Source organism: Micromonospora sp. NPDC047812 (assembly GCF_040704175.1).
Taxonomy (GTDB): Bacteria; Actinomycetota; Actinomycetes; order Mycobacteriales; family Micromonosporaceae; genus Micromonospora.
In genome coordinates, this window is the sequence record NZ_JBEYRY010000001.1 from 343,896 (window position 1) to 401,345 (window position 57,450).

General features: G+C 74.4%; 51 protein-coding genes (2 of these 51 running past the window's edge). 29 read left to right on the forward strand and 22 right to left on the reverse strand.

Annotated features, from left to right (window positions below; all coding sequences use genetic code 11):
- Positions 1-1,127 carry the 3' portion of a hypothetical protein gene (locus AB0883_RS01530; protein ID WP_366638562.1) on the forward strand. 568 nt of this gene lie to the left of the window's left edge, so only the last 1,127 of its 1,695 coding nucleotides appear in the window; its start codon lies beyond the left edge, outside the window; it ends in the stop codon at positions 1,125-1,127.
- A 121-nt stretch (positions 1,128-1,248) separates the two neighbouring features.
- Here the strand turns inward: AB0883_RS01530 and lexA are convergent, their stop codons facing one another.
- Positions 1,249-2,031, reverse strand: coding sequence for a transcriptional repressor LexA (lexA, locus tag AB0883_RS01535; RefSeq protein WP_366638564.1), 783 nt, complete (start codon positions 2,029-2,031; stop codon positions 1,249-1,251).
- A gap of 567 nt (positions 2,032-2,598) precedes the next feature.
- Here lexA and nrdR point away from each other — a divergent pair.
- A complete protein-coding gene (gene nrdR / locus AB0883_RS01540; RefSeq protein ID WP_121395973.1) occupies positions 2,599-3,099 on the forward strand; it encodes a transcriptional regulator NrdR in 501 nt (166 codons plus the stop codon).
- 69 nt (positions 3,100-3,168) lie between these two features.
- Complete coding sequence (locus AB0883_RS01545; protein ID WP_366638566.1) at positions 3,169-6,048, forward strand: vitamin B12-dependent ribonucleotide reductase; 2,880 nt, start codon at positions 3,169-3,171, stop codon at positions 6,046-6,048.
- A gap of 295 nt (positions 6,049-6,343) precedes the next feature.
- Here AB0883_RS01545 and AB0883_RS01550 read toward each other — a convergent pair whose 3' ends face one another.
- Positions 6,344-6,661: a TraR/DksA family transcriptional regulator gene (locus AB0883_RS01550; RefSeq protein ID WP_366638568.1), complete on the reverse strand. Its 318-nt coding sequence runs from the start codon at positions 6,659-6,661 to the stop codon at positions 6,344-6,346.
- Between the two features lie 414 nt (positions 6,662-7,075).
- Positions 7,076-8,347, reverse strand: a complete 1,272-nt coding sequence (locus AB0883_RS01555; RefSeq protein ID WP_366638569.1) for an MFS transporter — start codon at positions 8,345-8,347, stop codon at positions 7,076-7,078.
- Positions 8,348-8,642: 295 nt separating this feature from the next.
- On the opposite strand from AB0883_RS01555, the gene AB0883_RS01560 reads away from it, so the two are divergent.
- Both AB0883_RS01560 and AB0883_RS01565 read left to right on the forward strand, forming a co-directional pair.
- A complete protein-coding gene (locus AB0883_RS01560; protein WP_366638570.1) occupies positions 8,643-8,885 on the forward strand; it encodes a DUF5522 domain-containing protein in 243 nt (80 codons plus the stop codon).
- Positions 8,886-8,974: 89 nt separating this feature from the next.
- Positions 8,975-9,523 carry a hypothetical protein gene (locus AB0883_RS01565; protein WP_366638572.1) on the forward strand — a complete coding sequence of 183 codons (549 nt, stop codon included), beginning with the start codon at positions 8,975-8,977 and terminating at the stop codon, positions 9,521-9,523.
- Positions 9,524-9,554: 31 nt separating this feature from the next.
- Here the strand turns inward: AB0883_RS01565 and AB0883_RS01570 are convergent, their stop codons facing one another.
- Entirely contained in the window at positions 9,555-10,241 is a 687-nt protein-coding gene (locus AB0883_RS01570; protein ID WP_366638573.1) for a metal-dependent transcriptional regulator, read from the reverse strand.
- 97 nt (positions 10,242-10,338) lie between these two features.
- On the opposite strand from AB0883_RS01570, the gene AB0883_RS01575 reads away from it, so the two are divergent.
- From AB0883_RS01575 to AB0883_RS01585, 3 genes are all read left to right on the forward strand, one after another.
- On the forward strand, positions 10,339-11,196 hold the full coding sequence (locus AB0883_RS01575) for a sulfurtransferase (RefSeq protein WP_366638575.1): 858 nt from the start codon (positions 10,339-10,341) through the stop codon (positions 11,194-11,196).
- Between the two features lie 108 nt (positions 11,197-11,304).
- Complete coding sequence (locus tag AB0883_RS01580) at positions 11,305-12,486, forward strand: acetoin utilization protein AcuC (RefSeq protein ID WP_366638576.1); 1,182 nt, start codon at positions 11,305-11,307, stop codon at positions 12,484-12,486.
- Positions 12,487-12,509: 23 nt separating this feature from the next.
- Positions 12,510-15,065: a GNAT family N-acetyltransferase gene (locus AB0883_RS01585; RefSeq protein WP_366638578.1), complete on the forward strand. Its 2,556-nt coding sequence runs from the start codon at positions 12,510-12,512 to the stop codon at positions 15,063-15,065.
- 52 nt (positions 15,066-15,117) lie between these two features.
- Here AB0883_RS01585 and AB0883_RS01590 read toward each other — a convergent pair whose 3' ends face one another.
- Complete coding sequence (locus tag AB0883_RS01590) at positions 15,118-15,525, reverse strand: VOC family protein (protein WP_366638580.1); 408 nt, start codon at positions 15,523-15,525, stop codon at positions 15,118-15,120.
- Positions 15,526-15,625: 100 nt separating this feature from the next.
- Positions 15,626-16,630, reverse strand: a complete 1,005-nt coding sequence (sigB, locus tag AB0883_RS01595) for an RNA polymerase sigma factor SigB (protein ID WP_366640218.1) — start codon at positions 16,628-16,630, stop codon at positions 15,626-15,628.
- A gap of 270 nt (positions 16,631-16,900) precedes the next feature.
- Here sigB and AB0883_RS01600 point away from each other — a divergent pair, with 270 nt between their 5' ends.
- Positions 16,901-17,689, forward strand: coding sequence for a sporulation protein (locus AB0883_RS01600; protein ID WP_366640219.1), 789 nt, complete (start codon positions 16,901-16,903; stop codon positions 17,687-17,689).
- A gap of 19 nt (positions 17,690-17,708) precedes the next feature.
- Here the strand turns inward: AB0883_RS01600 and AB0883_RS01605 are convergent, their stop codons facing one another.
- The 4 genes from AB0883_RS01605 to AB0883_RS01620 all read right to left on the reverse strand — a co-directional run bounded on the left by AB0883_RS01605 (position 17,709) and on the right by AB0883_RS01620 (position 24,526).
- Positions 17,709-18,695, reverse strand: coding sequence for a transcriptional regulator TrmB (locus AB0883_RS01605; protein WP_366638582.1), 987 nt, complete (start codon positions 18,693-18,695; stop codon positions 17,709-17,711).
- Between the two features lie 137 nt (positions 18,696-18,832).
- Positions 18,833-22,531: a S8 family serine peptidase gene (locus AB0883_RS01610; protein ID WP_366638584.1), complete on the reverse strand. Its 3,699-nt coding sequence runs from the start codon at positions 22,529-22,531 to the stop codon at positions 18,833-18,835.
- An 88-nt stretch (positions 22,532-22,619) separates the two neighbouring features.
- Positions 22,620-23,042 (reverse strand): D-aminoacyl-tRNA deacylase, encoded by a 423-nt coding sequence (dtd, locus tag AB0883_RS01615; RefSeq protein WP_366638586.1) that lies wholly within the window; start codon positions 23,040-23,042, stop codon positions 22,620-22,622.
- Positions 23,042-24,526 carry a methyltransferase gene (locus AB0883_RS01620; protein ID WP_366638588.1) on the reverse strand — a complete coding sequence of 495 codons (1,485 nt, stop codon included), beginning with the start codon at positions 24,524-24,526 and terminating at the stop codon, positions 23,042-23,044. The genes dtd and AB0883_RS01620 overlap by 1 nt, the downstream gene beginning before the upstream one ends.
- A 132-nt stretch (positions 24,527-24,658) precedes the next feature.
- On the opposite strand from AB0883_RS01620, the gene AB0883_RS01625 reads away from it, so the two are divergent.
- Positions 24,659-25,240 carry an HhH-GPD-type base excision DNA repair protein gene (locus AB0883_RS01625; protein ID WP_366638590.1) on the forward strand — a complete coding sequence of 194 codons (582 nt, stop codon included), beginning with the start codon at positions 24,659-24,661 and terminating at the stop codon, positions 25,238-25,240.
- A 55-nt stretch (positions 25,241-25,295) separates the two neighbouring features.
- Positions 25,296-26,534, forward strand: a complete 1,239-nt coding sequence (locus AB0883_RS01630) for a low temperature requirement protein A (RefSeq protein WP_366638591.1) — start codon at positions 25,296-25,298, stop codon at positions 26,532-26,534.
- Positions 26,535-26,543: 9 nt separating this feature from the next.
- Here AB0883_RS01630 and AB0883_RS01635 read toward each other — a convergent pair whose 3' ends face one another.
- Complete coding sequence (locus AB0883_RS01635) at positions 26,544-26,855, reverse strand: hypothetical protein (RefSeq protein ID WP_366638593.1); 312 nt, start codon at positions 26,853-26,855, stop codon at positions 26,544-26,546.
- Positions 26,856-26,868: 13 nt separating this feature from the next.
- On the reverse strand, positions 26,869-27,156 hold the full coding sequence (locus AB0883_RS01640) for a hypothetical protein (protein ID WP_225851882.1): 288 nt from the start codon (positions 27,154-27,156) through the stop codon (positions 26,869-26,871).
- 106 nt (positions 27,157-27,262) lie between these two features.
- On the opposite strand from AB0883_RS01640, the gene AB0883_RS01645 reads away from it, so the two are divergent.
- A complete protein-coding gene (locus AB0883_RS01645) occupies positions 27,263-27,619 on the forward strand; it encodes a DUF3099 domain-containing protein (protein ID WP_366640221.1) in 357 nt (118 codons plus the stop codon).
- Between the two features lie 19 nt (positions 27,620-27,638).
- On the opposite strand, the gene AB0883_RS01650 is transcribed toward AB0883_RS01645, so the two are convergent.
- Entirely contained in the window at positions 27,639-28,535 is an 897-nt protein-coding gene (locus AB0883_RS01650) for a PfkB family carbohydrate kinase (protein ID WP_366638595.1), read from the reverse strand.
- Positions 28,532-29,461, reverse strand: a complete 930-nt coding sequence (locus tag AB0883_RS01655) for a pseudouridine-5'-phosphate glycosidase (protein WP_366638597.1) — start codon at positions 29,459-29,461, stop codon at positions 28,532-28,534. Before AB0883_RS01655 ends, AB0883_RS01650 begins: the two co-directional genes overlap by 4 nt.
- An 87-nt stretch (positions 29,462-29,548) precedes the next feature.
- Here AB0883_RS01655 and AB0883_RS01660 point away from each other — a divergent pair, with 87 nt between their 5' ends.
- The 3 genes from AB0883_RS01660 (at position 29,549) to AB0883_RS01670 (ending at position 32,357) form a co-directional block, all read left to right on the forward strand.
- Positions 29,549-29,767: a DUF3039 domain-containing protein gene (locus tag AB0883_RS01660; RefSeq protein WP_089001394.1), complete on the forward strand. Its 219-nt coding sequence runs from the start codon at positions 29,549-29,551 to the stop codon at positions 29,765-29,767.
- Positions 29,768-29,807: 40 nt separating this feature from the next.
- On the forward strand, positions 29,808-30,458 hold the full coding sequence (locus AB0883_RS01665) for a TRIC cation channel family protein (RefSeq protein WP_366638598.1): 651 nt from the start codon (positions 29,808-29,810) through the stop codon (positions 30,456-30,458).
- Positions 30,459-30,626: 168 nt separating this feature from the next.
- A complete protein-coding gene (locus AB0883_RS01670; RefSeq protein WP_366638600.1) occupies positions 30,627-32,357 on the forward strand; it encodes a DEAD/DEAH box helicase in 1,731 nt (576 codons plus the stop codon).
- A 116-nt stretch (positions 32,358-32,473) separates the two neighbouring features.
- Here AB0883_RS01670 and AB0883_RS01675 read toward each other — a convergent pair whose 3' ends face one another.
- Both AB0883_RS01675 and AB0883_RS01680 read right to left on the reverse strand, forming a co-directional pair.
- Positions 32,474-32,707 (reverse strand): hypothetical protein, encoded by a 234-nt coding sequence (locus AB0883_RS01675; RefSeq protein ID WP_074474066.1) that lies wholly within the window; start codon positions 32,705-32,707, stop codon positions 32,474-32,476.
- A 244-nt stretch (positions 32,708-32,951) separates the two neighbouring features.
- A complete protein-coding gene (locus AB0883_RS01680; protein WP_366638602.1) occupies positions 32,952-34,562 on the reverse strand; it encodes an RNA polymerase sigma factor in 1,611 nt (536 codons plus the stop codon).
- 287 nt (positions 34,563-34,849) lie between these two features.
- Between AB0883_RS01680 and AB0883_RS01685 the strand changes: the two genes are divergently transcribed.
- Positions 34,850-35,665 (forward strand): inositol monophosphatase family protein, encoded by an 816-nt coding sequence (locus AB0883_RS01685; protein ID WP_366638603.1) that lies wholly within the window; start codon positions 34,850-34,852, stop codon positions 35,663-35,665.
- 43 nt (positions 35,666-35,708) lie between these two features.
- Here AB0883_RS01685 and AB0883_RS01690 read toward each other — a convergent pair whose 3' ends face one another.
- A complete protein-coding gene (locus tag AB0883_RS01690; RefSeq protein ID WP_366638605.1) occupies positions 35,709-36,224 on the reverse strand; it encodes a LytR C-terminal domain-containing protein in 516 nt (171 codons plus the stop codon).
- Positions 36,225-36,659: 435 nt separating this feature from the next.
- Between AB0883_RS01690 and AB0883_RS01695 the strand changes: the two genes are divergently transcribed.
- A complete protein-coding gene (locus AB0883_RS01695) occupies positions 36,660-36,956 on the forward strand; it encodes a DUF4193 domain-containing protein (protein WP_013284790.1) in 297 nt (98 codons plus the stop codon).
- Between the two features lie 139 nt (positions 36,957-37,095).
- Entirely contained in the window at positions 37,096-37,965 is an 870-nt protein-coding gene (locus tag AB0883_RS01700; RefSeq protein ID WP_366638607.1) for a hypothetical protein, read from the forward strand.
- Positions 37,966-38,010: 45 nt separating this feature from the next.
- On the opposite strand, the gene AB0883_RS01705 is transcribed toward AB0883_RS01700, so the two are convergent.
- Complete coding sequence (locus AB0883_RS01705; protein WP_366640223.1) at positions 38,011-38,511, reverse strand: DUF3093 domain-containing protein; 501 nt, start codon at positions 38,509-38,511, stop codon at positions 38,011-38,013.
- Between the two features lie 91 nt (positions 38,512-38,602).
- Here AB0883_RS01705 and dut point away from each other — a divergent pair, with 91 nt between their 5' ends.
- From dut to AB0883_RS01725, 4 genes are all read left to right on the forward strand, one after another.
- Positions 38,603-39,190, forward strand: coding sequence for a dUTP diphosphatase (gene dut / locus AB0883_RS01710; RefSeq protein ID WP_366638608.1), 588 nt, complete (start codon positions 38,603-38,605; stop codon positions 39,188-39,190).
- A gap of 25 nt (positions 39,191-39,215) precedes the next feature.
- Positions 39,216-39,884 carry a DUF3710 domain-containing protein gene (locus AB0883_RS01715; RefSeq protein ID WP_366638610.1) on the forward strand — a complete coding sequence of 223 codons (669 nt, stop codon included), beginning with the start codon at positions 39,216-39,218 and terminating at the stop codon, positions 39,882-39,884.
- A gap of 127 nt (positions 39,885-40,011) precedes the next feature.
- Positions 40,012-40,392: an OB-fold nucleic acid binding domain-containing protein gene (locus AB0883_RS01720; protein WP_121395948.1), complete on the forward strand. Its 381-nt coding sequence runs from the start codon at positions 40,012-40,014 to the stop codon at positions 40,390-40,392.
- Between the two features lie 31 nt (positions 40,393-40,423).
- Complete coding sequence (locus AB0883_RS01725) at positions 40,424-41,107, forward strand: DUF3159 domain-containing protein (RefSeq protein WP_089001386.1); 684 nt, start codon at positions 40,424-40,426, stop codon at positions 41,105-41,107.
- A 66-nt stretch (positions 41,108-41,173) separates the two neighbouring features.
- On the opposite strand, the gene AB0883_RS01730 is transcribed toward AB0883_RS01725, so the two are convergent.
- Both AB0883_RS01730 and AB0883_RS01735 read right to left on the reverse strand, forming a co-directional pair.
- The gene (locus AB0883_RS01730; RefSeq protein WP_366640225.1) at positions 41,174-41,863 is read right to left on the reverse strand and encodes a TrkA family potassium uptake protein; all 690 of its coding nucleotides are present in this window, start codon (positions 41,861-41,863) and stop codon (positions 41,174-41,176) included.
- 2 nt (positions 41,864-41,865) lie between these two features.
- Entirely contained in the window at positions 41,866-42,531 is a 666-nt protein-coding gene (locus AB0883_RS01735; RefSeq protein ID WP_366638611.1) for a TrkA family potassium uptake protein, read from the reverse strand.
- 163 nt (positions 42,532-42,694) lie between these two features.
- On the opposite strand from AB0883_RS01735, the gene AB0883_RS01740 reads away from it, so the two are divergent.
- The 4 genes from AB0883_RS01740 to dxs all read left to right on the forward strand — a co-directional run bounded on the left by AB0883_RS01740 (position 42,695) and on the right by dxs (position 49,275).
- Entirely contained in the window at positions 42,695-44,770 is a 2,076-nt protein-coding gene (locus AB0883_RS01740) for an APC family permease (RefSeq protein ID WP_366638612.1), read from the forward strand.
- Positions 44,767-46,020, forward strand: coding sequence for a TRAM domain-containing protein (locus AB0883_RS01745; RefSeq protein WP_366638614.1), 1,254 nt, complete (start codon positions 44,767-44,769; stop codon positions 46,018-46,020). Before AB0883_RS01740 ends, AB0883_RS01745 begins: the two co-directional genes overlap by 4 nt.
- A 9-nt stretch (positions 46,021-46,029) precedes the next feature.
- Complete coding sequence (locus AB0883_RS01750) at positions 46,030-47,199, forward strand: anhydro-N-acetylmuramic acid kinase (RefSeq protein ID WP_366638615.1); 1,170 nt, start codon at positions 46,030-46,032, stop codon at positions 47,197-47,199.
- A 126-nt stretch (positions 47,200-47,325) separates the two neighbouring features.
- The gene (dxs, locus tag AB0883_RS01755; RefSeq protein ID WP_366638617.1) at positions 47,326-49,275 is read left to right on the forward strand and encodes a 1-deoxy-D-xylulose-5-phosphate synthase; all 1,950 of its coding nucleotides are present in this window, start codon (positions 47,326-47,328) and stop codon (positions 49,273-49,275) included.
- 69 nt (positions 49,276-49,344) lie between these two features.
- Here dxs and AB0883_RS01760 read toward each other — a convergent pair whose 3' ends face one another.
- Entirely contained in the window at positions 49,345-50,538 is a 1,194-nt protein-coding gene (locus AB0883_RS01760; RefSeq protein WP_366638619.1) for a hypothetical protein, read from the reverse strand.
- 189 nt (positions 50,539-50,727) lie between these two features.
- On the opposite strand from AB0883_RS01760, the gene AB0883_RS01765 reads away from it, so the two are divergent.
- On the forward strand, positions 50,728-52,692 hold the full coding sequence (locus tag AB0883_RS01765; RefSeq protein WP_366638621.1) for a hypothetical protein: 1,965 nt from the start codon (positions 50,728-50,730) through the stop codon (positions 52,690-52,692).
- Positions 52,692-54,524: a hypothetical protein gene (locus AB0883_RS01770; protein WP_366638622.1), complete on the forward strand. Its 1,833-nt coding sequence runs from the start codon at positions 52,692-52,694 to the stop codon at positions 54,522-54,524. Before AB0883_RS01765 ends, AB0883_RS01770 begins: the two co-directional genes overlap by 1 nt.
- Before the next feature lie 112 nt (positions 54,525-54,636).
- On the opposite strand, the gene AB0883_RS01775 is transcribed toward AB0883_RS01770, so the two are convergent.
- Complete coding sequence (locus tag AB0883_RS01775) at positions 54,637-56,478, reverse strand: hypothetical protein (RefSeq protein ID WP_366640227.1); 1,842 nt, start codon at positions 56,476-56,478, stop codon at positions 54,637-54,639.
- Between the two features lie 118 nt (positions 56,479-56,596).
- Here AB0883_RS01775 and AB0883_RS01780 point away from each other — a divergent pair, with 118 nt between their 5' ends.
- On the forward strand, positions 56,597-57,450 hold the 5' portion of the coding sequence (locus tag AB0883_RS01780; RefSeq protein ID WP_366638624.1) for a PQQ-binding-like beta-propeller repeat protein. 433 nt of this gene lie beyond the right edge of the window; 854 of the gene's 1,287 nt are visible here — the first part of the coding sequence; it begins with the start codon at positions 56,597-56,599; its stop codon lies off the right edge, out of view.

The window sequence follows — 57,450 nt, forward strand, 5'->3', positions numbered from 1 at the left end:
CCGCCGAGAAGATGAAGAGCGGGGACACCCCGGCCGTACCGATGAAGAAGGTCGGCGAGATCAGCCTGCCGGAGACCGACACGGACAACCGGCTCGGCGCTCCCGGCCGCGTGGCGATCACCGGCGCGGCCCGGTCCCCCGACGGCACCCGGGTGGTGGTGCGCACCTACGCCGACGCCTTCGAGTACGACGTGACCGACGGCAACGTCGTGGCGGCCCTGACCGGCGGCAAGCCCCGGGTGACGGCGCTCGCCGACCCGTTCGGTGAGGCGATCACCTACAGCCCCGACGGCAAGACCTTCCTGACCGTCTCCGACGGCGGCCAGCTCGATGAGGACGCCCCGATCGACATCCTCGGTTACACGCCCTCCACGGAGGGCGCGAAGCCGGTGGCCGGCGGGGGCGACGCCCCGAAGAAGGCCGGCCAGTCCTGGGTCGACGGCCTGAGCCTGAGCGACATCACGTACCTGATCGCGGCCGTGGGGGTGATCGGCGCGCTGATGGTGGCGGCGGGTGTCTTCGGCATCCTCCGGTCCCGGCGCAAGCCGGCGACGCTGCGCGGCGACGACGGACCGGAGCGCGACGACGCCCTCGCCGACGACCGGCGCGGGCCGGCGGACGACGGCTTCCGTCCGCCGGGCGACCGGGGTCGGGGCGGCGTCTACGGCGGTGCGCCGGCGGCCGGCGTCTACGGCGGCCCGGCCGGTGGGCGCGGCGGTCCCGCGCCGGCCGGCGGCGGCGCCCGCCCGGCCGGCGGTGGCGTCTACGGTGGCGCCCGTCCGGCTGCTGGCGGCGGGGTCTACGGCGGCGGTCGCCCGCCCGTGGACGGACCGCCCGGCCTGGGCGGGCCCCCGCCCGGTGGCGGCGGACGTCAGGGCGGCGGTGGCCGCCAGGGCGGTGGCGGCCGTCAGGGCGGCGGTCGCCCCGGTGCCGGTGTCTACGGTGGCGGGGGACAGCCGGGCGGCGGCGTCTACGGCGGTGGCCGGGCGGAGCCGCCACGGCGGGGCGACGATCCTGACCCCCGTGGCCAGCGGCGGGCCCGCCGGCGTGACGACGGCCCCGACGACGGTCGCGGCTACGGTCACGTGCCCGGTGGCGGCCGGGGCTACCGGGGCGACCGTTACTGAGGCGCTGGGCCCGCCGGACACGGCGAAGGACGCTGAGGCCCTGCGGACGCTCAGGCCCTGCGGCTGGGCGGCAGCGGTGCCCGGGTGACCGTCGAGGGCGGCCACCCGGCGCGGTGGCGGATCAGATGCGGCGCAGCACCGCGACGACCCGGCCCATGATGGTGGCGTCGTCGCCGGGGATCGGGTCGAAGGCCGGGTTCTGCGGCATGAGCCAGACGTGCCCGTCGCGGCGGCGGTAGGTCTTCACGGTCGCCTCGCCGTCGAGCATGGCGGCGACGATGTCGCCGGCCTCGGCGGTCGGCTGCTGTCGGACCACCACCCAGTCGCCGTCGCAGATCGCCGCGTCCAGCATCGAGTCGCCCTTGACCTGGAGCATGAAGACCTCGCCCTCACCCACCAGCTCGCGGGGGAGGGGGAAGACGTCCTCCACGGCCTGCTCGGCCAGGATCGGGCCACCGGCCGCGATCCGGCCCAGCATCGGCACGTAGGCCGGGGCGGGGCGCTGCGAGCGGGCCAGTTCCTCGTCGACGTCGGCGGGGGCGCGGACGTCCACGGCGCGCGGCCGGTTGGGGTCGCGGCGCAGGAAGCCCTTCTTCTCCAACTCCTTGAGCTGGTAGGCGACGCTGGACGGCGAGACCAGGCCGACGGCCTCGCCGATCTCGCGCACGCTCGGCGGGTAGCCGTGCCGCTCGACCCAGGTGCGGATGAACTCCAGGATCCGGCGCTGCCGGGCGGTGAGATCCACCGTCGCGGGGTCGGGGAAGGCGCTGACCACCGGGGTGACCGGGCGCACGGTGGGCTGCCCGGTCCGGCTGCGCGCGGCGCCCCGGCGTCGGGTGGCCGGCGGTCCCGCCTCGGTGATCTGCTGCGGGCTCTTCGGCCGGCTGGCCCGATCCTCGGTCACGTCCGTCCTCCCTGGTCGGCGCTGGGTGCCTTGGCGGCTCGTGGTGCGTGCGGTGGTGCGAGCTGACCGGTGGACGGAGGATTCCGCGCCCGGTTGTTCAAGACCGTATAGGTGAGATCGGTCATTTTCAAACATCTGTACGACCTTGCTCGGCGTGTCGGCGTGAAAAACCGCTCCGCTCGTACTCGTGTTCTGATAAATGGTACGCCGGGTCGAACGGGTGTTCGACTTTCGTCCGTTCGTCGGCCGTTTCGCCACGGCCGGACCGGTAACCCGCGGGGGTGTCGGACGGTTGGTCCTCCGGCGGGCGGCGGTGCCGGTCGCCTTGGGGGTCGGGTGACGCGCCGGACACGCCGGCCAACTTGACCTCCGATCCGCAGCGGCATACGGTCGACCCCTAGATGTAGTAGTCACACGGGCGTAAGTCGCCTACAGGTTGGGTTCGACTACCGACCGCACTCCGGCACCGTCGACACGGCGAAGCCCATCGGCAGATGGCTCCGTCGCGCTGACGCATGCCCGGGAAGCGGTCGGCGGGCCCGCGATCGATGAAGGAGGTCGGGTGCGATGCGGTGTCCGTACTGCCGACACGCCGACTCCCGGGTGGTCGACTCGCGGGAGGCCGACGACGGCCAGTTGATCCGCCGGCGGCGATCCTGCCCGGAGTGCGGCAAGCGGTTCACCACCGTCGAGGAGGCGGTCCTCGCGGTCGTCAAGCGCAGCGGGGTGACCGAGCCGTTCAGCCGTACGAAGATCATCGGCGGGGTGCGCAAGGCGTGCCAGGGCCGGCCCGTGGACGACGACTCGATCGCGCTGCTCGCGCAGAAGGTCGAGGAGACCGTCCGGGCCAAGGGGGCCGCCGAGATCCCCAGCCACGAGGTGGGGCTGGCCATCCTGGGTCCGCTGCGGGACCTGGACGAGGTCGCCTACATGCGGTTCGCCAGCGTCTACCGGTCGTTCGACTCGCTCGCCGACTTCGAGCGCGAGATCGAGACGCTGCGGGCCGCCGCGCGCGCCCGGGAGGGCGCCGGGGCCGATGCGGCCGAGGCCGCCGGCCGTACCAGTTGAAGTTTCTCTTACAGGTGATGACAGTCGGATCGGGCGGCGGGTGGCCGTGCGGACGAGGGGGCGGATGAGATGTCGGGGGATGGTGTGACAACCAGCAGGGCACGCAACAAGGCCGGCGCGGGGCTCAAGATCGAGCGGGTCTGGACGACCGAGGGGGTGCACCCCTACGACGAGGTCGCGTGGGAGCGCCGCGACATCGTCATGACGAACTGGCGGGACGGCTCGGTCAACTTCGAGCAGCGCGGCGTCGAGTTCCCGGAGTCGTGGAGCGTCAACGCGGCGAACATCGTGACCACCAAGTACTTCCGGGGCGCCGTGGGCACCCCGGAGCGGGAGTGGTCGCTCCGGCAGCTGATCGACCGGGTGGTCACCACCTACCGCACGGCGGGTGAGGAGTACGGCTACTTCGCCGGGCCGGCCGACGCCGAGATCTTCGCCCACGAGCTGACCTGGATGCTGCTGCACCAGGTGTTCAGCTTCAACTCGCCCGTCTGGTTCAACGTCGGCACGCCCTCGCCGCAGCAGGTCAGCGCCTGCTTCATCCTGGCCGTCGACGACTCGATGGACTCCATCCTCGACTGGTACAAGGAGGAGGGGCTGATCTTCAAGGGCGGCTCCGGCTCCGGCGTGAACCTGTCCCGGATCCGTTCCTCCCGCGAGCTGCTCTCCTCCGGCGGCAACGCCTCCGGCCCGGTCAGCTTCATGCGCGGCGCGGACGCCTCCGCCGGCACCATCAAGTCCGGCGGCGCCACCCGGCGCGCGGCGAAGATGGTCATCCTCGACGTGGACCACCCGGACATCCAGGAGTTCGTGGTCACCAAGGCGCGCGAGGAGGACAAGATCCGCGCGCTGCGCGACGCCGGGTTCGACATGGACCTCGGCGGCGCCGACATCGTCAGCGTGCAGTACCAGAACGCCAACAACTCCGTCCGGGTCTCCGACGAGTTCATGACCGCCGTGGAGAACGGCGGCGGCTTCGACCTGCGCGGCCGGCTCGACGGCGCGGTGATCGAGACCATCGACGCCAAGAGCCTGTTCCGCACCATCTCCCACGCCGCCTGGGAGTGCGCCGACCCCGGCCTGCAGTACGACGACACCATCAACGACTGGCACACCTGCCCGGAGACCGGGCGGATCACCGCGTCGAACCCGTGCTCGGAGTACCTGCACCTGGACAACTCCTCGTGCAACCTGGCCTCGCTCAACCTGATGAAGTTCCTCCGCGCCGACGGCGGCTTCGAGGTGGAGAAGTTCGTCCGGTCCGTCGAGTTCGTCATCACCGCGATGGACATCTCGATCTGCTTCGCCGACTTCCCGACCGAGAAGATCGGCGAGACCACCCGCGCCTACCGGCAGCTCGGCATCGGCTACGCCAACCTGGGCGCCCTGCTGATGGCCTCCGGCCTGCCCTACGACTCGGAGCAGGGTCGCTCGGTCGCCGCGGCGATCACGTCGCTGATGACCGGCACCGCGTACCGCCGCTCCGCCGAGCTGGCCGGCGTCGTCGGCGCGTACGACGGCTACGCCCGCAACGCCGAGCCGCACAAGCGGGTCATGCGCAAGCACGCCGCCGCCAACGACGAGATCAAGCCCTCGGGCACCGTGGCCACCGCGCTCGTCCGCGAGGCGACGAAGCAGTGGACCCAGGGCAACAAGATCGGTGACAAGTTCGGCTGGCGCAACTCGCAGGCCAGCGTGCTCGCGCCGACCGGCACCATCGGCCTGATGATGGACTGCGACACCACCGGCGTGGAGCCGGACCTGGCGCTGGTCAAGTTCAAGAAGCTGGTCGGCGGCGGCTCGATGCAGATCGTCAACCAGACCGTGCCGCGCGCCCTGCGCAGCCTCGGCTACCCCGAGGAGCAGGTCGAGGCGATCGTGGAGCACATCGCCGACCACGGCCACGTGGTCGACGCCCCGGGCCTGAAGCCGGAGCACTACCCGGTCTTCGACTGCGCGATGGGCGAGCGGTCCATCGCCCCGATGGGCCACGTGCGGATGATGGCGGCCGTCCAGCCGTTCATCTCCGGCGCCATCTCCAAGACGGTCAACATGCCGGAGCAGGCGACCGTCGAGGACGTCGAGAAGATCTACTTCGAGGGCTGGAAGCTGGGCCTCAAGGCGCTGGCGATCTACCGCGACAACTGCAAGGTCGGCCAGCCCCTGTCGGTCGCCAAGCCGAACAAGGCCGTCGCGACCACGGAGGCCCCGGCCGAGGTGGAGAAGGTCGTCGAGAAGGTCGTCGAGTACCGCCCGGTGCGCAAGCGGCTGCCGAAGAAGCGCCCGTCCCAGACGGTCAGCTTCTCCGTCGGCGGCGCCGAGGGCTACCTCACCGCCTCGTCCTACCCGGACGACGGCCTCGGCGAGGTCTTCCTCAAGATGTCGAAGCAGGGCTCGACCCTGGCCGGCGTGATGGACGCCTTCTCGGTGGCCATCTCCATCGGTCTCCAGTACGGCGTCCCGCTGGAGACGTACGTCAGCAAGTTCACCAACATGCGCTTCGAGCCGGCCGGGATGACCGACGACCCGGACGTGCGGATGGCCGCCTCGGTGATGGACTACATCTTCCGTCGCCTGGCGCTGGACTTCCTGCCGTACGAGCGCCGCGCGGAGCTGGGCATCTTCACCGCCAGCGAGCGGGCCGCCCAGCTGCGGGCCGAGGCGGAGGCGGAGGCGAGCGGTGCGGACCTCACCGCGATGGCCGCCTCCGCCCCGGTCGAGGCGCCGGCCGAGCCGAAGACCGGACCGGTCGCCCAGCCGGCGCAGGAGACCGCCGACGTGGCCGCCGCCAAGCCGGCGCCGTCCGTGGGTTCCAGCACCGAACTGCTGGAGGCCGTGATCGGCAAGGCCGCCGACGCACCGCTCTGCTTCACCTGCGGTACGAAGATGCGCCCGGCCGGTAGCTGCTACGTCTGCGAGGGCTGCGGCTCCACCAGCGGTTGCAGCTGACGTACGACTGCGACGAGCCCCGGGTGTTCCGACGCCCGGGGCTCGTGGCCTCTCTGGCACAGCGATGCGGGTCGTCGTCGGCTCGGCCCGGAGGACGCGGGTCGAGCCGCGATCATGGTGAGACGACGAGCGCCGGGACGTACGCCGCGTTCGGCGTCCGGGCGGCGTTCGCCGACGTGGTACGCCGCCTGCCCGGCCACCGGATCTCCAACCGCTCGCACGGGCAGGCGATGACCTGGTTCGGCTGACCCGGCGGGCTGCCGTGCCGGAGAACGGCACGGCAGCCGTGCGTACGTCAGTGCTGCTTCTGCTGGCAGGGCACGCAGAAGCGGGCGTGCGGCAGCACCTCCAGGCGCTCCCGGGGGATCGCGGCGGAGCAGCGCTCGCAGGTGCCGTAGCGGCCCTCGGCGAGGCGGCGCAGCGCCCCGCTGATCTGCTCGATGCTCTGCCGGGTGGCGGCGATCAGCGCGCTCTGGGTGTGGGCTTCGCCCGGGTCACCGGTGTCGGCGGTGAGCTGCGTCAGCCGGACGGTCTGCGCCTCGAAGTCGTTGGTCAGTGTCGTACGCAGGTCGTCGAGCCACTTCTGCTCGCTGGACTGGGTGGGCGTGGTCATGGCGTAGCTCCTTCGGGAAAAAGAAAAAGGGCCGAAGCCGGATAGCTTCGCCCTGGTGGCCGTTCGCAAGAGTTGCAACCGGTTCACGGAGGGCCACGTCCGGCGGGGCTCGGCAGGCGGGAGGCGACCGAGCCGGCGCACGACGGCGCGACCGCGGATCGCACCACCCGGGTCGCCACGTTCACCCGCAGGGCACACCGGCAGGCAGCAGCGGGCGCCGCCGTCACCACGACGGCGGTGCTGTTCTGCTGACCGGTCGAACACATGCAGCCACCATAGGCCGGGCGGAGCGGAAAGCCAACGTGCTTCCGTGCGCACGGGGCCGGCCCGGTGCCCGGGGTCACCAGGCCGGGACGTGCGGCCTGGTCGGTCGCCGGCGGGGCCCGCCCGGGGGCCAGTTCCGACGTCGGCCGGTCAGGTCGCCGGCATGTCCCGCATCCGCCGCAGCGGGGAGAGGACGACGAAGAGCGAGGCGCTCCACGTGCCGAGCACGCAGATCCACAGCGCCGGTCGCAGCCCGAGCTGGCTGGCGAGCGTGCCGCCGGTGAGCGCGCCCAACGGGATCACGCCGAAGCAGACCCAGAGGAACGCCGCGTTCACCCGGCCGAGCAGGGCGGGCGGGGTGATCCGCTGCCGATACGTCATGGCGGCCACGTTGTAGAGCACCGCGTTGGCGGAGAACGCGGCCATGCCGATGCCGTAGAGCAGCACCCCCCGACCGGGCTGCGCCAGGGGCATCAGCAGGTAGAGCGGGCCCGGGACGGCCATCGCCACCCAGATCACCCGGGCCGAGCCGAGCCACGCGGTCAACCGACCGGCGAACGCGCCGACGACGAGGCCGCCGACGGCGCTGACCGAGAAGACCAGCCCGACCAGGGCCGGCGGCGCGTGCAGCACCTGAAGGAGGAAGACCACCTCGATCGAGCCGGACGCCATGACGAAGAAGTTCGAGGTGGTGGTGCAGGCGAGGATGCTGCGCAGGATCGGCTGGCGGCGGATGAAGCCCAGCCCCTCGGTCATCTCCACCCGCAGCGGCACCCGCTCGCGGCGTGGCGCGGGCTCGGCCGGCGCCTCCCGGATCAGCAGCAGGGTCAACCCGCTCACGGCGAAGGCGACGGCGGTGACGACGAACGTCCTCGCGGCGCCGACCAGCCCGACCAGCACGCCGCCGATCGTCGGGCCGACGAGCTCGGCGGAGTCCTGGCCGACGGTGAGCTTCGCGTTGGCGTCCACGAGGCGGTCCGACGGCACCAGCCTCGGCAGCATGCTCTTGTGGGCCACCGTGAACATGACGGTGAGCACGCCGGAGAGCCCGACCACCGCGTACAGGAAGCCGAGGGTGAGCCGACCGGCCAGGGCGACCACCGGCACCGACAGCAGCAGCGCCGCCCGACCCAGGTCGCAGACGACCATCAGCCGCCGCTGGTCGAGCCGGTCGGCGAGGATCCCGGCCGGCAGCGAGAAGATCAGGTACGGCACCCAGGCGAGCGCGGTCAGCAGCGCGACCTGGAAGACGCTGGCGTCGAGCGTGCCGACGGCGAGCAGCGGCACCGCCACGTTGGAGACCCGGGTGCCCAGCTCGCTGACCGTCTGCCCGGCCAGGAGCAGCCCGAAGTTGCGGCTGCGCAGCAACGAGGGCCGTTTCGGGGCGGCACCTCCGACGGGCGTGATCGCCTGCTGCGTCACGTCGGGTCCCCGGGGCCGGTCGACGACTGTCGCGGGGAGGCCGCCGGGATCCCGGCGGCCGACACCCGACGCGGGCGCCCGGCCCGTCGGTGGTCCATCGGGTCAGCCTGCCGGCCCCGTCCGGACCGGCGCCACCGGTTATCCGACGCGTCGGTTCGGCGGCTCCGCGAGCGCGTGCGCGATCCCGGGGGCGTCCGGGCGCGATCCCGGGAGTGGGCGACGCGCGTGCGGGACCCGGCGGCGTCCGGGCGCGGCTCCGGAAGGGGGGCGGCGAGCGCCTCTCTAGACTGCGCCGGTGACCGGAGAGCGACGACCGCTGGCGGACCGGCCGCTGACCGACCCGCACCCGTCCCGGCTGCCGCCGCAGCACCCGGACCGGGAGCGGATCCTGGCCGCGCACGCCGCCGCCCTGAGCGCCGGTGAGGCCGGCTACCTCGACCCGGCGACCGGTCTCTTCGTGCTCAGCGCGGGCTTCCTGGCCCGGCGCGGCACCTGCTGCGGGCGCGGCTGCCGGCACTGCCCGTACGTCGACGACTGAGCGACCGGCCGACGGAGGGCTACCGCCCGGGCGGGCCACATCGTACGGTGTCCGGCGGACACGTCGGGGTGGGCAGCGGAGGAGTGATCGTGCGCGGGCGGATGGTGGGCGCCGGGGTGACCCTGCTGCTGGTGACGGGGTGCGGCGGGGAGGCGGAACCGGTGGCCGTACCACCTCCCGCGCCGGTCGCGGTCGACGTGGCCGCCGCATCCTCCGGCGGGGCGTGCCGGCTGCTGGACTTCGGCGTGATCGAGCGGCACGCGGGCTTCCGCTTCGACGTCGCGGCGGCCAGCGCGACGGGCGACAGCCACACCTGCGTGGTGCGCGCCGGTCGCGAGGCCCTGCCGGAGTTGACGCTGACCGTCACCCGGACGTCGATCGACGCGGCGACCTTCACCGCCGACGTGGTGCCGCAGAAGGCGGCCAAGGTCTCCGGGCTCGGCCAGCGGGCGTACCGGCGGACCACCTCGGCCAAGGGCGCCCTCGGGCCGGTCGCGGAGGTGGGCTGGCTGGCCGCCGAGGGACGCCTCGCCACCCTGCGCTACGCCACCCCGCGCGACGCCGACAGGGCCGAGGCCGAGAAGCTCACCACCGCCCTGGTCGCCCTGGCCCGACAGCTCGACACCCGCGCCGTCTGACCCCGCCCGCACGCGGGCGCGGGTTGGCGGGTCAGTGGGCGGCGACGAAGACGCGGGAGGCGATCTCGCGGGGCAGCCTGATCCGCTCGCCCGAGCGGTCGATCGAGACCCCGTCGCGCTCCTGCGCCACCAGCACGGTCGCGCCCGGGTCGACGCCGGCGGCGTGCAGCTGCCGCAGGACGTCCGAGTCGGTCTGCACGCTCTCGCAGATGCGTCGCACCACGACCGGCCCCGACAGCCCGGGGAACGCCAGGTTGCGCTCACCCTCGATGGGGGCGGCGGCCGTCTGCTCCGGCTTGCCCAGCTCCTCCAGCCCCGGGATCGGGTTGCCGTAGGGGGAGCGGGTCGGCCGGTTGAGCAGGTCGTAGACCCGCTTCTCGACGGCGTCGCTCATCACGTGCTCCCAGCGGCAGGCCTCCTCGTGGGCCTCCTCGTAGGGCATCCCGATGACGTTGACCAGCAGCAACTCGGCGAGCCGGTGCTTGCGCATCACGGAGACCGCGTTGCTGCGGCCGTGCGCGGTGAGCGCCAGGTGACGGTCACCCTCGACGGTCAACAGGCCGTCGCGCTCCATCCGGGCGACGGTCTGGCTGACGGTCGGCCCGCTCTGCCCCAACCGCTCGGCGATGCGGGCACGCAGGGGCGGCACCCCCTCCTCCTCCAGCTCGAGGATGGTCTTGAGGTACATCTCGGTCGTGTCGACCAGATCATGCTTCACGTCAGCGGACCTCCGGCCAACGATGCTACCTCGGCGTTCACCGAACGACCCACGGCGAACCGCCAGGTCGGTGCCGGGATGGTGTTGACTGGACGCCATGTCCGCAACCGAGGATCTGTTGGTGGAGGCCGAGCGGCTCGCGGTCGAACTCGGCCAGGCCGACCCGCCGACGCTGCTCGACGTCCGCTGGCGGCTCGCCGGCCCGCCCGGCCGGGACGACTACGCCGCCGGCCACCTGCCCGGCGCGGTCTTCGTCGACCTGGACACCGCGCTCTGCGGGCCGCCCGGCCCCGCCGGGCGGCACCCGCTGCCCGACCCCGCCGCGCTCCGGGCCGCGCTGCGGGCCGCCGGCGTGCGGGCCGGTCATCCCGTCGTGGTGTACGACGGCGGCGACGGCATGGCCGCCGCCCGCGCCTGGTGGACCCTGCGCTGGGCGGGCCACCGGCCGGTACGGCTGCTGCACGGCGGCTTCCCGGCGTGGCTGGCGGCCGGGCTGCCCACCAGCACGACGGCGCCGAACCCCCGACCGGGCGACGTCGAGGTGCGCCCCGGCGCGCTGCCGGTGCTCGACGCGGGGCAGGCGGCCCGGCTGGCCGCGGCCGGCGAGGGTGTCCTGCTCGACGTGCGCGCCGCGCCCCGCTACCGGGGCGAGACCGAGCCGATCGACCCGGTCGCGGGCCACGTTCCCGGCGCGGTGAACCTGCCCGCCGGCGAGTACGTCGCCGAGGGCCGGTTCCCCGCCGCCGAGGCGCTGCGCGAGCGCTTCGCCGCCGCCGGGGTGGGCGACGACCGTCGGGTCGGGGCGTACTGCGGGTCGGGGGTGACCGCCGCGCAGGCCGTGCTCGCCCTGCACCTGGCCGGCCGCCCGGACGCCGCCCTCTACGTCGGCTCGTGGAGCAACTGGGTGGCCGACCCGGCCCGCCCGGTGGCCACCGGGCCGACCCCGGCCGGCTGAGCGAGGAACGACACCCGGCGGCCGGGCGGGAACCGGGTACCGGGCGACACCCGGCGGCTGAGCAACGCGTGCACGGGCGTGCCGGGGTGCGCGTGCGACGATGGGGCCATGTCCGACGACACGGTGGTGGTGTGGGACGAGTCGCTGCTCGCCTACGACATGGGGGACCATCCCCTCGACCCGGTACGGGTGGAGCTGACCTTCGCCCTGGCCCGGGAGCTGGGTGTCCTGGCGCGCCCCGGGGTGCGGCTGGTGAAGCCGGAGCCGGCCGACGACGCGCTGCTGAGCCGGGTGCACGACCCGCGCTACCTGGCCGCGGTGCGGGCCGCCCCCCGCGATCCGCTCTTCGCCGGCTTCGGGCTGGGCACCTCGGACAACCCGGTCTTCGAGGGGATGCACGAGTCGAGCGCGCTGGTCACCGGCGCGACGGTGGCGGCGGCGGAGGCGGTCTGGCGGGGCGAGGCCCGGCGGGCGGTCAACGTGGCCGGCGGCCTGCACCACGCCATGCCGGCCCGGGCCGCCGGGTTCTGCGTCTACAACGACCCGGCGGTGGCCATCGCCCGCCTGCTCGACCTGGGCGCCGAGCGGGTCGCGTACGTGGACGTGGACGTGCACCACGGCGACGGGGTGCAGCAGGTCTTCTGGAACGACCCCCGGGTGCTGACGGTCAGCGTGCACGAGACGCCGCTGGCGCTCTTCCCGGGCACCGGCTTCCCCGACGAGACGGGCGGGCCGGGTGCCGTGGGCAGCGCCGTCAACGTCCCGCTGCCGCCCGGTGTGGACGACGCCGGCTGGCAGCGCGCCTTCCACGCGGTCGTGCCGTCGGTGCTGCGCGCGTTCCGGCCGCAGGTGCTGGTCACCCAGTGCGGCGCCGACGGGCACCGGCTCGACCCGCTCGCCGACCTGAACCTCTCCGTCGACGGGCAGCGCGCCACCTACCTGGCCCTGCGGGCGCTCGCCGACGAGCTCTGCGAGGGCCGCTGGGTGGCCACCGGCGGCGGCGGGTACGCGCTGGTGGAGGTGGTGCCCCGGGCCTGGACGCACCTGCTCGCGGTGGCGGCCGGGGAGCCGATCGACCCGGCGACGCTGACCCCGCCGGCGTGGCGGGAGCTGGCCGCCGCGCGCCGGCCGGGCCGGCAGATCCCGCTGCGGATGACCGACGACGTCGACCCGGCGTACGAGCCGTGGCAGCCGACCGGCGAGCCGAGTGCCGTGGACCGGGCGATCGCGGCGGCCCGCAAGACCGCCTTCCCGCTGTTCGGGCTCGACCCGTACGACCCGCGGGACTGATCAGGCCGGGGAGGGCCGCACAGGTGACCACGGTGGACCAACCGGTGGACGTGCTGCTCAGCGACGGCACCACCGTGCAACTGCGCCCGATCCGTCCGTCGGACGCGCCGGGCATCGTGGCGATGCACTCGCGCTTCTCCGAGCGCACCCGTTACCTGCGCTACTTCTCGCCGTACCCGCGCATCCCGGAGCGGGACCTGCAACGCTTCGTCAACGTCGACCACCGCGACCGGGAGGCGTTCGTGGTGCTGGTCGGCGACCGGATCGTCGCCGTCGGCCGCTACGAGCGGCTCGGCCCGCAGGCGCCCGAGGCCGAGGTGGCGTTCGTCGTCGAGGACGCCTACCAGGGCCGGGGCATCGGCTCGGTGCTGCTGGAGCACCTGGCCGACGCGGCGCGCCGCAACGACATCGCCAACTTCGTGGCGGAGGTGCTCCCGGCCAACGGCACGATGCTGCGGGTCTTCTCCGACTTCGGCTACCAGGTCCAGCGGCAGTTCGCCGACGGCGTGGTGCACCTGACCTTCCCGATCGCCCCCACCGACGCCACGCTGGAGGTGCAGCGCGGCCGGGAGCACCGCACCGAGGCCCGCTCCATCGCCCGGCTGCTCGCCCCGCGCGGCGTCGCCGTCTACGGCGCCAGCGCCTCCGGGCAGGGTGTCGGCGCGGCGGTGCTCGGGCACCTGCGCGACGGCGGCTACCCGGGCGCGGTGGTCCCGGTGCACCCGAGCGCGGCGACGGTGGCGGGGCTGCCCGCGTACCCCTCGGCGGTGGTCGCCGGCGTGCCGGTCGACCTGGCCGTGGTGGCGGTCCCACCCACGGCGGCCGGGGAGGTGGTGGCCGACGCGGCCGACGCGGGCGCGCACGGCCTGGTGGTCATCTCGGCGGGCTTCGCCGAGGCCGGCGGCGAGGGCGCGGCCGCGCAGCGGGCGCTGGTCCGCGCGGCGCACGCGGCGGGCATGCGCGTTATCGGCCCGAACTGCCTGGGGGTGGCGAACACCGACCCGGCGGTACGCCTCAACGCCACCCTCGCCCCACGGCTGCCGGTGCCCGGCCGGGTGGGCATCTTCAGCCAGTCCGGCGCGTTCGGGGTGGCGCTGCTGGCCGAGGCCGACCGGCGCGGGCTCGGGCTGTCCAGCTTCGTCTCGGCCGGCAACCGGGCCGACGTCTCCGGCAACGACCTGCTCCAGTACTGGCAGGACGACCCCGGCACCGACGTGATCATGTTGTACCTGGAGACCTTCGGCAACCCGCGCAAGTTCGCCCGGCTGGCCCGCCGGATCGGCCGGGACAAGCCCGTCGTGGCGCTCGCCTCGCCGGCCCGCCCGCCGGGGGTGGGCGACTCCGCCGGCCCGGACGAGGTGGCGGTCGCCGCGCTGTTCGCCCACTCGGGCGTGATCCGGGTGGACACCGTCGCCGAGCTGCTCGACGTCGGGGTGCTGCTGGCCCACCAGCCGCTGCCGGCCGGGCCGCGGGTCGGCGTGGTCGGCAACTCCTCGGCGCTGACGGGGCTGGCGGCCACCGCCTGCGCCGCGCAGGGGCTCACCGTCGCCCGCGGCTATCCGCGCGACGTCGGCCCGCGCGCCGGCGTGGCCGAGTTCGCCGCCGCGCTCGCCGGGACGGGCGCCGACGACGAGGTGGACGCGGTGGTGGTGGTGTTCGCCCCGCCGCTGCCCGGCCAGCTCGCCGACACGGAGGCGGACTTCACGGCCGCGCTGCCGAGCGCGTTCGCCGCCGGCAAGCCGGCCGTGGCGACGTTCCTGGCCGGCCGGACACCCGCCGGGGTGCCCGCCTATCCGACCGTCGAGGAGGCCGTCCGCGCCCTCGCCCGGGTCACCGCGTACGCCGACTGGCTGCGCCGGCCCGCCGGGGTGCCGCCGGAGCTGCCCCGGGTGGACCGGGAGGCGGCGCACGCCGCCCTGCGCCCGGAGGCCCTCGACCCGGCGGGACTGCTCGCGGCGTACGGCATCGACGTGGTCGAGTCGGTGCCGGCGCGCTCCGCCGTCGAGGCCGTCGACGCGGCGACCCGGCTGGGTTTCCCGGTGACCCTCAAGGCCGCCGCCCCCGGCCTGCGGCACCGGCTCGACCTCGGCGCGGTCCGGCTCGACCTGCCCGACGCGGCCACGGTCCACCGCGCGTACGCGGAGATGTCGGCGGTCTTCGGCGCGGACGTCCTGGTGCAGCCGATGGTCCCGCCCGGGGTGGCCTGCGTGGTCGAGCTGGTGGAGGACCCGGCGTTCGGGCCGGTGGTCGGCTTCGGGCTCGGCGGCGTCGCCACCGAGCTGCTCGGCGACCGGGCCTGGCGGGCGGTGCCGCTGACCGACCTGGACGCGGCCGAGCTGGTCGACGAGCCCCGGGCGGCGCCGCTGCTGCGCGGGCACCGGGGCGCGGCGCCGGTGGACCGGGCGGCCCTGGCGGACCTGCTGCTGCGGGTCGGGCGGCTCGGCGACGAGCAGCCCCGGGTCCGCGCGTTGACCCTCAACCCGGTGCTCGCCCGCCCCGACGGCATCTCGGTGCTGCACGCCACGGTCCGGGTCGGTTCCGCCGCGGCCCGCCCCGACACCGGCCCCCGCCGGTTGTGAGAAGGCCACCTTCCGCACCGCCGGCGGAGGCATCCTCCCGGCCGCGGGGCGGTCAGGCCCGGTCGGAGATCTGCTGCACGGCCCAGGCGTTGCCGTCGGGGTCGGCGAAGTGGACGAAGCCGACGTTGTCCAGCGGGTCCGGCACCGGGCGGGGATTCTCGCCGATCACCTGGATCTCGCTGACGTCGACGCCGCGCCCGACCAGCTCCGCCCGCGCCCGGCGCAGGTCGGGCACGACCAGTTGGAGGCCCTTGAGGGAGCCGGGCGGCATGTCCGGCACCACCCCCTTGCCGATCACGATCGAGCAGCCGGAGCCGGGCGGGGTCAGCTGCACGATCCGTGCGTCGTCGTTGATCACCGTGTCGTGGTCGACGACGAAGCCGAGCTGGTCGGCGTAGAACGACTTGGCCCGGTCCACGTCGGAGACCGGCACGATCACCACTTCCAGGGTCCAGTTCACACCCGTTGGTAGCCCGTCGGGCGCCCCGGGTCAAGGACCACGGCCCGGACGGACGCGGGGCCCCGGCGAACCGCCGGGGCCCCGCGTGGTCCGGGAAACGTCAGCAGGCGTACGCCTCCAGGCGCTGCGCCCGCTCCGGGTCACGCAGCTTCAGCAGGGTCACCTTCTCGATCTGCCGGATCCGCTCCCGGGACAGGCCGAACTCCCGACCGACCTCGTCGAGGGTGCGCTGCCGGCCGTCGTCGAGGCCGAAGCGGAGCCGGATCACGGCCTGTTCCCGCTGGGAGAGGGTGGAGAGCACGATGCTCACCTCGTTGCGCAGCTCGCCCTGCGCGGCGGCGTCGCCCGGCTCGGCGCTCGGGTCGACGGCGGCGACGAAGTCGCCGAGCGCGCTCTCGCCGTCCTCACCGACCGCCTGGTCGAGGCTCACCGGCTCCCGGTCGTACGAGATCAGCTCGATGACCTGGAACTCCGGGATGTCCATGGCCCGGGCGACCTCGGCGACGGTGGGCTCGCGGCCCAGCGAGACGGAGAGCTCGCGGCGGGCCCGGACCATGCGGTTGACCTGCTCGACCATGTGCACCGGGATGCGGATGGTGCGCGCCTGGTCGGCCATGGCCCGGGTGATCGCCTGCCGGATCCACCAGGTGGCGTACGTGGAGAACTTGTAGCCCTTGGCGTAGTCGAACTTCTCGACCGCGCGGATCAGGCCGAGGTTGCCCTCCTGGATCAGGTCGAGGAAGGCCATGCCGCGACCGGTGTATCGCTTGGCGATGCTCACGACCAGGCGCAGGTTCGCCTCCAGCAGGTGGTCCTTCGCGGCGCGGCCCTGCGCGACGATCAGCTCCAGGTCGGTCCGCAGCTCCGTCGAGACGGGGGTGCAGGTCGCCAGTTTCTCCTCGGCGAACAGGCCGGCCTCGATCCGCTTGGCGAGGTCGACCTCCTGGGCGGCGGTCAGCAGCTTCGTCCGGCCGATCCCGTTCAGGTATGCCCGGACCAGGTCCGTGGAGACGCCGCGCTCGTCGGTGGCGTCGAGGTCGGTCAGGGTGTCGGTGGCGCTCGCGGCCTCGGTGGTGCCGGCCGGGCGCGTCCGGTGCTCCGTCATCTGCAGGGCCATCTCAGTCTCTCCCCGTGTCCACGTCTGTGCCGTTGGATCCGGCCCAGTGGTGCCGGTGTGACACACAGCTTGGCGGGCGGGGCGTGAAACGGGAGTGAGGCGATCGGGGACCCGACACGAATTCCGTCGATGTCCTGCTCAGCGTGGCCGACTCGTTGCCGAGCGCTGGTTGCCGCAGGCGGTTACCGTGCCAGCGGTCGGCCCGCACGGCCGGCCCGCCGGCGACGTCGGCGTACCGAACAGGTTGTGGAGGGTGTCGTGGTCTTCAAGCGGCTCATGCAGGCGATGGGTGTGGGTGGCCCGTCGGTGGAAACCGTGCTGACGAATCCGAACTGCCGCCCCGGCGGCCAGTTGGAGGGCGTCATCCACGTGGCCGGCGGCGACCACCCCGTCGACGTGTCGTACGTCGCCCTGGGCCTGGTCACCCGGGTCGAGGTCGAGAGCGGCGACAACGACTACGAGACCACGCAGGAGTTCCACCGGCAGGCCGCGACCGGCGCGTTCCGGCTCGACCCGGGGCAGCGGCACGACGTCCCGTTCCGCTTCGCCGTGCCGTGGGAGACGCCGCTCACCGAGCTGTACGGGCAGCACCTGCACGGGATGACGATGGGGCTGCGTACGGAGCTGGAGGTGGCCCGCGCGGTCGACAAGGGCGACCTGGACGCGGTGGCGGTGCACCCGCTGCCGTCCCAGCAGAAGATCCTGGAGGCGTTCCTGCGGCTGGGCTTCCGGTTCGCCCGGGCCGACGTGGAGCGGGGCCACATCTACGGCGTGCGGCAGAGCCTGCCGTTCTACCAGGAGATCGAGTTCTACCCGGCGCCGCAGTACGCCGGGGCGATCAACCAGCTGGAGGTCACCCTCGTCACCGACCCCCAGCAGGTCCAGGTGGTGCTGGAGCTGGACAAGCGCGGCGGTCTGTTCACCGAGGGCCGGGACGCCTTCGGTCGCTTCGCCGTCGACCACGCCACCGCCGAGCGCACCGACTTCACCCCCCAGCTCGACGGCTGGATCCGCCAGTCGCTCCAGCGCCGCGGCCTCTTCTCCTGACGCGGTGCGCGCCGGGCGGTCAGGCCCAACCGTGGCGCGCGGCGTGCCAGCCGAGCTGCATCCGGGTCTCCACGCCCGCGAGGTCCATCAGGTGCCGCAGGCGCCGCTGGAGGGTCCGCAACGACAGGTCGAGCTGGGCGGCGACGACCGGGTCGGTGAGCCCGGCCAGCAGCAGCGCCAGGATCCTCCGGTCCAGCTCGGTCGGGCCGTCGGCCGCCTGCGCGGCGGTCCCGTCGTCGGCGGGGTCGGTCAGGGCCGTCGAATCGAGCGGGTGGGCGTGCCGCCACACGATCTCGAACAGCGCGTCCATCGCCGCCAGCAGCCCGGTGCGGTGCAGCAGCACCGCGCCGGGCTCGCCACCGGGCGTGGCGGTCAACGGCACCAGGGCCAGTTCCGCGTCGGCCAGGATCAGCTTGATCGGCAGGTGGTCGACCACCCGCACCTGGACGCCGTCGCGCAGCGACTCCAGCGTCTCGGCGACCACCCCCGGTTCGGCCAGCGTCGGCCGGTCGATCACCACCCGGAAGCGCACCCCCTGGTTGACCACCGCCGACTCCACCGCGTTGGTGCCCGGCGGTACGGCGATGAACGGGGTGGTGACGAAGCTGCGCACCTCCGTGCGGGCGGCGTGCTGCACCTGCGCGAACCGGTGCCGGACGGCGTCGACGCCGCTGACCACCTCGATCAGCTCGTCGATCGTGCGTCCCGCGATCGACGACCGGTACTCCTCGGCGAGCGTGACCAGCGCGAGTTCCGCGCTGCGCAGCGCGCCCCGCTGCTCGCTGATCAGCGCCCCGAGCGCGACCGCGGGCGGCGCCACGGAGAACTGCCCGTCCGGGCCGCACTTCACCAGCCCGTACGCCGTCAGCTGCGACAGCGCCGCCTCGACCGTCGCCGCGGGCATCCGCAGGGCGTCGCCCAGCTCGGCCGGCCCGGCCTGGGCCCGCCGGACCAGCAGGCCGTAGACCGCCTCGTCCTCGGGGCTCAGGCCCAACGCGCCCAGCATCGGTGGCTGCCTCCCTCTGCCCGCTACGGCACGGAGAGTATGGGACATCGCCGCCGGTCCTGAACAGCCCGAAAGGCCCGGCCGGTCGTCGGGAAGGGCCCCGGGACGCGTACCGTCCCGGGGCCCCGCCAACCACTTCACCGCAGGCCGTAGGCCCGGATGAGTTCCTGCCGGATGCCGAAGCCGGCGTCCGTCGTGGCGCTGGCGCGCACCGACACGAAGCCGCCCGGCCGCTTCGGCAGCGTGAGCGAGCCGTCCCAGCGGTCACCCGTCCCCTTACTCAGGGTCACCTTCCGCCAGGTGGCGCCGTCGTCGTAGGAGACATCCAGGGTGACCGAAGTCACCGTCCCGGTTCCGGTGCCGCCCGGCTGCGGCCCGGCCTTGATGCTGATCCGCTGGCGGGTGCCCGCCCTGACGTCGCCGCGCAGGTCGGTCTCCAGCGCGTAGTCGAGCTGGAGCAGCGCGAACGGCACGAAGGTGTCGGCGTCGTTCGAGCCGGAGACGAAGTCCCACTCGGTGTGCGTGCGGGTGGAGAGCCGCCACCGCTCGGCCGGCCGCGAGGCGTCCAGCACCAGGCGGTACGGCAGCGTGCCGGCGGGCACCGGCGTCCACTGGAGGTCGGCGTTCCACTTGTTCTCGCCCACCAGCTTGTCGCCCTGGTAGAGCTTGAGGTTGGTCGGCACCGAGCCCCATTCGAGGTTGCCGCCGTGCTCCAGCACGTCGTCCGACGGGCTCCAGGCCTGCACGTTGAGGGTCAGGTAGTCCCGGTAGCGGCTGTTGCGCACCCCGAACGCCCGGCTGAAGGCCGGCCGGGCGGCCGGCGCGAACCAGTCCAGCCTGGTCGTGCTGCCCCTGGCGTACGTGTTGAGGTAGGCCGTGTCGGTCCAGCCGCCCTGGTCGTGCACCTCGTGCCAGACGACGTCGGGCGTGACCCACTCGGTGCGGGTGCCCGGGTGCGACTCGGCCTCCTGGAAGCCGAACGAAGGACTGAAGACCATGTCGTAGCGGTAGCCGGCGCCGGGGGAGTCGACGGCCGCGTGGTAGCGGGCGTCGATGCGGCCCAGGTCGCGCTGCCGAGGGTGGTAGGCGAGCGGCTGGTCCGGCACCTGCCCGGGCCAGACCCGGGCCAGGTCGTAGACGTAACCGGCGTACGGGACCCGGGTGACGGTCAGCTTCCGCGGCCCGCCCCGGGTCGCCGCGATCAGCTGCCTCCCGGCGTCACGGTGCACGGTGGCGACGGGGATGGCGGACTCGCCGACGTACTCGTTGAGGATGCCGGCGCCGTCGTTGACGACCAGCAGCAGCTTCGCGCCGGCCGCCGCCGCGGCGGCGGCGCGGGCGGTCGGGTCGACCGCGTCGCTGCGGGTCACCACCACGGCCCGGCCCTTGACGTCGAGGCCGGCGTACTCGCCCGGGGCGCCGGTGCCGGCGTGGACCGGGCGCAGCGTCTCCGTGCCGGCGGTGACGGTGCTGCCCGGCTGGACCGTGGCGTCGATCGGGGGCTGGCCGGGGATGCGCAGGCTCAGCATCGGCTCGCCCTTGCGCCACCGCGCCGCCATGGTGAACGAGACGTTGCTGACCCGCTCCGTGGGCAGGACGTACAGGTCGTCGTAGCGCACCGGCAGTTGGTACGCCGCCCGGAAGTCGCTGCCCTCGTCGTACCCGACCGTGTAGTCCAGCCGGCGCTGCCGGTCCTCCGTCCGCTCCGGGGCGGTGGTGTCGAGCAGGCGTGCCCGGCGCGCGTCCAGCACCACCTCGGCGTCGCGGTCCAGCACGGTCTCCGGGTCCACCAGCAGGGCGAACCCGAGGCGGTCGGGCCGCTCGCCGGGCACGTCGAGTACCGTCTCCACCGTGTAGGTCCCCGGCGGCAGCCGCAGCGTCCGCTCGCCGGCGACGGGGTACTGCGAGGGGTTGCGGTCGCCGGCCCGGTTGACCACCACCACCGCGCTGGCGGGCTTGCCGTCCCGGTCGGTCAGCTTGATCGTCAGGTCGTGCCGCTCGGGCTCCTTGAGCAGGCCCAGCGCGGTACGGGTGACCGCCGTCCCGGTGGCGGCGTCGGTGCCGACCAGGTAGCCGGTCAGCTCACCGTGGGCGGCGCCGCGCGGGTCGCCCGTCACCGCGACGTCGGCGCTGCCGCCCGCCGGCACCGTCACCGAGGAGGCGCCCAGCGCGAACGGGCCCCCGCCGGTCAGGGCGAGGTCGAGGGTCATGGGGGTGGTGCCGGCGTTGGTGAAGGTCACCGACTTGGTGACCGGGGCGTCGGCCGGCTCGTGCGGCCAGTCGAAGTTGCCGAAGAACGCCGAGCCGGTGGCCCGTACGGCGGCGCGCACCGCCGCCGCCACGTCCAGCCGGCCGGTGCCCACCTGGTACGGCCGGTACTCGTCGGCCAGCCCCTTCGCGCTGCTCATCAGCGCGTCCTTGAGCTGCTGCCCGGACCAGTCCGGGTGCCGCTGCGCGAGGATCGCGGCGGCGCCGGCGACGTGCGGCGTGGCCATCGAGGTGCCGTCCATGCTCTGGTACGCGCCCTCGCCGGCGGACTGCTGCGAGCGGGCCGCCACGATCCCGACGCCGGGCGCGGCGAGGTCCGGCTTGAGCGCGCCGGTGCGGGCCAGCGGGCCGGTGCTGGAGAAGCCCGCCAGCGCGTCCTGCTTGTCGACCGCGCCGACCGTCAGCGCGCTCGGCGCGGTGCCGGGCGACCCGATGGTCTGCGGGCCGGAGTTGCCGGAGGCGACGACGAAGAGCGTGCCGTGCCGCGCGGACAGCGTGTCCACGGCGGCGGCCATCGGGTCGGTGCCGTCGGTCAGCGAACCGTCGCCGAGGCTCATGCTGACCACGTCGGCCCCGGACTCGACCGCCCACTGCATGCCGGCGATGATCCAGGAGTTGAGGCCGTACCCGCCGTTGTCGAGCACCTTGCCGACGATCAGGTCCGCGCCCGGGGCGACGCCCCGGTGGTCGCCGCCGGAGGCCGCGCCGGTGCCGGCGATCGTCGAGGCGACGTGGGTGCCGTGCCCGTTGACGTCCGAGGTGTCCTCGCCCGGCACGAAGCTGACCTTGTCGTCGATCTGGTCGGCCAGGTCGGGGTGGCCGGGGTCGACCCCGGTGTCGAGCACCGCGACGGTCACCCCGCTGCCGTCGTACCCGGCGGCCCACGCCGCGGGCGCGCCGACCTGGGGCACGCTCTCCTTCAGCGCCGCCGTCACCCGGCCGTCGAGCCAGAGCTTCGCCACCCCGCCGCCGAGGGCCCTGGCCGGCGCCGCCGCCGAGGCCGGCGCGACGGTGGACCAGAAGGCGCGGGCCTGCTTCTTCTCGGTGGACAGCGCCGCGCCCCCGACGCTGGGCAGGTCGCGGACCAGCTTCGCGCCGCGCGGCGGCGCCGGCTTCGCCGTGCGGGCCTTCGCCGGGGTGTACGCCGCGATCAGCGGCAACGTCTTGGTCTTCGCGTCGTCGTACCCCATCTCGATGAGGTCGGTGACGTTGAACAGCCGCCGGTCGAGCTTGTCGCTGTCCAGCAGCGGCAGGGCCTCGTCGGGCAGGACGTACAGGTCGTCGCCGCTCTGCCGGACACGCACGCCGCCGGTGGCGTTGTCGGGCCGGTCGACCTCGGCGGTGGCCTTGCCGTCGGCGAAGGTGGTCACGGTGACCACGTCGCCCGTGATCAGGGTGACGGTGTGGGTGTCCCGGGTGGCGGCCTGGGCGGCGGGGGACGGGGCGGCCGCCGTCGCCGGCGCCTGGATCGCGGCGAGGCCGGCCGCGACCATTCCGGTCGCCGCCGCGGCGGCGGTGAGCCGCCGTCTCGCGCGACCCCAGGTGAAGGGCTGTGAGGGGGTTGGCATGCGATGGTTCTACCGTCGTCGTTCCGCCCCCGGGAACAGTTGACGTCGGCGGGGTTGCGCCACGGCGCGACTCCGCCACCGGCACGGGTCAGAGTTCGAGCAGCACCGTGCGGGGGCCGACGTTGACGCTCTCGACCAGCATGTGGGCGCGGAAGCGGCCGGTCTCCACCTTCGCGCCCCGGGCGCGCAGCGCCTCCACGACCGCCGTCACCAGGGGCTCCGCGACCTCGGCCGGGGCGGCCGCCGTCCAACTCGGACGGCGACCCTTGCGGGCGTCGCCGTAGAGGGTGAACTGGCTGACCACCAGGACCGGCGCGCCGGTGTCCGCCGCGGACCGTTCCTCGTCGAGGATCCGCAGCTCATGCACCTTGCGCGCCATCGTGCGGGCGGTCTCGACGGTGTCGGTGTGCGTCACCCCGAGCAGCACCAGCAGCCCGTCGTCGATCGCGCCGACCACCTGGCCTTCGACCGTCACGGCGGCCCGGCCGACGGTCTGCACCACGGCCCGCATCAGTCGGCGACCGGTTCGATGAAGCCGCGCTCGACGAGGTGCGCGACGATCGGCCCGGCCGCCTCGGCCAGCTCGCCGGGAGCCACGTCGTGCGCGGCGGCGAGCAGGGCGAGCTGGTCGCGCAGCGGCAGCCGCCCGTCGGCCCCGCCGACCAGGGCCAGGACGAGCGGGTCGATCTCCTCGGTCCAGCGCAGGCCGTGCGGCATGGCCAGCACCTGCCGGTCCACCGCCCAGCCCTCGTCGCCCATGGTGGCCTCCTGTCGCAGCTGGAGGCCGTCGGCGGCCCGGAAGCGGGCGGCGAGCAGCCCGTCGGTGTCGCGGGCGCGGAGCCAGTCCTGGCGGTCGAACCACGCGCCGACCCGGTCGCCGAGCGGGGCCTCCACCCGCTGGCGCAGGTCCTCCACCCGCACGACCGGGTCGTCGTGGCCGGAGCGGCGCAGCGAGACGATGCCGAAGCCGACCGCCTCCACCTTGTGCGCGTCGAACCAGTCCAGCCAGTCCGCCATCCGGCGCGGGTCGGCCGCCTCGCCGACGTCGGTGAGCCACAGGTTGACGTACGCCATCGGGTCGGCCACCTCGCGCTGGATGACCCAGGCGTCCAGCCCCGTGCCGGCGAACCAGCCGGTCACCCGCTCGCCCCAGTCCTCCCCGGCGACGTGCACCCAGTTGGCCAGGTACTGCATGGTGCCGCCCTCGGTGAGCAGGCCGGGCGCGGCGGCGGCCAGCTCCGCGCCGATCGCGTCGCCCACCCGCCCCGAGTCGCGGTAGACGTGCGTGGTGGTGCCGGGGCCGACCACGAACGGCGGGTTGCTCACCACCAGGTCGAAGCGCCGCCCGGCCACGGGGGCCACCATGTCGCCGCGGAGCAGCTCCCAGTCCTGGCCGTTGAGTGCGGCGGTGGTGGCGGCGAAGCGCAGCGCCCGCGCCGAGAGGTCGGTGGCGGTGACCCGCCGCGCGTGGCCGGCCAGGTGCAGGGCCTGCACGCCGGATCCGGTGCCCAGGTCCAGCGCGGTTTCGACGGGCCGGCGGACCGTCGCGCCGATCAGCGTCTGCGTGGCCCCGCCGATGCCGAGCACGTGCTCGGAGTGCAGCGGACGGCCGGGGCGGGCGCTGGCGGGCACGTCGGCGAGCACCCACCAGTCGTCCCCGTACGGCTCCAGGTCCACGCCCATCCGCAGCCCGTCGCCGTGCCGCTCGACCAGGCCCCCGGCGAGCGCCTCGTCCAGCGACAGCGGCGCCAGCGCGGCGGCCACGGCGGCCTCCGGCTCGGTCTGCTCGCAGACGAACACCCGGATCAGGGTGCCGAGCGGGTCGCGGTCCTCGGTGGCCCGCAGCGCGGCCCGGAAGTCGTTGCGGGCCACCCCGCCGGTGGCCTGCGGGCCGAGCCGGGTGGCGATGCCGTTCGAGGTGAACCCGGCCCGGGTCAGCGCGGTCCGCAGCGCCTCGACGCCGGCGGGGGAGAGCAACATGTCGTGTCCGTCCACGTTGCCATCCTGCCTGGTGTCCGGCGCCGTCATGCGGCCACCCGGGCGAACGTCCGGCGCGGGTGTCGCCGTACCGGGACCGATGCGCGTGTCCCGGTACCCGCCGGTCCGGATGGTGACAGCATTGTCGCCATGACGCTCGCACTGCCCATCGACCCCGAGGCCAACCGGCTGCTGGAGCGCAGCCCGCTGGCGCTGCTCCTCGGCATGGTGCTCGACCAGCAGGTGCCGATGGAGAAGGCGTTCTCCTCGCCGTACGTGCTGGCGCAGCGGCTCGGGCGCGACCTGGACGCCCGGGAGCTGGCCGACCACGACCCGGAGGACCTGGTCGCCCTGTTCGCCCGGCCGCCGGCGCTGCACCGGTTCCCGAAGGCGATGGCGGCCCGGGTGCAGGAGGTGTGCCGGGCCCTCGTCGACCGGTACGACGGCGACGCCGCCCGGCTCTGGTCCGACGCGGCCGACGGCCGGGAGCTGCTGCGCCGTATCGGTGAGCTGCCCGGCTTCGGCGCGCAGAAGGCGCAGATCTTCCTCGCGCTGCTCGGCAAGCGGTTCGGGGTCACGCCGGCGGGCTGGCGGGAGGCGGCCGGCGGCTACGGCGAACCGGACGCCCACCGGTCGGTGGCCGACGTCACCGACGCGGAATCGCTGCGCCTCGTGCGCGAGTACAAGCAGCAGATGAAGGCGGCGGCGAAGGCGAAGGCCGCCGGGGGCTGACGCAACCGCACGTCGTGGCGGTCGTTGTAGCCAGGATGGCGACGACGGGCAGCCGATGACGGACGAACGCGGCGGGCGGTTACTGCGGCCCGAGGACAGCTCGCCCCGGGCCACCTTCCTGGAACTCTTCTTCGACCTGGTCTTCGTCTTCGCGCTGACCCGGGTGTCGCTGCGTCTGGTCGAGGGCACCGGAGGCTCCGTCGGGACTCTGCTCGCCGAGGTCGGGCGCACGGGCGTGCTCTTCCTGGCCCTGTGGCTGCTCTGGTCGATCACCACCTGGGTCACCAGCCGGTACGAGCCGGAGCACCCGGTGATCCAGTTCGTCGTGGTCGGGACGATGTTCGGCGCCATGGTGATGGCCGTGGCGCTGCCCCGGGCGTTCGAGGACCGGGCGCCCTCGTTCGTGCTGGCGTACCTGGCGGTGATGCTCGTCCGGCCACTGGTCATCGCCACGGCCCTGCGCCGCCACCCGCGCCGCACGGTCCCGCTGCGACTTCTCGCCTGGGCCGCCGCGGGGGGCGTGCCGTGGCTGGCGGGGGCGTTCGGGCCGGAGGAGCTGCGCCTGCCGCTCTGGGCGTTCGCCGTGGTCGTCGACTACGCGGGCCTGCTGCTCGGCTGGCCGCTGCCCCGGCTGGGGCCGGCGCGCACCTCCGGCTGGCTGATCGCCGGTGAGCACCTGGCCGACCGGTACCAGCAGATCTTCCTCATCTCGCTGGGGGAGACGATCCTGGTCATCGGGCTGACCTACAGCGGCGCGGAGTTCACCGCCGACCGGGCCGGCGCCTTCGCGACCGCCTTCGCCACCACGGCGCTGCTCTGGCGGATCTACTTCCACCGGGCGGGTCACCTGCTCGCCGAGGCGTTGCGGATGGCCCGGTCGCCCGGCCGGCTGGGCGCCTCCGCCGGTAGCACCCACCTGGCCATCGTGATCGGCGTGCTGAGCACCGCCGTCGGTTACGAACTGGTGATCGCGCACCCGCACGGGCGGACCGACCCGACCTGGCTGGTCTTCGTCGTCGGCGGTCCGGCGATCTTCCTGGCGGCCCGGGCCCGCTTCGAGTACGAGATCTTCGACCGGGTGTCCCGGTCGCGGGTCGCGGGCCTGCTGGTGCTGCTCCTGTTGTCGCCGGCGCTCACGCTGGGGTCGCCCACGATGGCGCTGGCGCTGGTCGCCCTGGTGCTGGCGGGGGTGGCGTCCGCCGACGCCTGGCGCAGCAGGGGGCGTCCGCCCGAGAATGCCGCGTCGCCGCTCGGGCACGGCGGGACCGGCGGGGGCGAGTTCCCCGCGCCGTGACCGGGCGGGTCAGGCGGCGGTCGGCCGGGAGAGGGCGGCCAGCGCCCGCCGGACGTCGGCGAGGGAGACCGTGGCCGAGTCGTCGAGGTCGGCCAGGCCGGCCTCGATCCACTGCCGCATGAGCGTGGTGACCCCGATGCCGCGCGCGTCGGCGGCGGCGCGGACCCGTTCGTACGTCTCCAGCGGCAGGCGCACCGAGCGGCTGACCATGGGGTCGTCGGTGTCGGGGGTGGGCAGCTCCACCGGCTGGCTTGCGTCGATCAGCTCCGCGAGCCGGTCACCGCCGCTGTGGAACTGCTTGGTCGCGTCGTTACGGTTCATCGTCACCGCCTCCTCATCGGCGAGATCTCCGCACGGCCTCGTCGTAGCGCTTCGCCTCGACGTCGCTCAGCTCACGGGCGGAGAGGATGTCCCAGTCGTTGTCGGTGCCGTCGGCCTCGGCGAGCAGCACGGCCAACCGGCGCCCCCGGCGGGCGGCGGCATAGACGACCATCACGTCGTCGCCGAGGTGCCGGATCACCCGGCGGGTGCTGTGCAGCGCCTCCCAGACTTCCCCGGGCGTGACGTCGTAGACCCTCAGGTTGGCCAACGCCTCGTCGGTGAAGCTGAACCTGCTGCCCACGGCGCGAGCGTACCACGCACGTAACACGAGGCCGGGTCGAGCGATTTTCGCTGATCACGCGTTGCAGGTGACAGGATGGGGCGTAACCCCCTCGAGGAGGTCCGTGGTGAAGCGTCAGGCGTACCAGCCGATCCTGATCACCGACGCCTCGCGCAGCCAGGACGACCAGCTCACCAGCCGCCAGAAGCGCTACGTGCTGATGATGGGCATCCGGGTGGCCTGCGTGATCGTCGGTGCCGTCCTGGTCGGCGTGCAGGCCCCGCTGCTCTGGCTCTGGCTGCCGCTGGTGGCCCTGGGCATGGTGCTCATCCCGTGGCTGGCGGTGCTGCTGGCCAACGACCGCCCGCCCAAGGAGAAGCACCGGCTGGCCAACCGGTTCCAGCCGCGCCACCGGGACGAGACCCCGCCGATGAGCCTCACCGCCGAGGAGCGCCCCCACAAGATCATCGACGCCGAGCCCTGACCCGACCCGACGCCTCCCGTCAGGAAGTGGGACGGGCGCCGATCTGGGAGACCGCGAGGGCACCGAGGTCGCCGGCGCGGCCCAGCGCCACCGCCGGCTGCGCGCCGTCGAGCCAGGCGGCCAGCAGCCCGGCCGCGAACGCGTCCCCGGCCCCCGTGACGTCGACCACCGCCACCCGGCGGGCCGGCGCCACGGCCACCGAGGCGTCCCGGTCCACCCAGACCGCCCCGGCCGCGCCCTGCTTGACGACGATCCGCCGGGCGGAGGCCGACAGCGCCCGCCCCTGCGCCGCCGGGTCCAGCCCTCCGGCCAGCACCGTGGCCTCGTCGGCGTTGACCAGGAGCAGGTCGACCCCGCGTACCCAGGACAGGAAGGCCGCCGCGCCGACCCGCCGCAGCGGGGCCGCGGAGGCCGCGTCGACGCTGGTGGTGAGCCCGCGCTCGCGGGCGGCGGCCAACGCCCGCAGCCCCGCCGGTCGGGACTCGTCGTCCAGCAGGGTGTACCCGGACAGGTGCAGGTGCCGCGCGTCCGGCGTCGCCGCCAGCGCCGCGTCGACGTCGGCCGGGGCCAGCCGCAGGTTCGCGCCCCGCTCGGTGACCATCGACCGCTCCCCGGCCGTGGCCAGCACGATCACCGTCCCGGTGGCGCGGTCGGGGCACACCCGCGTCGCGCAGTCGACCCCCGCGCGCTCCAACTCGGCCACCCGGTCCCGCCCGGCGTCGTCGTCGCCGACGGCACCCACCAGCGTGACCGGTACGCCCTGGGCGGCGAGCCAGGCCGCGGTGTTGGCGGCCTGCCCGCCACCGCTGAACCGGATCGCCGCCGGCGTGTCCGATCCGGTGGCCATCGGCGCGGCCAGCACCGCCACCACGTCGGTGATCAGGTCACCGACGACGAGGACGCGGCCTGCGCTCATGCCCCGGCGCGGCGGGCGGCCGCGGCGACGGCGATCCGGGCCGCGAGGTCGGCGTTGCGCAGGATGATCCGGACGTTCACCGCCAGGCTCGCCCCCTCGGTCGCCGAGTGGAAGTGCGCGAGCAGGTAGGGCGTCACGGCCTTGCCGGTCACCCCGTCGCGCTCCAGCAGGGCCAGCCCGTCGACGAGGGTCTGGTCGTGCAGCTCCGGGTCGAGCTGCTCGTCGGTCGGCAGCGGGTTGGCCACGATCAGGCCGCCGTGGTGCACGCGCTGCTGCTCCCGGGCCACCAGCACGTCCGCCACCTGCTCGGCCGAGTCCAGCGACCAGTCCAGGTCGAAGCCGCCGTCGGTGATGAAGAAGCCGGGGAAGCGCCGGGTCCGGAAGCCGACCACGCCGACGCCGAGGGTCTCCAGCCGTTCCAGGGTCGCGCCCACGTCGAGGATCGACTTGACCCCGGCGCAGACCACCGCGATCGGCGTACGGGCCAGGGTGACCAGGTCGGCCGACTCGTCGAAGGTCTGCGCCGCCTCCCGGTGCACCCCACCGAGGCCGCCGGTGGCGAACACGGCGATCCCGGCGGCGGCGGCCACCGCGCTGGTCGCGGCCACGGTCGTGGCGCCGTCCGCGCCGGTCGCGGCGGCGGGGGCGAGATCGCGTACGGAGAGCTTGGCGACCCCGTCGACGGTGGCGAGCCGGGTCAGCTCCGCGTCGTCGAGGCCCACCACGAGCCGGCCGCCGACCATGCCGATGGTCGCCGGTACCGCGCCCGCGTCGCGGACGGCCTGCTCGATCTCGCGGGCCACCCGCAGGTTGTCCGGCCGGGGCAGGCCGTGCGAGACGATGGTGCTCTCCAGGGCGACGACGGGACGCCCGTCGCGCAGGGCGTCGGCAACCTCGCTGCCGTAGCGGATGTGAAAGTCAGTCACGTCACCACCGTACGGCCCCCGGCCGGGCGACCTGAAGTGGACCGGATCGGGGGTGACCTGCCAGACTTGACGGTCGGAGGTGTAGAAGTGAGCACAGAGGTTCTCGAGCGTCCGGAGCTGAAGGACGCCGACACCGGTCCCGAGATGTTCCACTACGTGCGCAAGGAGAAGATCGCCGAGAGTGCCGTCATGGGCACCTTCGTCGTCGCGCTGTGCGGGGAGACCTTCCCGGTCACCAAGGCCGCCAAGCCCGGTTCGCCGGTCTGCCCGAAGTGCAAGGAGATCTACGACTCCTGGGGCGAGTGAGCGTGGGCGACCCTCCCGGTCGCGCACGTAACCTTCGGCGGTGACCACCTCCACCGCCCTGCTCCTCGCCGACCTCACCGGGGTGGCGGTCTTCGCCGCCTCCGGGGCCTCCGCGGCGGTGGCCAAACGGCTCGACCTCTTCGGCGTCGTCTTCGTGGGCTTCGTGGCCGCGCTCGGTGGCGGGATCTTCCGGGACCTGGCGATCGACGAGGCGCCGCCGCTGGCCTTCGGCGACTGGCGGTACGCCGCCACGGCCGCCGTCACCGCCGCCGCCGTCTTCTGGCTGCATCCGCAGTTCGCCCGGCTGCGCACCACCGTGCTGGTGCTGGACGCGGCCGGGCTGGCGCTGTTCACCGTCACCGGCACGGTCAAGGCCCTCGACGCCCAGGTGCCGGCGGTGGGGGCCTGCGTGATCGGCATGCTCACCGCGATCGGCGGCGGCCTGGGGCGGGACCTGCTCACCGCCGAGATCCCGGTGGTGCTGCGGCGGGAGATCTACGCCGTCGCCGCGCTCGCCGGCTCGATCCTCGTGGCACTGCTGGACGCCCTCGGGCACGCCAACGCCGCCTGGCTGACCGCGGCGGCCGCGGTGGTCTTCCTGCTGCGCCTGGTGGCGCTGCGGCGGCGCTGGTCCGCCCCGGTGGCCACCCTCCGTCCGCCACGTACGGGAGCCCCCGGCACGCACCCCTGACACGCGTGGCGGATGTGACCAGCGTGGCGTCGGCTGGGTCGGACGGCCCGCGCTGGTTATGCTGAGTCGGCCTTCGCGGCACCAACTGCGCGGAGGCGTTTTCATGGGCGGCGGTACCCGTGGCCCTCGCCCGGGGTCCGCCGTCAGGCGGTCGGAGAGGAGCTTCCCGTGGCGGCCCGGTTGCCGGCGATCGAGACGTTTCCGGCACTGCGCGCATGGCAGCGCAAGGCACTCGTGGAGTACCTGCGTCGGCGGGACCCCGACTTCACGGCGGTCGCCACCCCCGGCGCCGGAAAGACCACCTTCGCCCTGCGGATCGCCGCCGAGCTGCTGGCCGACGGCACCGTCGAGGCGGTGACGGTGGTGGCGCCGACCGAGCACCTGAAGACCCAGTGGGCGCAGGCGGCGGCCCGGGTCGGCATCCAGCTCGACGCCGCCTTCCGCAACGCCGACCTGCACTCCTCCGCCGACTTCCACGGCGCCGTCGTGACGTACGCGCAGGTGGGCATGGCCCCGCACGTGCACAAGCGGCGCACCCTCACCCGGCGCACCCTGGTCGTCCTCGACGAGATCCACCACGCGGGGGACAGCCGCTCGTGGGGCGACGGGGTGAAGGCGGCCTTCGAGGGCGCCGAGCGCCGGTTGATGCTCACCGGGACCCCGTTCCGCTCCGACGACAACCCGATCCCGTTCGTCGAGTACGAGCGGGGCGGCGACGGGCTGCTGCGCTCCCGCGCCGACTCGGTCTACGGCTACGCCGACGCGCTGCGCGACGGCGTCGTGCGGCCGGTGCTCTTCCTGGCGTACTCGGGAGAGACCCGGTGGCGCACCAACGCGGGGGAGGAGTTGGCGGCGCGGCTCGGCGAGCCGATGACCCAGGACCTCGTCGCGCAGGCGTGGCGTACGGCGCTGGACCCGGCGGGCGACTGGATGCCGCAGGTGCTGCGTGCCGCCGACGCCCGGCTGACCGTGCTGCGCAACGCGGGGATGCCCGACGCCGGCGGGCTGATCATCGCCAGCGACCAGCAGACCGCCCGCTCGTACGCGAAGCTCATCGAGCAGGTGACCGGCGAGCGCGCGGCGGTGGTGCTCTCCGACGACGTGGGCGCCTCGGCGCGGATCGCGACGTTCGCGGCGTCCGAGCAGCGCTGGCTGGTGGCGGTCCGGATGGTCTCCGAGGGCGTCGACATCCCCCGGCTGGCGGTCGGCGTGTACGCGACCAGCGCCAGCACCCCGCTCTACTTCGCGCAGGCGATCGGCCGGTTCGTCCGCGCCCGCCGCCCCGGCGAGACCGCCTCGGTCTTCCTGCCCAGCGTGCCGCACCTGCTCGGGTTGGCCAGCGAGATGGAGGTCGAGCGCGACCACGTGCTCGGCAAGCCCAAGGACCGCGAGGGCTTCGACGACGACCTGCTGGAGCGCGCCCAGCGCGACGACCAGGCCAGCGGCGAGCTGGAGAAGCGGTTCGCCGCGCTCTCCGCGACGGCCGAGCTGGACCAGGTGATCTTCGACGGCGCCTCGTTCGGCACCGCCGCCCAGGCCGGCACCCCCGAGGAGGAGGAGTACCTGGGCCTGCCCGGCCTGCTCACCGCCGACCAGGTGGCCCTGCTGCTGACCAAGCGGCAGCAGGAGCAGCTCGCGGCCCAGCGCCGCCGGGCCGCCAGGCCGGCTGAGGCGGCCGCTGCGCCCCCCACGGCGCCGCCGGCACCGATGAGTGCCGCCCAGCGCCGGGTCGCCCTACGTCGCCAACTGAACGCCCTCGTGGCCGCCCGGCACCACCGCACGGGGCAGCCGCACGGGAAGATCCACGCGGAGCTGCGTCGCCTCTGCGGCGGACCGCCGAGCGCCCAGGCCACCATCGAGCAGCTCGAGGAACGCATCGCCACCGTGCAGACCCTCTGACGGCCCCCGCCGTCGCCGGTGCCCGGGATCGGGCGGCGACGGCACAGAGACGCCGAAAGCCGGCCGGAGGCCCCCTCAGGGGGCCTCCGGCCGGCTATGTCGTGGGTTTGCGGATCTCAGTTCGCCATCAGATCGGCGCCACGCCAGCTGAACTCCGGGTCCGTCGCGAACCGCACGGTGATCTTCACGAGATCCTCCGCGTACTTGTTCGCGTGGTGCCCACAGAACACCAGCTCGCTCCCACCCGCCAGAGTGATCCGGAGCTTGCCGGCAGCATTGCAGCGGTCGCACCGTTCATCGGCGGCTGGGGGAGCCACCGTCTCGGGCGGCGGCGTGAGGGTCGGGGTCATCGCCTTCCTCCTCTGGTCGTCACCGATGAACACTCTCTTCGGTCTTTGCTCACCTATCGTGCAACACCCTGTCCCGGCGCTGCCTTCCCTGTGTGCCCGCGGGGGACCGAGGTCACACATGGCAGGGACAGTGTGCCGTGCACCAAGGGTGCCACGTCAACGATCACAATCGTGCAACCGAACGATCACCTTCCGACGTTGCACGCCGGGTGGTCAAAACGACACGTTCAGTTGACGATCGCGATCAGTCCAGGTAGTCCCGGAGCACCTGCGAACGCGACGGGTGACGCAACTTGGACATCGTCTTGGACTCGATCTGCCGGATGCGCTCCCGGGTCACCCCGTAGACCTGGCCGATCTCGTCCAGCGTGCGCGGCTGGCCGTCGGTCAGGCCGAAGCGCAGGCGTACCACACCCGCCTCACGCTCGGACAACGTCTGCAGCACCTGCTGGAGCTGATCCTGCAGGAGCGAGAACGAGACCGCGTCGACCGCGACCACGGCCTCGGAGTCCTCGATGAAGTCACCGAGCTGGCTGTCGCCCTCGTCGCCGATGGTCTGGTCCAGCGAGATGGGCTCCCGGGCGTACTGCTGGATCTCCAGCACCTTCTCCGGTGTGATGTCCATCTCCTTGGCGAGCTCCTCCGGGGTGGGCTCGCGGCCCAGGTCCTGGAGCAGCTCGCGCTGGATGCGGCCGAGCTTGTTGATGACCTCGACCATGTGCACCGGGATGCGGATGGTGCGGGCCTGGTCGGCCATGGCCCGGGTGATCGCCTGCCGGATCCACCAGGTGGCGTACGTGGAGAACTTGTAGCCCTTGGTGTAGTCGAACTTCTCGACCGCGCGGATCAGGCCGAGGTTGCCCTCCTGGATCAGGTCGAGGAAGGCCATGCCGCGGCCGGTGTAGCGCTTGGCCAGCGAGACGACCAGCCGGAGGTTGGCCTCCAGCAGGTGGTTCTTGGCGCGCTCGCCGTCCCGCGAGATCCAGCCCAGGTCCCGCTGCATCTCGCGGGTGAGCTTCTCCTCGCCCTCCTCGGCCGCGCGCAGCCGCTCCGCGGCGTAGAGCCCGGCCTCGATCCGCTTGGCCAGCTCCACCTCCTGCTCGGCGTTGAGCAGCGGGACCTTGCCGATCTGCTTGAGGTAGGCCCGGACCGAGTCGGCGGAGGCGGTCAGCTCGGCGTCGCGACGCGCCTGCTTGAGCGCCTCGGACTCCTCGTCGTCCCACTCGAAGTCGTTGTCGCTGGCCGAGTTGGCGGCGTCGGTCTCGGCGGCGCGGGTCAGCTCCGCCGGCTCCTCGACGACCACGTCCTCGATCTCCTTGGCGAGCTCCTCCGGGTCGATGTCGCCCTCGGCACCCTCGCCCTTGGCCTTGCCGCCGGCCTTGGCCGGCTTGGCGCCGGCCGCCGCGACCGTCGCCTTGGTGGCCCGGGTCGACTTGGTCGCCTTCGCGGGCGCGGCGGCCTTGGCGGCCACCTCGGCGGTGGTGCCGGTGGCCTTGCGCGGGGCGGCCTTGCGCGGGGCGGGCGCGGGGGCCTCGTCCGCGGCGGGCGCCTGCTTCGGGGCGGGCGCGACGGCCTTCTTGGTGGTCTTGGCGGTGGTGGCCCGGGACGCGGGGGTGGCCGATCGGGCGGCGGCGACGCGGCGGCGGGTGCTCGCCGAGCCGTCGACCACCACGGTCACTCCCGCCTCGGAGAGCGCCCGCAGGATCTTCTTGGCCTGGGCCGGAGTCACCTCGGCGGACTCGACGGTGCGCGCGAGCTGAGCCGACGTGAGCTGGCCGCCGGCGCTCTGCGCGTGGGCGATCAGAGTGTCGGTGAGCGAGCGAACGTCGGCGCCGGTCTGGCGGGGTTCTGTCACGAATGACCTTCCGGAGGCGAAGAGCGAGCACGGCCGGGTCGTCCGACGCAGAGCGGGGCACCTTGCCGGGCGATGTGGTTGAGGGACCCCCGTGTCCCGGGCCGGCCGGTCGTGGCGGTCCGTCGCAGCGTGGGCAGGGGTGAATTGTAACGCCGTCTGCGGCGATCATCCCTCGCCGCACGGCGGACCGGCGGCGGGGACCGCCGATTCGACGTATGTGTGGACTTTGTAAGGATGGTACCGCGCGTGACCCGGAACACCCCGGCCGTGCGGGAAGGGGACGAACGATGGATCGCTCGGCGCCGGCGGAACTGCTGGAGATCGCGGTCGAGGTGGCCCGGGACGCGGCCGCCACGGCGCACCGGATGCGGGTCGAGGGCGTGTCGGTGGCGGCCACCAAGAGCACCGTCACCGACGTGGTGACCGCCGCCGACCGGGCGGTCGAGCGGCAGGTGATCGACGCGCTGCGCCGGCTGCGGCCGGGCGACGCCGTCCTCGGCGAGGAGTACGGGGCGGGGGAGACCGGCCCGGTCGCCCCCGGCGGCGTCCGCTGGATCGTGGACCCGATCGACGGCACCGTGAACTACCTCTACGGGATCCCGCACTGCGCGGTGTCGCTCGCCGCCGAGGTCGACGGCGAGGTGGTCGCCGGGGTGGTGCGCAACGTCAGCACCGGCGAGGAGTGGACGGCCACCGTCGGCGGGGGCGCCTGGCGCGACGGCGAGCGGCTGCGCTGCTCCACGGAGACCGATCTCGGCCAGGCGCTGGTCGCCACGGGGTTCGGCTACGACCCGGGGCGCCGGGCGCACCAGGCCCGGGTGGTCGCCGAGCTGATCCCGCACATCCGGGACATCCGCCGCTTCGGCGCCGCCGCGCTGGACCTCTGCCTGGCCGCGGAGGGGCGGGTGGACGCCTACTACGAGAAGGGGCTCGCCGCCTGGGACCAGGCCGCCGGCGCCCTGGTGGCCACCGAGGCCGGGCTGCTGGTCGCCGGGCTGGGCGGGTTGCCGGCCGGCCCGGACCTGGTGATCGCCGCGCCGGCGGCGCTGTTCGGGCCGCTGCACGACCGCCTCGCCGACCTGGACGCCTCGGGCGGTCCCTGACCGGCCGGTGCCGTGCCCCCGGCGGACCGGGGGCACGGCGCGGTCAGTCGTCCTCGGACATCGGGCAGGAACCGGCCGGCGCGACCGGCGCGCCGAGGTCGCCCAGGGACTGGTTGACCTCGGTGGTGGTGGCGAGCTGCTGGAAGCCGCCGCCGAGCACCACGTCCACGACGTCGTCGGTGCGCTTGGGGTCGTAGTCGTACTCGGCGTTGTCGAGGAAGTACGCCCGCAGCAGGTGCGCCGAGCCGACTCCCTTCGGGCCGTAGCGCAGGACCGCGATGTCGTCGATCTGCTTCTTCTCGTTGCCGACCTTCTTGACCTGGAACTTGCGGTTGCGGAAGTCGTCCGCGACGGTGCTGGCCCGCCCCGGCTCGTCGGTCGCGTTGTAGACGTTGATCTTGACGTCCTTGGATTCCCGCAGGGTCACGTCGGCCATCGGCCAGCCCTCCGGGCAACCTCCGGCGAGGCCGGCGCTGCTCTGGGTGTCGCGGACCAGCGCGACGACCACGAAGACGAGGGCCAGCACCGCCAGCAGGCCGACGACAACGAGTGCTCGCACTCGCGCAAAGCTCATCAGGGTGCTCCCCGGACAGTGGGTGGGTGGTGGCGGCCGCCGGTGGACGGGCCGCCCCGCCGGCCGTCGAGTACGCCGCTGAGGTTAACGGTTGTCCGGCCGTCGCGTGGAAACAGCCGGACATGCCGGCGCGCCACCCGGGAACCGGGTAGTACTACCCCTATCTTCGTGTCGCCTGAGTCACATTGGGAACAACTTCGCGTGCGGGGGCGTACATCTCAGCCACGAGGGCGGTATACATGCCTCGCCTAAAGGGGGGGTATGGTTCCGCGCTCGTCGGGTGTTCCTTCGGGATGCCTCCGTCCGTGCTGTCTTCGGGTCGGGTGACCGACACAAGTGGTGGCCGGCCAGCGGAACCGAAACAGCGTCGTCCGGCGTTACAACCGGAAGCGACAACATCGATATGGGAGAGTGAAACCGATGGCCACCGACTACGACGCCCCGCGTCGCGACGAGGTCGACCTCGGCGAGGACAGCCTGGAAGAGCTCAAGGCCCGACGCGTCGACTCACAATCGGGCGCTGTGGACGTCGACGAGGCCGAGGTGGCCGAGAGCTTCGAGCTGCCCGGCGCCGACCTGGCGGACGAGGAACTCACGGTCAAGGTGCTGCCGATGCAGCAGGACGAGTTCCGGTGCGCCCGCTGCTTCCTCGTACACCACCGCAGCCAGTTGGCGGTCGAGCGCAACGGCGACCTCATCTGCCGCGAGTGCGTCTGACACCGTGCGTCCGCACCAGCGGCGGCTCCCTCGTCGGGGCCGCCGCTGCCCGAGTCGCCGTGCGGCCGCCCGGGGGACCTGCTTGACTCGTTGACGGGTGACCGTCATGTCGACGTCGGTCCATTCGGGAGGTCGCACCATGAGCGAGCGGAGCGAGTCCGGCGGCACGCGCGGCGCGGACCCGGGCCGGGTCGACGGCGCGGGCGCCGCCGGCGCGCGGGACGACCACGCCGACGCCGTGCCCGCGCGCGGCGCGGACGAGCTGGGTGCCACCGTGGCGGCCCTGACCGCCGACGACATCGCGCCGGCCCGCCGGCGGCAACTGCTCGGCCGCCTCGTCGGGCAGGCGCGGGCGCGTGGGCTGAGCGACCTGTTCAAGCCGAAGAGCGCGGTGCGCTGGATGGTCGACACGGTCGCCGAGATCGCCCCGCACGTGCCCGTACGCGACCTGGCCACCCTGCGCCGGCACTTCGACGGCCTGGACGGCGAGGCGCTGGCCGATCGGCTGGTGCGCAACGCCGCGCGGACGACGGCCGGCATCGGCGCCGCCGGCGGGGGAGTGGCGGCGGTCGAGTGGACGGTCGCCCCGACCCTGCTCTCCGCGCCGGTCCTGCTGGCCGCCGAGACGGTCGCCGTGGTGGCGGTCGAGCTGAAGCTGATCGGCGAGCTGCACGAGGTCTACGGTGCCCCGGTGCCGGGCGGCGGCACCCAGCGGGCGGTCGCGCTGGTGCAGTCCTGGGCCGGCCAGCGGGGGATCAACCCGATGTTGCCCGGCGTCGGGGTGAGCGCCGTGTTGGGCACCGCCGCGCGCAAGGAGCTGCGGGACACGCTGCTCAAGCGCTTCGGCCGTAACCTGACCACCCTCGGGCCCTTCCTCACCGGGGCGGCGGTGGCCAGCTATCTCAACCGCCGGGCGACCCGGACGATGGCGGACCAGCTCCGCAGCGACCTGCGGCGCCGGAGCCCGGCCCTGCCGGGCCCCCCGCCGGCCCTCCCCGGCGACCGCTGAGGGCGGTGCCGGGCAGGCGACAACGCGACCGGGCGCCGGGCGGGCTCAGGGCCGGGCGGCGTCGCGGGCGGCGAGGAGCGCCTCGGCCAGCTCGACCGGGCGGCGGGTGCTGACCACCCAGAACGGGGTGGGATCGGCCGGGTCGTCGAGGACCACCTGGACGGCGCCGGGGATCCAGGGGCGCTGCACCACGAAGGCCAGCGGGTCGGCGCCGACCCCGAGCACCTCGCGCCGGCCGGCGGCGTCCAACGGGACGACGTCGGCGACGAACCGGACCGGCAGCCGGGCGTCGTCCACGCGCAGTTCGTCGTCGCGTACCGCGATCCGGATCCGGCCGAGCCAGGCCAGGCCGGCGACGGTCGCCGGCAGCAGCACCACGAAGGGCAGCCAGGCGCGGACGCCGGGCGCGCCCATCCAGACCTCCACGGCGAGCAGGGCGGCCGCGCACAGCCCGCCCAGCCACAGCCACCAGGGCAGGCCGAGCCGCTCGGCGTGCTGCGGGGGCGCCGCGGCGGGCGACGCCGGGGACGGCGAGGATGGCGACAGGCTCACTCCTGCGAGGGTACGGCGCACGACGGGCGGCCGAACCGGCAGGATGGCAGGGTCACCCCAGCAAAACGGACGGAAGAGGGGAACCGTGACCGACGTCGTACCCGTGCCCGTACGGCAGCTCGACCCCGAGCTGCCGCTGCCGGCGTACGCCCATCCCGGCGATGCCGGGGCAGACCTGGTGGCGGCGGCGGACGTCGAGCTGCCACCCGGCGGCCGCGCCCTGGTCCCGACCGGCGTGGCGATCGCGTTGCCCGAGGGGTACGTGGGTCTCGTCCACCCCCGTTCGGGGCTCGCGGCCAGACTCGGCGTGACGGTGCTCAACGCGCCCGGTACGGTCGACGCCGGCTACCGGGGTGAGATCCTCGTCAACCTGATCAACCATGATCGGGAGACACCGGCGAAGATCTCCCGTGGCGACCGGATCGCGCAGCTCGTCGTGCAGCGGGTGGCGCGGGCGGACTTCCGGCCGGCGGCCGAGCTGACCGCGTCCCGGCGCGGGACCGGCGGGCACGGCTCCACGGGCGGCCACGCCGGCCTGGTGCCGTCCCCCACCGGTGGCGGGCCGGCAGCGGCCCCGGAGGCACCGGACGGACGGCGGGCGCCGGACGTGCCGGACGCCCGACGGGAAGAGCGGGACCGGGCAGACGGCCGGACGGAAGAGGTGGCAGGGTGAGACCGAACAGCGGAGGGTTGGCGCAGTGATCTTCTCCCGGAAGCGGGACAGTGCCGGACGGCACGCCCGTGACGAGCGGACGACCGAGGTCCTCGACTCGCACGAGGAGTCGACCCCGGCCCGCGGCCCGTACGACATCTCCGAGGCGCCCGAGGGGGTGCAGCGGCTCGACCTGGGCAGCCTACACATCCCGGCGGTGCGCGACGTCGAGGTGCGGGTGCAGGCCGACCCGGAGGGCGTGATCCAGCAGGTCGTGCTCGTGCACGGTCCGAACGCGCTCCAGCTCGGCGTCTTCGCCGCGCCGCGCTCCGAGGGCATCTGGGACGAGGTGCGCGAGGAGATCCGCCAGTCGCTGTTCAACGACGGCGCGGCGGCCCAGGAGGTCCAGGGCGAGTACGGCATCGAGCTGCACGCCCGGGTGCGTACCCCGGACGGGCTGACCGACCTGCGGTTCGTCGGCATCGACGGGCCGCGCTGGATGGTCCGCGGCGTCTACCAGGGCGAGGTGGCCACCAACCCGGCCGCCGCTGGTCCGCTGGCCGAGTGCCTCGACGGCCTGGTGGTCGACCGGGGGCAGGAGGCCAAGCCGGTGCGCGAGCCGCTGCCGCTGCGGCTGCCCCGCGAGGTGGCCGACCAGGCGGTCGAGGGGGCGCCGGCCGACGGCAACCCCGCGCCCGCGCCCCGCGAGGCCTGACCGGCCGTCACGACGCGCCGGGACCGGCCCCGTCGGCGTACGCTGGCGGGACGGTTCCGGCGCCGCCGGGGCCGTCCCGGGTGCCGGCGTCGCGTCGGCCCAGCGTGGAGAGGGTGACGCGGAGGTCATGTCGACCGACGAGGGCCGGGGTCCGCTGCGCCGCATGCTGCGCCGGCTCACCGCGAGCGAGGCGGAGATCGAGGCGCAGGAGCTGCGCCGGGAGAGCGCCGAGCACGGCGGTGTCCCGGCCGGGCAGTGCATGCGGGGCCAGCTGGTCTCGGTGGCCGGGCGGCTGCGTACGGTCGTCTACACGCCGCGGACCAACCTGCCCACGCTGGAGGCGGACCTTTACGACGGCAGCGACGTGGTCACCCTGGTCTGGCTGGGCCGGCGGCACATCGCCGGGATCGAGCCCGGTCGGCACCTGACCGCGCGCGGCCGGGTGGCCCTGCGGGACGACCGCAAGGTGATCTACAACCCGTACTACGAGCTGGAACCGCCGAAGTGACCCGGTGGCCGCGGCGGACGGAAGGCGTGCGATGACGACGGGACAGCACCGGGCGGCACAGCCGGAGAGCGACCCGCAGGGCGAGGAGCCGCTGCCCACCCTCGCCGAGCAGATGGCCGACCAGCTCGGCGGCTGGCGGGGGCTGGTCGAGTCCAGCATCCCGGTGGTCGTCTTCGTGCTGGCCAACATCATCGGCGAGCTGCGGCCCGCCGTGATCGCCTCGGTGGCGGTGGCGCTCGTGATCGCCGGTCTGCGGCTGGCACAGCGCCGGCCGGTCCGGCACGCGGTCAACGGGCTCTTCGGCATCGCCGTCGGCGCCGCGATCGCCTGGCGCACCGGCGACGAACGTGACTTCTACCTCCCCGGCATCCTCTACGGCATCGGCTACGGGCTGGCCCTGCTCGTCTCGGCGGCGGTCCGGCAGCCGCTGGTGGGGTGGATCTGGTCGGTGTTGGTGGCCAAGGGCCGCTCGGAGTGGCGCGACGACCCGCGCCTGGTGCGGACCTTCACCGGGCTCACCGTGCTCTGGGGCGTGGTGTGGCTGGCCAAGGTGGGTGTGCAGGCCGGGCTCTACCTCGCCCACCAGGACACGGCGCTCGGCGTGGCGCGGCTGGTGCTGGGCTACCCGCCGTACGTGCTGCTGCTGCTGATCACGGTGTGGACGGTCCGGCGGGTGACCCGGGAGTCGGAGCCCGAGGCGCTGCCCGGCGGCTGAGCCGCCCCAGCACCGCCCGGCGGCTGAACCGCGGGCCCAACGCTGCCCGGCGGCTGAACCGCAGCCTCAGCGCTGCTCGCGGGTGCGCTCGACGCTGTCCGCCCCGAGCACCACCGCGCGGACCGCGTCCTCGACCTCCGCGGTGCACACGAAGATCAGCTCGTCGCCGGCCTCGAGCGAATCGTCCGGGGTGGGCACCAGCACCCGCTTGCCGCGCAGGATCGCCACCAGCGCCGAGTCTCGGGGCAGCGGGACGGCGCGCAACGGCTCGCCCACGTACGGGGCGGTCGGCGGCAGGGTGATCTCCACCAGGTTCGCCTCGCCCTGCCGGAAGGTCATCAGCCGGACCAGGTCGCCGACGGTGACCGCCTCCTCGACCAGGGCGGCCATCACCCGCGGCTTGCTCACCGCGACGTCGACGCCCCACTGCTCGGTGAAGAGCCACTCGTTCTCGGCCCGGTTGACCCGGGCCACCACCCGGGGCACCGCGAACTCGGTCTTGGCCAGCAGCGAGACCACCAGGTTGACCTTGTCGTCCCCGGTGGCCGCGACCACCACGTCGCAGCCGGCGAGGTCGGCCTCCTCCAGGCTGGCCAGCTCGCAGGCGTCGGCCAGCACCCAGTCGGCCGCCGGCACCCGGTCCGGCCGGAGCATCCTGGGCTGGCGCTCGATGAGCATCACCTGGTGGCCGTTGTCGATCAGCTCCTGCGCGATCGAGCGGCCCACGTTGCCCGCGCCGGCGATGGCGATGCGCATGCTCACAGCCCTCCTTCCGGCGGCGTCGCCGCCACCGACGTGACCGTCGCCGCGATGTCGTCGGTGACCAGCATGAAGAGCTGGTCGCCCTCCTGGACGACGCTGGACGGGGTGGGCAGCGTGCCGATGCCGAAGCGGATCAGGTACGCCACCCGGGCCCCGGTCGCCCCCTCCAGGGCGCCTAACGGCCGGCTGACCCAGTCCTTGTGCACCGGCACCTCGATGATCGACACCGTGCTCGTCGGGTCGCGGAAGATCTCCACGTTCCCCTCCGGCACCAGGTGCCGCAGCATCCGGTCGGCGGTCCACCGGACGGTGGCCACGGTGGGGATGCCGAGCCGCTCGTAGACCTGCGCGCGGCGCTGGTCGTAGATCCGCGCCGCGACCCGGGACACGCCGAACGTCTCCCGGGCGAGCCGGGCGGAGATGATGTTGGAGTTGTCGCCGCTGGAGACGGCCGCGAAGGCGTCCGCCCGCTCGATGCCGGCCTGCCGCAGCACCTCCCCGTCGAAGCCGGCGCCGGTGACGGTGATCCCGGCGAAGTCGGGGCCGAGCCGGCGGAAGGCGTCGGCGTCGTGGTCGATGACCGCGACCGAGTGCCCCCGGGACTCCAGGCTGTAGGCGAGGGTCGAGCCGACGCGGCCACAACCCATGATCACGACATGCACCGCGTCCCTCCTCAAGGTGCGCAACGCCCGGCCCGGTGAGCGTGCCGTCTGCGAGCCTGCCACGTTCCCGGCGTGGGCGCGGACCGACGGTACTCCGCCGGTCCACGCCGCCGCGATCGACCACCCCGCGACGCCCACCAGGGTGGTCGTACGCTTGGCGGTTGTGGCCAGACCCACCTCGCTGCTGAAGCGGCTGCTCCTCGGTCGACCGTTCCGGTCCGACCGGCTCAAGCACACGCTTCTGCCCAAGCGCATCGCGCTGCCCGTGTTCGCGTCCGACGCGCTCTCCAGCGTCGCGTACGCGCCCGACGAGATCCTGCTGACCCTCTCCATCGCCGGCGCCTCGGCGTACTTCTTCTCGCCGTGGATCGCCCTGGCCGTCGTGGTGGTGATGCTCACCGTCGTGGCCAGCTACCGGCAGAACGTGCACGCCTACCCCTCCGGCGGCGGCGACTACGAGGTGGCCACGGTCAACCTCGGCCCCCGGGCGGGGGTCGCGGTGGCCAGCGCGCTGCTGGTCGACTACGTGCTCACGGTCGCGGTCTCGGTCTCCTCCGGGGTGGCCAACCTGGGCTCGGTGGTGCCGTTCGTGGCCACCCACAAGGTGCTGATCGCGGTCACCGCGGTGGTGCTGCTCACCGCGGTGAACCTGCGCGGCCTGCGGGAGTCCGGCACGGCCTTCGCCATCCCCACCTACGGCTTCATCATCGTGATGGTCGGGATGCTGCTCACCGGCCTGGTGCGGGTCTTCGTGCTCGGCCACGACCTGCGCGCGCCCAGCGCCGGGCTGGAGATCCAGGCCGAGCACAGCGTCACCGGCTTCGCCCTGGTCTTCCTGCTGCTGCGCACCTTCTCCTCGGGCTGCGCGGCGCTGACGGGCGTGGAGGCGATCTCCAACGGGGTGCCGGCGTTCAAGGCCCCGAAGAGCCGCAACGCGGCCACCACGCTGCTGCTGCTCGGCACCATCTCGGTGGCCATGCTGGTCGGCATCATCTGGCTGTCCCGGCTCACCGGCCTGCAGTTCGTCGAGGACCCGCGCCTGCAGATCATCTCCGGCCCCGAGGGGTACGTGCAGAAGACCGTCACCACCCAGCTCGGGGAGACGGTCTTCGGCTCCGGCTCGGTGCTGCTCTACGTGCTCGCCGGGGTCACCGCGCTGATCCTCTTCCTGGCCGCGAACACCGCGTTCAACGGCTTCCCGGTGCTCGGCTCGATCCTCGCCCAGGACCGCTACCTGCCCCGGCAGCTGCACACCCGCGGCGACCGGCTGGCCTTCTCCAACGGCATCGTCTTCCTGGCCGTCGCCGCGATCGTGCTGATCGTCGGCTTCCAGGCCGAGGTGACCCGGCTCATCCAGCTCTACATCGTCGGCGTGTTCGTCTCGTTCACGCTCTCCCAGGCCGGCATGATCCGGCACTGGAACCGGCACCTGAGGACCGCGCGCGACCCGCAGGCGCGCCGCCGGATGCTCCGCTCCCGGGCGATCAACACCTTCGGCATGGCGATGACCGGCGCGGTGCTGGTCATCGTGCTCGTCACCAAGTTCCTGCTCGGCGCGTGGATCGCCATCGCCGCGATGGCGATGATCTACGTGCTGATGCTGGCCATCCGCCGGCACTACGACCGGGTCGCCGAGGAGTTGACCCCGCCGGACGAGGGCCGCGCCGTGCTGCCCGCCCGCAACCACGCCGTCGTGCTGGTCAGCAAGCTGCACAAGCCGACGCTGCGGGCCATCGCGTACGCCCGGGCCACCCGGCCGGACACGCTGACCGCGGTGACCGTGAACGTCGACGAGAAGGACACCCGGGAGTTGCAGGCGGAGTGGGAGCGGCGGGACCTGCCCGTCCCGCTGACCGTGGTCGACTCGCCGTACCGGGAGATCACCCGCCCCATCCTGGACTTCGTGGCCGGCGTCCGCCGGGAGTCGCCGCGCGACGTGGTCACGGTCTTCATCCCGGAGTACGTGGTGGGGCGCTGGTGGGAGAACCTGCTGCACAACCAGAGCGCGCTGCGCCTGAAGGGCCGGCTGCTCTTCGAACCGGGGGTGATGGTGACCAGCGTGCCGTGGCAGCTCGCCTCGACCGCCGGCAAGGACCTGGACCGGCTGGACGCCACACTGAGCCGGGGCCCGGCGCGCGGCCCCCGGGTCGCGCCGCGCGGCACCCTGCCGCCGAGCGTTCCGCCCGTCGTGTCCGCGCCGCCCGGCGAGAGCGGCCCGAGTGGTGGAGGTGAACGGTGACCGCGCACGGGAACGGCCCGGGGCTGGAGGAGGCCGAGCGGGTCGAGCTGACCGTCGGTGCGGTGGCGCCCGGCGGGCACTGCGTCGCGCGGGTGGACGGCCAGGTGGTCTTCGTCCGGCACGCGCTGCCCGGCGAGCGGGTGGTCGCCGAGGTCACCGAGGTGCACAAGGGCTTCGTCCGGGCCGACGCGGTGAGCGTGCTCGAGGCCGCGCCGGACCGGGTCGAGCAGCCCTGCCCGTACGCGAAGCCGGGCCGGTGCGGCGGGTGCGACCTGCAACACGTCGCCCCGGCCGCCCAGCTCGACTGGAAGGCGGCGGTGGTGCGCGAGCAGCTCACCCGCCTCGGCGGGCTCGCCGACGCCGAGCTGGACGCCCTCGGCGTCCGGGTCGAGGCGCTGCCCGGCGGGCCGCTGGGCTGGCGCTCCCGGGTCCGCTACGCCGTCGACGGGGCGGGCCGGGCCGGGCTGCTCAAGCACCGCTCGCACGAGGTGGTCCCGATCGACCGCTGCCTGATCGCCCACCCGGCGATCCGGGAGCTGCCCGTGCTGGCCCCGACCGGGACGCGCTGGCCGGACGCCGACGCGGTCGAGGCGGTCGCCTCCACCGGCGGGGACGTGGCCGTGACCGCCGTCGCCGAGGGGGTGCCCCGCACGGTGAGCGGCCCGGAGCGGGTCCGCGAGGTGGCGGCCGGCCGGGAGTGGACGCTGCCGGCGTCGTCGTTCTGGCAGGTCCACCCGGCCGCCGCCGACACCCTGGTCGACACCGTGCTGGAGCTGGTCGACCCGCGCCCGGGGGAGCGGGCCTGGGACCTCTACGGCGGGGCGGGGCTCTTCGCCGCCGCGCTCGCCGGCCGGGTCGGCGACGAGGGCCGCGTCACCCTGGTCGAGTCGGCGGCGCAGGGCGTCGCCGCCGCCCGGGAGAACCTGCGCGACCTGCCCCGGGTGGAGGTCGTGCCGGCCCGGGTGGAGACCGCGCTGGCCCGCCGCCGGATCACCGGCCCGGTCGACGTGGTGGTGCTCGACCCGCCGCGCTCCGGCGCGGGCGCCCGGGTGGTGCGGGACTTGGTGGCCGCCGGGCCGCGCGCGGTGGCGTACGTGGCCTGCGACCCGGCCGCCTTCGCCCGCGACGTGCGCACCTTCGCCGGGCTGGGCTGGCGGCTGGCCGCGCTGCGCGGCTTCGACCTGTTCCCGATGACCCAGCACGTCGAACTGGTCGGTCTGCTCCTGCCGCCGGACGGAGCCAGCCGCTAGCCTGACGCGATGAAGATCGTCGGGCTGATGTCGGGGACCTCCTACGACGGGGTGGACGTGGCCGCCGCCGAGTTCACCCTCGACGGGGACACGCTGCTGCTACGCCCGCTGGGGCACCGCGGCCTCGACTACGACGACGGGCTGCGCGAGGCGATCGGCGCGCTGCTGCCGCCCGGGAGCACCACCGTCGAGGCGGTCTGCCGGCTGGACAACCGCCTCGGCGAGGTCTTCGGCGAGGCGGCGGCCCTCGGCGTCGAGCTGGCCGGCGGCGCGGTCGACGCGGTGGTCTCGCCCGGGCAGACGGTCTTCCACTGGGTCGCCGACGGGCGCGCCCGGGGCACCCTGCAACTGGGCGCGGTGGCCCGGGTGGCCGCCCGGGTGGGCGTACCCGTGCTCAGCGACCTGCGCTCGGCGGACGTCGCCGCCGGCGGGCAGGGCGCGCCCCTGGTCCCGGCGTTCGACGCGCTGCTGCTCGACCCGGCCGACGGCGCGGCCCCGCGCGCCGCGCTCAACCTGGGCGGCATCGCCAACCTCACGGTCCTCGCGCCGGGCGCGCCGGTGCTCGGGTACGACGTCGGGCCCGCCAACGCGCTGCTCGACGCGGCGGCCCGCCGCCTGCTGGGGCGGCCCTGCGACCTCGACGGCGCCCGCGCGGCGGCCGGTCGGGTGCACTCCGGTCTGCTCGACGCCCTGCTCGCCGAGCCCTACTACGCGGCGCCGCCGCCCAAGTCGACAGGCAAGGAGCTGTTCCACGCCGGCTACCTGGACGCCCGGCTGGCGGCCCTCGGCGAGCCGGTGCCGGCCGACGACGTCCTCGCCACCCTGACCGAGCTGACCGCCCGGGTGGTGGCCGCCGAGTGCGACCGGCACGGCGTGGCGGAGGTGGTGGCGGCCGGCGGCGGGGTGCGCAACCCCACGCTGACCGCCCGGCTGGCCGCCCTCGGGGCGGGGCGCTGGCGGCTGCGCACCACCGACGAGCTGGGGGTGCCCGCGCAGGCCAAGGAGGCGTACGCGTTCGCGCTGCTGGGCTGGCTCTCCTGGCACGGGCTGCCCGGCGCGCTGCCCTCGGTGACCGGCGCCGCCCGGGCCGCCGTGCTGGGCTCCTGGACCCCGTCCGGGCCGGCGTACCGGGGCACCCCGGCCGTCCCGGCGCCCCGGCGGCTGCGGGTCGCGGCCTGACTCCCGCAGGCGCCCCGCCCGGCCGCGATCCGTCCCGGGGCTGACCAGGCGGTCAGCACCCCCGGCCGGTGGGCGGGCGTCCGGGCCGGGCTGCGGAGTACCGGACGGCCGATAGACTCTTGCGTCATGAGCGTTGAAGAGGGCACGGTCCACCACACCGGGCTGCTGGCCACCGTCCGGGGTCCGCAGGACGTCAAGCGGATGTCCGCCGAGGAGTTGGACGTCCTCGCCGCCGAGATCCGGGACTTCCTGGTCGCCAAGGTCTCGCGCACCGGCGGGCACGTCGGTCCCAACCTGGGCGTGGTCGAGCTCACCCTGGCCATGCACCGGGTCTTCGACTCCCCGCGCGACCGGCTCCTGTTCGACACCGGCCACCAGGCGTACGTGCACAAGATCCTCACCGGGCGGCAGACCGGCTTCGACAAGCTACGCCAGCGCGGCGGCCTCTCGGGCTACCCGAGCCAGGCCGAGAGCGAGCACGACCTGATCGAGAACTCGCACGCCTCCACCGCCCTGTCCTACGCCGACGGCCTGGCCAAGGCGTACGCGCTGCGGGGCGAGCAGCGCAGCGTGGTCGCCGTGGTGGGCGACGGCGCGCTCACCGGCGGCATGTGCTGGGAGGCGCTGAACAACATCGCCACCGCCCGCAACCCGCTGGTGATCGTGGTCAACGACAACGGCCGCTCCTACGCGCCGACCATCGGCGGCCTCGCCGACCACCTCTCGTCGCTGCGGCTCAACCCCGGCTACGAGAAGGTGCTCGACACCGTCAAGGAGGCGCTCGGCTCGACGCCGCTGGTCGGCAGGCCGATGTACGAGGTGCTGCACGCGGTCAAGCGGGGCATCAAGGACGCGGTCGCCCCGCAGGCGATGTTCGAGGACCTCGGCATCAAGTACGTCGGCCCGGTCGACGGGCACGACGTGACCGCGGTCGAGTCGGCGCTGCGCGCGGCGAAGAACTTCGGCGGCCCGGTGATCGTGCACGCCGTCACCCGCAAGGGCTACGGCTACCGCCCGGCCGAGGAGGACGAGGCCGACTGCTTCCACGGCCCCGGTGCCTTCGACGTCGAGACCGGCAAGCTGGTCGCCGCGCCGTCGGTGAAGTGGACCGGCGTCTTCGCCGACGAGCTGGTCGCGATCGCCGACGAGCGGCCCGACGTGGTGGGCATCACCGCCGCGATGGCCGAGCCGACCGGCATCGCCAAGCTGGCCCGCAAGCACCCGAACCGGGTCTACGACGTGGGCATCGCCGAGCAGCACGCGGCCACCTCGGCCGCCGGCCTGGCCCTCGGCGGGCTGCACCCCGTGGTGGCGGTCTACGCGACGTTCCTCAACCGCGCCTTCGACCAGGTCCTGCTGGACGTGGCCATGCACCGGCTGCCGGTGACCTTCGTGCTGGACCGGGCCGGCATCACCGGCCCCGACGGGCCCAGCCACTACGGCATGTGGGACATGTCCGTCTTCGGGGTCGTGCCGGGCCTGCGGATCGCCGCGCCCCGCGACGCCGCCACCCTGCGCGAGGAGCTGCGCGAGGCGGTGGCCGTCGACGACGGCCCCACCATCGTCCGCTTCCCGACCGGCACCGTCGCCGCCGACCTGCCGGCCGTGCGCCGGGTCGGCACCGTCGACGTGCTGGCCGAGTCGGCGCGCAAGGACGTGCTGCTGGTGGCGGTCGGCTCCTTCGGCCACCTGGGCATGGAGGTCGCCACCCGGGTCGCCGGGCAGGGCTTCGGGGTGACCGTGGTCGACCCGCGCTGGGTCCGCCCGGTCCCGGCCGAGCTGGTCGAGCTGGCCGCCGGGCACCGGCTTGTGGTCACCGTCGAGGACGGCGTCCGGGTCGGTGGCGTCGGCGACGCCCTCGCCCAGGCGATGCGGGACGCCGACGTCCGGGTGCCGCTGAAGGACCTGGGCGTACCGGCCGACTGGCACCCGCACGGCACCCGCGCGCAGATCCTCGCCGACCTCGGCCTGACCGCGCAGGACGTGGCGCGCGACGTCACCGGCTGGATCTCCCGGCTGGACGTCGAGCCCGTCGAGCCGGTGATCACCGCCGACGACGCGACCGCGCAGAACTGAGCCTCCGACCGCCGACGGCGGGTGCCCCGGGAGACCGGGCCACCCGCCGTCGGCGTCCCGCCTCCCGGGTCAGCGACCGCCGAGGGAGCGGTAGTGCGTCTTCTCCGCCTCGGCGAGGCTGAACGTCTCCGAGCGGGTCGGCATCGGCACCACGACCAGCCCCGGCCGGTCCACCAGCCGGAGCGTGTCCGGCGGCGTCGACAGCGAGCTGTCGGCGGTCGGCCGCCAGCTCAGCACGGCCAGCGGCTGCCCCGGCACCGGCAGCGTGTACGTCTGCAACGGGTTGGCCCGGTCGGCGGGGGAGACCACCGGCGTGCTCCCGTCGGCGGGGCGGTAGACCACGGCGGTCATCGTGCCGTCGGCCGTCTCCCAGCTCAGCTGCTCCAGCTCCGCCGGCTCACCGCCGCCGAGGGCGACCTCGCCCAGCGTGCGTACGGTCAGCTTGGTCATCGGCCAGGACGACGGCACCGAGCGCGGCGCGTCCCGGTCGCCGATGCGCCGGGGGACGCTGCCGAACGGGCCCTCCTCGCCGGCGAGCGCGCAGGTGTCCAGCCCCGTGAGGGCCCGCTTGCCGGAGCCGCTCTCGTCCCGTACGAGGGGGTAGCGCGGGTCGGTGGTGCCGGTGCCGAGGTCCAGCAGCCGGTCGGCGGCCCGGCCCCGGGGCAGCGCCTCGGTGGCCCGGAGCGTGGCGGTCACCGGCACCGCCCGGCAGGCCGGCACGTCCACCGGCTCGGTGAGGCCGTCGGTGTGCCGCAGGGCGCGGCCGTCCGGCCCGAGCAGCCGCTGCACCCGGCCCGACGTGAGGTAGCGCCGCCCCTCGGAGGTGTGCACGGGGAGCACGTCGGAGTAGACGAGGTAGCCGGGGTCGGTGTACTCGGCGGCGCGGGTGACCGCGTACCGGCCGCCCTCGGCGGTGACCTGGAGCAGCCAGGAGGCGCTCTCGCCGGGCACGTCCGCGGCGACCAGGGCCAGCGGCGCCCCGCCGACCTCGCCGGACCAGAGGATCCCGGACGTGGGCAGGTGCACCCGGTCGTCGGCCGGTGACCGCCAGTCGCGTACCGCCTCCGTCACGGCCGACCTGACGGAGGTGTCGCCCGCCAGCGTGCCGCGTGGCGGCCAGACCGTCAGGTCGCCGTCCAGGCTGTCGTAGCCGACCCGCAGGTCGCCCGGCTGCCGGTCGGCCACCGGACCGCAGGCGGTCGCCGTGAGCAGCAGGGTCAGCAGAGCGGTGGCCGTGATGCCGCGCCGGCGGACTGGAGCCACCTGTACGCCCCCTCGATCGCCTCAGCCGTCGTTCAACGGAAAGCGCCATAGTACGAGATGTCGGATCACCGGGACGCGCCACCTCGCCCACCGTCCGTGCGCAGGTCGCGGGCGGTGACCGACGCCGGCCACAGAGGACACTGCCGTGGTTTCAGGGTGAATGTCCCGCTCGGGTAGACTCCGCCGACTGTGACGCCTGCCGAGACCCGCGCCGAATCCTGGTCGGAATCCGACGCCGCCGCGGCCCCCGCGTCCGAACCCGTGGCGCCGCCCGTGGGCGACGGCGCCGGTGACCGTACGCCGGGCGGGGCCGCCCCGGCCGACGGGGCCGACGCCCCCGGCGCGGCCGTGGCCACCGGAGCGACCGCCGCCCCCTCCGGCGAGGCCGGCGGGGCGGACGGCGCGGCCCGGCCGCGGCGGTGGACCCGGCGACGGCAGGACCTCACGGTCCTCGGCCTGTTCCTGCTCGCCGCGGTGTGGGTCACCAGCCAGATCTGGGTGGACCCGGCCGGCCGGGTGGCCTCGCTCTACAGCAGCGACCCGGCCCAGGTGCAGTTCTTCCTCGCCCACTCGGTACGCGTGGTGCTGCACGGCGAGTTCCCGTTCTTCACCGAGCAGTTCAACTACCCCGACGGGGTCAACCTGATGGCCAACACGGCCATCCTCGCGCTGGGCATCCCGATGGTGCCGGTGACGCTGCTCTTCGGGCCGGCCGTGACCTTCGTGGTGCTGGTCACGCTCGCGCTCGCCGGCACCGCCTCGGCCTGGTACTTCGTGCTCTCCCGGCACGTCGTGCGCAGCCCGCTGGCGGCGGCCGTCGGCGGCTGGTTCTGCGGGTTCTCGCCGGCGATGCTGTCGCACGCCAACTGGCACCCCAACATCATCTCGCAGTTCCTGCTGCCGTTCATCGTCTGGCGGGTGCTGGTCATCACCCGGTCCCGACGGCCGTGGCGCGACGGCGCGCTGCTCGCCCTGATGGTCACCGCCCAGGCGTTCATCAACGAGGAGATCCTGCTCTTCACGGCGCTCGCCTGCGGGGTGTTCCTGCTCGCCGTGCTCGCCCAGCGGCCCGCGCTCTGGTCGGCGGCGTGGCGACCGCTGGCCAAGGCCCTCGCGATCTGCACCGTGCTCGCCGGGTCGCTGCTGGCGTACCCGCTCTACGTCCAGTTCGCCGGGCCGATGGCGTACCACGGCCTGAGCGACGCGGTGCGCGACTACGGCAACGACATCGCGGCCTTCTTCGCGCCCGGTTCGCCGACGATCGGCGGCGACGAACGCGCGAACGTGAACCTGGCGCCGAACTACTCGGAGGAGAACGCCTTCTTCGGCTGGAGCCTCGCCCTGATCGCCGTCGGCATCGTGGCCTGGCTGCGCCGGGAGATGCTCGTCCGGGCGCTCGCCGCGACCGGGGTGTTCTTCGCGGTGCTCTCCCTCGGCGAGCGGGTGTCCTGGTGGGACCGCGAGCTGTTCACCGGGCCCTGGGAGTGGCTGGTCCGGCTGCCGCTGCTCGACGCGGTGGTGCCCACCCGGTTCGGCCTGATCACCAGCGTGGTGGTGGGCATCCTGCTGGCGCTCGCCGTCGAGCGCTCCCGGACGCTGCCGGTCGAGCGGCGGACGCTGCGTACGCTCACCGTGGCCGGGCTCGTCCTCGCGCTGCTGCCGATCGCGCCGATGCCGCTGAAGGTGACCTCCCGCCCGCCGGTGCCGGACTTCATCACCGCCGACCGGTGGCGCGGCTACGTCGGTGAGGACCAGACCCTGGTGCCGATCCCGGTGCCGAACATGGGGCACACCCACGGGATGCGCTGGGCCGCCTCCACCAACCTCGACTTCAAGATCCCCGGCGGCTACTTCCTGGCGCCGCGCAACGGCAACACCGGCGACCCCGGCCGCTTCGGCGGCCGGCCCAGCGGCGTGGGGCGACTGTTGGAGGAGGTCGCCTCGACCGGCCGCATCCCGAAGCTGGACGACCGGCAGCGCCGCCGCTCGCTCGACGAGCTGCGGCACTGGCGGGCGGCCATCCTGGTGCTCCCGGTCGGCCAGCACCACTCCGAGCAGCTGCGGCGCACCGTCGAGCAGTTGGTCGGTCCCGGCCGCCGGGAGCTGGACGTCTGGGTCTGGGACGTCCGGGCGCTGACCGACCAGCCGACCTGATGACCGCACCGGCGGCGACCGGCACCGCCGAGGCGGCACCCGCCCGGCGGTCCCGCCGGCTGCCGGTACGCGCGCCGGACGCGCTGGTCGTCGCCGGCTACCTCGCCCTGGCGGTGCTGCTGACCTGCGGCCAGTGGGGTCGCCCGGGGCGGCTGTTCCACCAGGCGGGGGACCAGATCCTCTTCGAGTGGATGCTGGCCCGCGCGGCCCGGGCGGTGACGGGCCTGGAGAACCCGCTGTACAGCGCGCAGCTGAACGCCCCGGACGGGGTCAACCTGATGGCCAACACCTCGGTGCTGGGCCTGGGCGTGCCGCTGACGCCAATCACCCTGCTGTTCGGCTCGCAGGTGGCGTTCCTGGTGGCCGTGGTCTGCTGCCTCGCCGGCACCGCGACCGCCTGGTACGCGCTGCTGCGCCGCCGGCTGGTCGACTCCCGGGCGGCGGCGGCCGTCGGCGGGCTCTTCTGCGGCTTCGCCCCCGGCATGGTCGCGCAGGCCGGGGCGCACCTGCACATGGCGGCGCAGTTCCTGGTGCCGGTGATCCTCGCGCTGGTGTTCCGTCCGGACCCGCGCCGGGTGTGGCGGCACGGCACACTGCTCGGGCTGCTCGTGGCGTACCAGCTGTTCCTCGGCGAGGAGGTGCTGGTCTTCCTGGTCCTCGCCGCCGGGACGTTCGCGCTGGCGTACGCGGCGGCCGACCGGGCGACGGCGCGCCGGCTGGCGCCCGCGCTGCTCGGCCGGCTCGCGGTCGGGGTGGCGGTGGCGGTGCCGCTGCTGGCGTACCCGCTGTGGTTCCAGTTCTTCGGCCCGGGCCACTACCGGGGGATGCCCTTCCACGCGTACGGCTACCAGCTCGACGCCGCGTCGTTCACCGCCTCGGCGCGACAGACGGTGCTCGGCGACGACCACCTGCCCGGCCTGCTCGCGCCGAACCCCACCGAGGAGAACTCCTTCTTCGGCCCGGGGCTGCTGGTGCTCGCCGTGGTGATCGTGATCTGGCTGTGGCGCCGGCCGCTGGTCCGCGCGCTGGCCGCCTGCGGGCTGCTCTTCGCGCTGCTCTCGCTGGGCGAGCAGGTCCGCCTGGACGGCACCTCCACCGGCATCCCCGGGCCGTACCGGCTGGTCGCCGAGCTGCCACTGCTCGACCACGCGGTGCCGGCGCGCTTCCCGCTGGTCTGCGTCCCGGTGCTGGGCATCCTGCTGGCCCTCTCCCTGGACCGGCTGCGCCCCCGGCCGGCGGCGGAGCGGCCCGGACTCGGCGCGCTTCGAGGACGCCCGGCGGCCGGAGCGCGGGCGGGCGGCGTGCCGGTGCGGCTGCTCTGGGGCGGGGCGGTGGCCGCCGCGCTGCTGCCGCTGACCCCCACCCCGATCCGGACCGTGCCGGCCTGGCCCGTGCCGGCGTTCGTGGCCGAGGGCGGCTGGCGGGCCCACGTCCCGCCGGGCCGGACCCTGGTTCCGGTGCCGCCGGTGACCGGCGCCGGCGTCAGCCCGGCGATGCTCTGGTCGGCCCGCACCGGGTTGGCCTTCCCGGCTCCGGGCGGCTACTTCATCGGCCCCCGGGCCGCCGACGATCCGGCCGCCCGGTGGGGAGCCCCGGACCGCCCCACCGCCGCGCTGCTGCGCCGGGTGGCCGAGACCGGCGAGGTGCCGGTGGTCACCGACGAGCACCGCCGGCAGGCGGTCGAGGACCTGCGGCACTGGCGCGCCGCCGTGGTGGTCCAGGGCGGACTGCACCACGGCGGCCCGGTGCGCCGTACGGTCGACGCGCTGCTCGGGCCCGGCCGGGAGGTGGCCGGCGCCCACGTCTGGGACGTCCGCCCGCTGGTCGGCTGACGTCCCGGCCTCGCGCGCCCGCCCGGTCGGGCGACGGCCCGGCCTCCCGCCGGTCGACGGCCCGGCCCCGGCCTCCCGCCGGCCCGGCCCCTCCCGCCGGTCGGGCGACGGCTCAGCCGACGAGCGGCCGGACGTCCCAGAGCCACACGTCGTCGACGCGCTGGGGCGGGCCGATCAGCGCGGTCATCAGCTCGCGCAGGGCCGCCTCGCGGGGATGCGCGCCGAGGACGACCACGGACGCGCGCCAGAAGCGCAGGTCCTCGACCGCCTGGCGGCGGTTCTCCTCCGTCAGCGCGGGTACCGCGTTCTTGTCCATCGTGGAGTAGACGAGGGTGCTGGTCGGCCGGTTCGGCGCGCCGAAGACGCCCTCGCCCAGCTCGTTCGGCCCGATGAAGTAGCCGCCGGGCACGGGGAACGCGTGCTGCGTCAGCGCGCTCCAGCGCAGCGTGGGCAGGCCGTGCACGTTGCTCGGGATCGGCACCGGCACCAGGGTCCGGCCCTCCGGCACGTACGGGCGCCAGCCGCCGGCGGTGATGAAGTGCGGCGGCGGGTCGACGGGCTGCGCGGGCAGCGGACGCGGGAACAGCGGCAGCACGGCGAGCGCGACGGCCGCGTACCCGACCGGCCGCAGCCAGCGGCGGCGCGGCCCGGCGGCGTCGACGGCGTCGTCGCCGGCGCGGGGGGCCGGCACCGGCGGGCGGCCGTAGCCGGCGACGGTGTCCCAGGCCAGGGCGAGCAGCACGCCCAGCGCCGCCGCCACCACCAGGGCCAGCCGGGTCGGCATCATCATCTCGACCAGCGGCAGGTCGTCGGAGACGTAGGCCCACGGGCCGTCCGTCTCCGTCTCCACCCCGTTGATCCGCACCTTCGGGCCGATCGAGGCCACCGTGAAGACCACCACCAGCACCGCGAGGATCCGGGCGGCGAACGAGCGGCGGACCAGCAGCACCAGCGCCACCACCGAGAGCAGCACCAGCGGCCAGCCGAACCAGGTGTTCTGCTCGGTCAGCCCGATGGTCTTCTCCACCGCCTCGTCGCCGGCCACGGTGTCGCGGGCGAAGGTGACGAAGGCGGCCAGGTCCTCGCCCCAGCTGTGGAACACCCCGCCCTGCAACCCCCGGTAGGACTGCGGGCCGTTGAACTGGAACCAGATCGGGTAGGCCGTCAACAGCAGCGCCAACGCGCCGCCCACGCCGAGCGCGGCGGCGAAGGTGCCGGCCACCGCCCGCGTCCGTGCCGGCCGCATGATCGCGTACGCGAGCACGACGACCAGGCAGGCCAGCGCGGTGAGCAGCAGCATCTCCTCGTTGATGAAGATCTGGTACGCCACCAGCAGGCCGAGCACGACGCCGTTGCGCCGCCACCGGCCGGGCTCGCCGAGCCGGAGCACGCGCACCACGATCAGCGGCAGCAGGAAGTTCGAGACGAAGTTGGGCTGGCCGTTGGCGTGGTGCACGATGCCCGGCGCGAAGCCGAGGAACGCGCCGCCGACGAAGGCCGCCGCGCGGGAGCGCACCAGGTGCCGCGACAGCACCCAGTACGACGTGCCGGCGGTCGCGGCCAGCGCGCCGCCCAGGTAGAGCGCGTACATGACCTGCGGGCCGAGGAGCATGGTCAGCGGCGCCAGCGGCAGCGTCACCCCGAGCAGCGAGGTGTTCGCCATCATGTTCACCCCGTCCGGGGCGTTCTGCCGCTCGGTGAACAGCGGGTTCTCCAGGTGCCGCACCGAGTAGGCGCCGTGCGAGAAGAGCCACTCGAACCAGCTGTGGTCGGTGGGCAGGTGCGACGACACCCGGTTCTGCACGTCCACCCAGTAGTTCAGGCACACGAAAACGCCGAGCAGGACATAGGCTCCGATGGCCATTACGTCGGCGCGGGAGGGCCTGCGCCGGGGCCGGCGCGTCGGCTCGGCCGCGACGGGCTCGGAGACGGAGTTCAGCGAGGGGTCTACCACCGGCACAGCCACGACGCGCCATCGTACAGGCGCTCGGGCGTCGCTTTTGCCGGGCCGGTGCCCCCACGGCCGATTTGCCGGTCCGCCGGAGGCCACGGTGTGACGGGGAGGACGCCACGTGACGCTCATCGACCTCGGCGAGCTGCGCGACGAGCCGGGTCGGGAGGCGCCGCCGCCCCGCCCGCCGCGCGCCGTCGGTCGCCCGCTGCGGGTCGCGCTGGTGCTCGCGTTCCTGGTGGCCACCGTGGCGGCGGCCGCGCCGGTGCCGGCACGGATCGCGGTCGTCGTGCCGGCCCGGCTCGGGTCGGAGGCGTTCCCGCACGGCGACCGGCTCTACGTCGTCGAACCGGCCGAGGGGGAGCCCGAGGGGACCGTCGAGGTGCGGGCGTACGCCCTGCCCGAGCGGGCGTTGCCCGACGACGCCCCGCCCACCCCCGTGTGGCGCACCCGGATCGTGGCGGAGGGCCGGTTCTGGCAGGTCCAGACCGGGCCGGGGACGGTGCTCTTCTCGGTCACGGGGGACCAGGACGACGGGCAGACGGTGACCCTCGACGACGGGACCGGCCGCGAACGCTGGCGGCAGCCCGGCCATCCCTGGTTCGACCCGAGCGGGATCCTGCTGATGCAGACCGGCGGGGCGCAGGGCGGCACCGTACGGTCGGTGGATCCGGCCTCTGGCCGGGCGCTCTGGTCGGTGCCGACGCCGCCCGAGGCCGCGACGTACGCCCTCCGCGACGGGCGGGTCGAGTGGATCGTGCTGGCCCCCGCGAAGGGGCGGGTCGAGGTGCGCGACCCACGCTCCGGCGCCCTGGTGCACGCGGCGGACCTGGGCCTCGGCGAGGCGTCCGGGCATCCGGTGGTGGCGCACGGCCTGTTGCTGGTCGTCCGGCCGCCCGCGGGCGCGGTGACCGCCTACGGGCTGGACGGGCTGCGGCGGCAGTGGGAGGCGCGCGTCCCCATGGTGGAGCACGT

What these genes read in the sequence shown, in the direction of transcription:
- AB0883_RS01610 (WP_366638584.1), bottom strand. Translation starts at nt 22,531, where the DNA reads ATGCCAACCCCCTCACAGCCCTTCACCTGGGGTCGCGCGAGACGGCGG.
- AB0883_RS01685 (WP_366638603.1), top strand. Translation starts at nt 34,850, where the DNA reads ATGGATCGCTCGGCGCCGGCGGAACTGCTGGAGATCGCGGTCGAGGTG.
- AB0883_RS01545 (WP_366638566.1), top strand. Translation starts at nt 3,169, where the DNA reads ATGTCGGGGGATGGTGTGACAACCAGCAGGGCACGCAACAAGGCCGGC.
- AB0883_RS01750 (WP_366638615.1), top strand. Translation starts at nt 46,030, where the DNA reads ATGAAGATCGTCGGGCTGATGTCGGGGACCTCCTACGACGGGGTGGAC.
- AB0883_RS01695 (WP_013284790.1), top strand. Translation starts at nt 36,660, where the DNA reads ATGGCCACCGACTACGACGCCCCGCGTCGCGACGAGGTCGACCTCGGC.
- AB0883_RS01675 (WP_074474066.1), bottom strand. Translation starts at nt 32,707, where the DNA reads ATGACCCCGACCCTCACGCCGCCGCCCGAGACGGTGGCTCCCCCAGCC.
- AB0883_RS01625 (WP_366638590.1), top strand. Translation starts at nt 24,659, where the DNA reads ATGACGCTCGCACTGCCCATCGACCCCGAGGCCAACCGGCTGCTGGAG.
- AB0883_RS01730 (WP_366640225.1), bottom strand. Translation starts at nt 41,863, where the DNA reads ATGCGCATCGCCATCGCCGGCGCGGGCAACGTGGGCCGCTCGATCGCG.
- AB0883_RS01725 (WP_089001386.1), top strand. Translation starts at nt 40,424, where the DNA reads ATGACGACGGGACAGCACCGGGCGGCACAGCCGGAGAGCGACCCGCAG.
- AB0883_RS01720 (WP_121395948.1), top strand. Translation starts at nt 40,012, where the DNA reads ATGTCGACCGACGAGGGCCGGGGTCCGCTGCGCCGCATGCTGCGCCGG.
- AB0883_RS01630 (WP_366638591.1), top strand. Translation starts at nt 25,296, where the DNA reads ATGACGGACGAACGCGGCGGGCGGTTACTGCGGCCCGAGGACAGCTCG.
- sigB (WP_366640218.1), bottom strand. Translation starts at nt 16,630, where the DNA reads ATGACGGAGCACCGGACGCGCCCGGCCGGCACCACCGAGGCCGCGAGC.
- AB0883_RS01550 (WP_366638568.1), bottom strand. Translation starts at nt 6,661, where the DNA reads ATGACCACGCCCACCCAGTCCAGCGAGCAGAAGTGGCTCGACGACCTG.
- AB0883_RS01575 (WP_366638575.1), top strand. Translation starts at nt 10,339, where the DNA reads ATGTCCGCAACCGAGGATCTGTTGGTGGAGGCCGAGCGGCTCGCGGTC.
- AB0883_RS01700 (WP_366638607.1), top strand. Translation starts at nt 37,096, where the DNA reads ATGAGCGAGCGGAGCGAGTCCGGCGGCACGCGCGGCGCGGACCCGGGC.
- nrdR (WP_121395973.1), top strand. Translation starts at nt 2,599, where the DNA reads ATGCGGTGTCCGTACTGCCGACACGCCGACTCCCGGGTGGTCGACTCG.
- dxs (WP_366638617.1), top strand. Translation starts at nt 47,326, where the DNA reads ATGAGCGTTGAAGAGGGCACGGTCCACCACACCGGGCTGCTGGCCACC.
- AB0883_RS01770 (WP_366638622.1), top strand. Translation starts at nt 52,692, where the DNA reads ATGACCGCACCGGCGGCGACCGGCACCGCCGAGGCGGCACCCGCCCGG.
- dtd (WP_366638586.1), bottom strand. Translation starts at nt 23,042, where the DNA reads ATGCGGGCCGTGGTGCAGACCGTCGGCCGGGCCGCCGTGACGGTCGAA.
- AB0883_RS01580 (WP_366638576.1), top strand. Translation starts at nt 11,305, where the DNA reads ATGTCCGACGACACGGTGGTGGTGTGGGACGAGTCGCTGCTCGCCTAC.
- AB0883_RS01650 (WP_366638595.1), bottom strand. Translation starts at nt 28,535, where the DNA reads ATGAGCGCAGGCCGCGTCCTCGTCGTCGGTGACCTGATCACCGACGTG.
- AB0883_RS01605 (WP_366638582.1), bottom strand. Translation starts at nt 18,695, where the DNA reads ATGCTGGGCGCGTTGGGCCTGAGCCCCGAGGACGAGGCGGTCTACGGC.
- AB0883_RS01635 (WP_366638593.1), bottom strand. Translation starts at nt 26,855, where the DNA reads ATGAACCGTAACGACGCGACCAAGCAGTTCCACAGCGGCGGTGACCGG.